The 57,076-nt window shown below is 76.5% G+C and carries 50 protein-coding genes and 2 riboswitches (1 of these 52 cut by a window edge); of the genes, 20 read left to right on the plus strand and 30 right to left on the minus strand.

The genetic code is table 11. The features are described 5' to 3' along the window. Nucleotides 1–2,059: glucoamylase family protein (locus J5O08_RS09235; protein WP_218706577.1), on the plus strand; the 2,059-nt coding region annotated here is incomplete at its 5' end. Between the two features lie 270 nt (nt 2,060–2,329). Here the strand turns inward: J5O08_RS09235 and J5O08_RS09240 are convergent. Further along, the gene (locus J5O08_RS09240; RefSeq protein ID WP_218706579.1) at nt 2,330–3,361 is read right to left on the minus strand and encodes a LacI family DNA-binding transcriptional regulator; all 1,032 of its coding nucleotides are present in this window, start codon (nt 3,359–3,361) and stop codon (nt 2,330–2,332) included. A 289-nt stretch (nt 3,362–3,650) separates the two neighbouring features. On the opposite strand from J5O08_RS09240, the gene J5O08_RS09245 reads away from it, so the two are divergent. Then, the gene (locus J5O08_RS09245; RefSeq protein ID WP_218706580.1) at nt 3,651–4,538 is read left to right on the plus strand and encodes a TIGR01777 family oxidoreductase; all 888 of its coding nucleotides are present in this window, start codon (nt 3,651–3,653) and stop codon (nt 4,536–4,538) included. 16 nt (nt 4,539–4,554) lie between these two features. Here J5O08_RS09245 and J5O08_RS09250 read toward each other — a convergent pair whose 3' ends face one another. Both J5O08_RS09250 and J5O08_RS09255 read right to left on the minus strand, forming a co-directional pair. Next, nucleotides 4,555–5,589: a Gfo/Idh/MocA family oxidoreductase gene (locus tag J5O08_RS09250; RefSeq protein ID WP_218706581.1), complete on the minus strand. Its 1,035-nt coding sequence runs from the start codon at nt 5,587–5,589 to the stop codon at nt 4,555–4,557. 10 nt (nt 5,590–5,599) lie between these two features. Next, nucleotides 5,600–7,951: an MMPL family transporter gene (locus J5O08_RS09255; RefSeq protein WP_218706582.1), complete on the minus strand. Its 2,352-nt coding sequence runs from the start codon at nt 7,949–7,951 to the stop codon at nt 5,600–5,602. A 77-nt stretch (nt 7,952–8,028) separates the two neighbouring features. Here J5O08_RS09255 and J5O08_RS09260 point away from each other — a divergent pair, with 77 nt between their 5' ends. Then, nucleotides 8,029–8,496 (plus strand): MarR family winged helix-turn-helix transcriptional regulator, encoded by a 468-nt coding sequence (locus J5O08_RS09260; protein ID WP_308281508.1) that lies wholly within the window; start codon nt 8,029–8,031, stop codon nt 8,494–8,496. 47 nt (nt 8,497–8,543) lie between these two features. On the opposite strand, the gene J5O08_RS09265 is transcribed toward J5O08_RS09260, so the two are convergent. Then, nucleotides 8,544–9,062: a flavodoxin domain-containing protein gene (locus J5O08_RS09265; protein ID WP_218706584.1), complete on the minus strand. Its 519-nt coding sequence runs from the start codon at nt 9,060–9,062 to the stop codon at nt 8,544–8,546. 173 nt (nt 9,063–9,235) lie between these two features. Here J5O08_RS09265 and J5O08_RS09270 point away from each other — a divergent pair, with 173 nt between their 5' ends. Continuing rightward, nucleotides 9,236–9,961: a DUF4191 domain-containing protein gene (locus J5O08_RS09270; protein WP_218706586.1), complete on the plus strand. Its 726-nt coding sequence runs from the start codon at nt 9,236–9,238 to the stop codon at nt 9,959–9,961. 239 nt (nt 9,962–10,200) lie between these two features. Here J5O08_RS09270 and J5O08_RS09275 read toward each other — a convergent pair whose 3' ends face one another. Then, complete coding sequence (locus J5O08_RS09275; protein WP_217613925.1) at nt 10,201–10,695, minus strand: RDD family protein; 495 nt, start codon at nt 10,693–10,695, stop codon at nt 10,201–10,203. Between the two features lie 172 nt (nt 10,696–10,867). Between J5O08_RS09275 and glnA the strand changes: the two genes are divergently transcribed. The 3 genes from glnA (at nt 10,868) to J5O08_RS09290 (ending at nt 15,022) form a co-directional block, all read left to right on the plus strand. Next, nucleotides 10,868–12,292: a type I glutamate--ammonia ligase gene (gene glnA, locus J5O08_RS09280; RefSeq protein ID WP_218706587.1), complete on the plus strand. Its 1,425-nt coding sequence runs from the start codon at nt 10,868–10,870 to the stop codon at nt 12,290–12,292. Between the two features lie 158 nt (nt 12,293–12,450). Next, the gene (locus tag J5O08_RS09285; protein WP_308160800.1) at nt 12,451–13,494 is read left to right on the plus strand and encodes an NAD(P)-dependent alcohol dehydrogenase; all 1,044 of its coding nucleotides are present in this window, start codon (nt 12,451–12,453) and stop codon (nt 13,492–13,494) included. Nucleotides 13,495–13,606: 112 nt separating this feature from the next. Next, nucleotides 13,607–15,022, plus strand: coding sequence for a PQQ-binding-like beta-propeller repeat protein (locus J5O08_RS09290; protein WP_217613928.1), 1,416 nt, complete (start codon nt 13,607–13,609; stop codon nt 15,020–15,022). Between the two features lie 31 nt (nt 15,023–15,053). Here the strand turns inward: J5O08_RS09290 and J5O08_RS09295 are convergent, their stop codons facing one another. Both J5O08_RS09295 and J5O08_RS09300 read right to left on the minus strand, forming a co-directional pair. Continuing rightward, a complete protein-coding gene (locus tag J5O08_RS09295) occupies nt 15,054–15,464 on the minus strand; it encodes a hypothetical protein (RefSeq protein WP_217613929.1) in 411 nt (136 codons plus the stop codon). Then, complete coding sequence (locus J5O08_RS09300) at nt 15,461–16,144, minus strand: Type 1 glutamine amidotransferase-like domain-containing protein (protein ID WP_218706589.1); 684 nt, start codon at nt 16,142–16,144, stop codon at nt 15,461–15,463. Before J5O08_RS09300 ends, J5O08_RS09295 begins: the two co-directional genes overlap by 4 nt. 94 nt (nt 16,145–16,238) lie before the next feature. Between J5O08_RS09300 and J5O08_RS09305 the strand changes: the two genes are divergently transcribed. The 3 genes from J5O08_RS09305 to J5O08_RS09315 all read left to right on the plus strand — a co-directional run bounded on the left by J5O08_RS09305 (nt 16,239) and on the right by J5O08_RS09315 (nt 20,423). Further along, nucleotides 16,239–17,681: a DNA polymerase IV gene (locus J5O08_RS09305; protein WP_218706590.1), complete on the plus strand. Its 1,443-nt coding sequence runs from the start codon at nt 16,239–16,241 to the stop codon at nt 17,679–17,681. 419 nt (nt 17,682–18,100) lie between these two features. Next, nucleotides 18,101–19,903, plus strand: a complete 1,803-nt coding sequence (locus tag J5O08_RS09310; protein ID WP_218706591.1) for an HNH endonuclease signature motif containing protein — start codon at nt 18,101–18,103, stop codon at nt 19,901–19,903. Nucleotides 19,904–20,060: 157 nt separating this feature from the next. After that, nucleotides 20,061–20,423, plus strand: a complete 363-nt coding sequence (locus J5O08_RS09315) for a VOC family protein (RefSeq protein ID WP_218706592.1) — start codon at nt 20,061–20,063, stop codon at nt 20,421–20,423. Nucleotides 20,424–20,433: 10 nt separating this feature from the next. Here the strand turns inward: J5O08_RS09315 and J5O08_RS09320 are convergent, their stop codons facing one another. From J5O08_RS09320 to J5O08_RS09415, 20 genes are all read right to left on the minus strand, one after another. Then, on the minus strand, nt 20,434–22,071 hold the full coding sequence (locus J5O08_RS09320; protein WP_218706593.1) for an FAD-dependent monooxygenase: 1,638 nt from the start codon (nt 22,069–22,071) through the stop codon (nt 20,434–20,436). A 121-nt stretch (nt 22,072–22,192) separates the two neighbouring features. Further along, nucleotides 22,193–22,846: a maleylpyruvate isomerase family mycothiol-dependent enzyme gene (locus J5O08_RS09325; protein ID WP_218706594.1), complete on the minus strand. Its 654-nt coding sequence runs from the start codon at nt 22,844–22,846 to the stop codon at nt 22,193–22,195. Between the two features lie 31 nt (nt 22,847–22,877). Next, on the minus strand, nt 22,878–23,693 hold the full coding sequence (locus J5O08_RS09330; RefSeq protein ID WP_218706595.1) for an anti-sigma factor: 816 nt from the start codon (nt 23,691–23,693) through the stop codon (nt 22,878–22,880). Further along, on the minus strand, nt 23,674–24,318 hold the full coding sequence (locus tag J5O08_RS09335) for an RNA polymerase sigma factor (RefSeq protein ID WP_255589546.1): 645 nt from the start codon (nt 24,316–24,318) through the stop codon (nt 23,674–23,676). Before J5O08_RS09335 ends, J5O08_RS09330 begins: the two co-directional genes overlap by 20 nt. Beyond that, complete coding sequence (locus J5O08_RS09340) at nt 24,315–24,986, minus strand: class F sortase (protein ID WP_218706596.1); 672 nt, start codon at nt 24,984–24,986, stop codon at nt 24,315–24,317. The genes J5O08_RS09335 and J5O08_RS09340 overlap by 4 nt, the downstream gene beginning before the upstream one ends. 211 nt (nt 24,987–25,197) lie before the next feature. Next, entirely contained in the window at nt 25,198–26,049 is an 852-nt protein-coding gene (locus J5O08_RS09345; protein ID WP_147796402.1) for a DUF4397 domain-containing protein, read from the minus strand. Between the two features lie 82 nt (nt 26,050–26,131). Beyond that, entirely contained in the window at nt 26,132–27,466 is a 1,335-nt protein-coding gene (locus J5O08_RS09350) for a M20/M25/M40 family metallo-hydrolase (RefSeq protein ID WP_218706597.1), read from the minus strand. Continuing rightward, the gene (locus J5O08_RS09355; protein WP_308281509.1) at nt 27,463–29,193 is read right to left on the minus strand and encodes an ABC transporter ATP-binding protein; all 1,731 of its coding nucleotides are present in this window, start codon (nt 29,191–29,193) and stop codon (nt 27,463–27,465) included. Before J5O08_RS09355 ends, J5O08_RS09350 begins: the two co-directional genes overlap by 4 nt. Continuing rightward, entirely contained in the window at nt 29,190–30,128 is a 939-nt protein-coding gene (locus J5O08_RS09360; protein WP_374225962.1) for an ABC transporter permease, read from the minus strand. Before J5O08_RS09360 ends, J5O08_RS09355 begins: the two co-directional genes overlap by 4 nt. Then, nucleotides 30,125–31,084, minus strand: a complete 960-nt coding sequence (locus tag J5O08_RS09365) for an ABC transporter permease (RefSeq protein WP_218706599.1) — start codon at nt 31,082–31,084, stop codon at nt 30,125–30,127. The genes J5O08_RS09360 and J5O08_RS09365 overlap by 4 nt, the downstream gene beginning before the upstream one ends. Then, nucleotides 31,084–32,715, minus strand: a complete 1,632-nt coding sequence (locus J5O08_RS09370) for an ABC transporter substrate-binding protein (RefSeq protein WP_218706600.1) — start codon at nt 32,713–32,715, stop codon at nt 31,084–31,086. Before J5O08_RS09370 ends, J5O08_RS09365 begins: the two co-directional genes overlap by 1 nt. 37 nt (nt 32,716–32,752) lie before the next feature. Continuing rightward, a complete protein-coding gene (locus tag J5O08_RS09375) occupies nt 32,753–33,886 on the minus strand; it encodes an LLM class flavin-dependent oxidoreductase (protein ID WP_218706601.1) in 1,134 nt (377 codons plus the stop codon). 12 nt (nt 33,887–33,898) lie between these two features. Further along, nucleotides 33,899–35,014 (minus strand): LLM class flavin-dependent oxidoreductase, encoded by a 1,116-nt coding sequence (locus tag J5O08_RS09380; protein ID WP_218706602.1) that lies wholly within the window; start codon nt 35,012–35,014, stop codon nt 33,899–33,901. A 132-nt stretch (nt 35,015–35,146) separates the two neighbouring features. Then, on the minus strand, nt 35,147–35,542 hold the full coding sequence (locus J5O08_RS09385; RefSeq protein ID WP_218706603.1) for a rhodanese-like domain-containing protein: 396 nt from the start codon (nt 35,540–35,542) through the stop codon (nt 35,147–35,149). Nucleotides 35,543–35,553: 11 nt separating this feature from the next. Next, nucleotides 35,554–36,813 carry an LLM class flavin-dependent oxidoreductase gene (locus tag J5O08_RS09390; protein ID WP_218706604.1) on the minus strand — a complete coding sequence of 420 codons (1,260 nt, stop codon included), beginning with the start codon at nt 36,811–36,813 and terminating at the stop codon, nt 35,554–35,556. A gap of 37 nt (nt 36,814–36,850) precedes the next feature. After that, nucleotides 36,851–37,858, minus strand: coding sequence for an ABC transporter substrate-binding protein (locus J5O08_RS09395; RefSeq protein ID WP_218706605.1), 1,008 nt, complete (start codon nt 37,856–37,858; stop codon nt 36,851–36,853). A 61-nt stretch (nt 37,859–37,919) separates the two neighbouring features. After that, a complete protein-coding gene (locus J5O08_RS09400; protein WP_218706606.1) occupies nt 37,920–38,777 on the minus strand; it encodes an amino acid ABC transporter ATP-binding protein in 858 nt (285 codons plus the stop codon). Continuing rightward, nucleotides 38,774–39,865, minus strand: a complete 1,092-nt coding sequence (locus J5O08_RS09405) for an amino acid ABC transporter permease (protein ID WP_308281510.1) — start codon at nt 39,863–39,865, stop codon at nt 38,774–38,776. Before J5O08_RS09405 ends, J5O08_RS09400 begins: the two co-directional genes overlap by 4 nt. Then, entirely contained in the window at nt 39,862–40,620 is a 759-nt protein-coding gene (locus tag J5O08_RS09410; RefSeq protein ID WP_218706608.1) for a GNAT family N-acetyltransferase, read from the minus strand. Before J5O08_RS09410 ends, J5O08_RS09405 begins: the two co-directional genes overlap by 4 nt. A 64-nt stretch (nt 40,621–40,684) precedes the next feature. Then, entirely contained in the window at nt 40,685–42,100 is a 1,416-nt protein-coding gene (locus tag J5O08_RS09415; protein WP_218706609.1) for an LLM class flavin-dependent oxidoreductase, read from the minus strand. Nucleotides 42,101–42,588: 488 nt separating this feature from the next. Next, nucleotides 42,589–42,702: riboswitch (SAM riboswitch) on the minus strand. A gap of 226 nt (nt 42,703–42,928) precedes the next feature. Continuing rightward, nucleotides 42,929–43,032, plus strand: a riboswitch (SAM riboswitch). Between the two features lie 42 nt (nt 43,033–43,074). Here J5O08_RS09415 and J5O08_RS09420 point away from each other — a divergent pair. The 4 genes from J5O08_RS09420 to J5O08_RS09435 are packed head-to-tail and all read left to right on the plus strand — an operon-like array spanning nt 43,075 to nt 46,818. Beyond that, nucleotides 43,075–43,656 (plus strand): NAD(P)H-dependent oxidoreductase, encoded by a 582-nt coding sequence (locus tag J5O08_RS09420; protein WP_218706610.1) that lies wholly within the window; start codon nt 43,075–43,077, stop codon nt 43,654–43,656. After that, on the plus strand, nt 43,653–44,219 hold the full coding sequence (locus tag J5O08_RS09425; RefSeq protein WP_218706612.1) for a flavin reductase family protein: 567 nt from the start codon (nt 43,653–43,655) through the stop codon (nt 44,217–44,219). Before J5O08_RS09420 ends, J5O08_RS09425 begins: the two co-directional genes overlap by 4 nt. 60 nt (nt 44,220–44,279) lie before the next feature. Beyond that, nucleotides 44,280–45,401 carry an LLM class flavin-dependent oxidoreductase gene (locus J5O08_RS09430; protein WP_218706614.1) on the plus strand — a complete coding sequence of 374 codons (1,122 nt, stop codon included), beginning with the start codon at nt 44,280–44,282 and terminating at the stop codon, nt 45,399–45,401. Between the two features lie 10 nt (nt 45,402–45,411). After that, on the plus strand, nt 45,412–46,818 hold the full coding sequence (locus J5O08_RS09435; protein ID WP_374225963.1) for an NtaA/DmoA family FMN-dependent monooxygenase: 1,407 nt from the start codon (nt 45,412–45,414) through the stop codon (nt 46,816–46,818). 33 nt (nt 46,819–46,851) lie between these two features. Here the strand turns inward: J5O08_RS09435 and J5O08_RS09440 are convergent, their stop codons facing one another. Next, nucleotides 46,852–47,217 (minus strand): STAS domain-containing protein, encoded by a 366-nt coding sequence (locus J5O08_RS09440; RefSeq protein ID WP_218706615.1) that lies wholly within the window; start codon nt 47,215–47,217, stop codon nt 46,852–46,854. A 141-nt stretch (nt 47,218–47,358) separates the two neighbouring features. On the opposite strand from J5O08_RS09440, the gene J5O08_RS09445 reads away from it, so the two are divergent. The 3 genes from J5O08_RS09445 (at nt 47,359) to J5O08_RS09455 (ending at nt 50,513) form a co-directional block, all read left to right on the plus strand. After that, entirely contained in the window at nt 47,359–47,754 is a 396-nt protein-coding gene (locus J5O08_RS09445) for an ATP-binding protein (protein WP_217613960.1), read from the plus strand. A 145-nt stretch (nt 47,755–47,899) separates the two neighbouring features. Further along, entirely contained in the window at nt 47,900–49,306 is a 1,407-nt protein-coding gene (locus J5O08_RS09450) for a SpoIIE family protein phosphatase (RefSeq protein ID WP_308281511.1), read from the plus strand. A 52-nt stretch (nt 49,307–49,358) separates the two neighbouring features. Beyond that, entirely contained in the window at nt 49,359–50,513 is a 1,155-nt protein-coding gene (locus tag J5O08_RS09455; protein ID WP_218706640.1) for a MalY/PatB family protein, read from the plus strand. A gap of 16 nt (nt 50,514–50,529) precedes the next feature. On the opposite strand, the gene J5O08_RS09460 is transcribed toward J5O08_RS09455, so the two are convergent. After that, nucleotides 50,530–52,836, minus strand: a complete 2,307-nt coding sequence (locus J5O08_RS09460; protein ID WP_218706616.1) for an alpha-L-rhamnosidase — start codon at nt 52,834–52,836, stop codon at nt 50,530–50,532. A 260-nt stretch (nt 52,837–53,096) separates the two neighbouring features. On the opposite strand from J5O08_RS09460, the gene J5O08_RS09465 reads away from it, so the two are divergent. The 3 genes from J5O08_RS09465 to J5O08_RS09475 are packed head-to-tail and all read left to right on the plus strand — an operon-like array spanning nt 53,097 to nt 56,159. Next, on the plus strand, nt 53,097–54,407 hold the full coding sequence (locus J5O08_RS09465) for an ABC transporter substrate-binding protein (RefSeq protein ID WP_218706617.1): 1,311 nt from the start codon (nt 53,097–53,099) through the stop codon (nt 54,405–54,407). A gap of 4 nt (nt 54,408–54,411) precedes the next feature. Beyond that, nucleotides 54,412–55,338: a carbohydrate ABC transporter permease gene (locus J5O08_RS09470; RefSeq protein ID WP_218706618.1), complete on the plus strand. Its 927-nt coding sequence runs from the start codon at nt 54,412–54,414 to the stop codon at nt 55,336–55,338. Then, nucleotides 55,335–56,159 (plus strand): carbohydrate ABC transporter permease, encoded by an 825-nt coding sequence (locus J5O08_RS09475; RefSeq protein ID WP_218706619.1) that lies wholly within the window; start codon nt 55,335–55,337, stop codon nt 56,157–56,159. Before J5O08_RS09470 ends, J5O08_RS09475 begins: the two co-directional genes overlap by 4 nt. Before the next feature lie 15 nt (nt 56,160–56,174). Here the strand turns inward: J5O08_RS09475 and J5O08_RS09480 are convergent, their stop codons facing one another. Then, nucleotides 56,175–57,076 carry the 3' portion of a LacI family DNA-binding transcriptional regulator gene (locus J5O08_RS09480; protein WP_218706620.1) on the minus strand. Its footprint extends 124 nt past the window's final position, so only the last 902 of its 1,026 coding nucleotides appear in the window; its start codon lies beyond the right edge, outside the window; it ends in the stop codon at nt 56,175–56,177.

Consider the following 57,076-nt stretch of genomic DNA (forward strand, 5'->3'; position numbering starts at 1 on the left):
GGGCGCGGCCGCCGCGCTGGCGCCGACCGCCGCGGCCGCCCCGGTCCCGGCCGGCGGCGACCAGTCCCAGGACGACCCGGCCCAGGGCGCCCAGGCCCGGGGCGGCGGGCACGGCGGCGGCCACGGCGGCGGGCGGGACGTCCGTCAGCTCCGCACGTGGCTCGCCGACACCTACCGCTCCCTCGACGCGATGACCGACCCCGGGACCGGGCTCGTCGCGGACAACATGCCCGGCGCCCTCGAGCCCGGCACCGCCAGCGCCTACACCTCGCCGACGAACATCGGCGGCTACCTGTGGTCGACCGTCGTCGCCCGGGACCTCGGCCTGCTCAGCCACCGCGACGCCCGCGACCGGATGGCGACGACGCTCGGCACCCTGGAGCGCCTGGACCGGCACGACGAGTCCGGCATGTTCTACAACTGGTACGACCCGGCCACCGGCGACCGCGTGGACACCTGGCCGGACAGCGGTGACCCGGTCGAGCACTTCCTGTCGTCGGTCGACAACGGCTGGCTCGCCGCCGCGCTGCGCGTGGTCGCGTCCGCCGAGCCGCGCCTCGCGGACGAGGCCACCGCGCTCTACGACTCGATGCACTTCGGCGTCTACTACAACCCCGAGGGCCGCGCGGACCTGGGCGTCGGGCTCATCCGCGGCGGGTTCTGGGACGAGGAGCCCTCGGGCTGCTCGGTGCCCGGGAACTACACCGGCGGCGAGACCGTGTACTACACCTGCCACCACTACGACACGACGGTCTCCGAGACCCGGATCGCGCTCTATCTGGGCATCGCCGACGGCGAGATCCCGCCCGAGGCGTACTGGGGCACCTACCGCACCTTCCCGTCGACCTGCGACTGGTCCTGGCAGGAGCAGCGCCCGAGTGGCGTGACCCGCACCTACGACGGGGTCCCCGTCTACGAGGGCGTGTACCACTACGACGAGATGGCGCTCGTGCCCGGCTGGGGCGGCTCGATGTTCGAGGCGCTGATGCCGGACATGCTGGTGCCCGAGTCCGAGTGGGCCCCGCGGTCCTGGGGCGTGAACCACCCGCTGGTCGTCGAGGCGCAGAAGCGGCACGGCCTGGACGAGGCCGGCTACGGCTACTGGGGCTTCTCCCCCGCCAGCGACCCGCACGGCGGCTACGCGGAGTACGGCGTCGACGTCCTGGGGATGCGGTCGGACGGCTACCTGTCGGACGGCACCACCGACGTCGACCTCGGCTTCGCCGGCTGCCGCGAGGCGACCAACCCGGAGCCCGAGTTCGGCGACGGCGTCGTCACCCCGCACGCCGCGTTCCTGGGCCTGGAGTACGACCCGCGGGGCGTGGTCGACAACCTGAGGAACATCGCCGCCGACTTCGACGCCTACGGACCGGGCGGGTTCTACGACGCCGTGGCCGTGCGATCCGGGACCGTCGCCGAGCGGTACCTGTCGCTCGACCAGTCGATGATCGTCGCCGCGATCGGCAACTACCTGCGCGACGGGCTGCTGCGCGACTACGTCGTCGGGCCCGACATGGAGCAGAACCTGAAGCCGGTGCTCGCGGCCGAGGTGTTCTCGTCCGCCGCCGAGCCGGTGCCGCCCGTGCTCACGGATCCGGCTCCGGGGTCGACGGTCGACGCCGTGACCCGGCTGGCGGGCACCGGCGAGCCCGGCGCCCACCTCACGGTGACCGGGCCGGACGGCGCCGCGTGGTGCACCGCCGACGTCGACGCGGACGGGGTGTGGGCGTGCGACGTCGCGACCCCGCCCGGCGCGGGCGAGCACGCGCTCGCGCTGTCGACCACGAACGACGCCGGGCTCACCGTGCCCGGCGCGGCGGTCACGGTGACCGTCGCGGCCGGCGCGGGACCCGGGCCGGGCGACGCCGGAGTGGTCGCACCCGGGGCCGAGGACCCGGGCACCGGCACGGCGCCGGCGGGCGACGAGCCCGCGGCGGGCGGCGCCGCGGAGTCCGCGCTCGCCGTGACGGGCGCGCACGCGGCGCTGGGCGTCCTCGCGACCCTCGGCGCCCTGGCGGCCGGCGCGGGCCTGCTCCTCCGGAGGCGCCTGAACGCCTGACCCGCGCGGGGGCGGGGACGCTCGCGGTTCCGCGCGTGCGAGCACCCGCCGCGTGCGTGAGCACCCGCCGCGCGCCCCCGCCACGCCGCGCACGCGCGCCCACCGACGCCGAGTCTCCGAATCTGGACTCCCGCACCCCCGCGGGACGCAGTCCGAGTTCGGAGACTCGGCGTCGGTGTGCGGGGTGCGGGGTGCGCGGGGCGCGCGCGAGGCGGGGCGTGCGCGGGGTACGCGAGCGCGCCGGCGCCGCGTCAGCGTGCGCCGCGGCCGTCAGCCTCGCCGCGGCGCGGCCGTCGACGCCCGTACGACGAGGCGCGTCGCCAGCTCCAGGTGCGCGTGCCCGCGCCCGCCGCCCTGCCGCGCCCGTTGCGCGAGCGCGACGGCGGCGTCGCCCATCTCGTCGAGCGGCTGCCGCACGGTCGTGAGCGCCGGGTCCAGCCAGGCGGCGACGGGCTGGTCGTCGAACCCGACCACCGACAGGTCCTCCGGCACCCGGACGCCGTGCTCGCGGGCCGCGCGCAGCACGCCGATCGCGGTGTCGTCCGAGGCGGCGAACACCGCGGTCGGCGGGTCCTCGGCGCGGAGCAGCACCTCGGCCGCGCGGAAGCCGGCGTCCACGCCGTACGCCCCGCCGCGGACCAGCTCCTCCTCGACCACGAGCCCGCCCTGGATCAGTGCGGTCCGGTACCCCGCGAGCCGGGCGACGGCGTTGTCCTGGTCCTGCGGCCCGGTGATCGTGGCGATCCGCCGGTGGCCGAGCCCGACCAGGTGGGCCGTGGCGTCGAGGCCGCCGCGGAAGTTGGTCGCGGCGACGGCCAGCAGCTCCGGGTCGGGACGGGTGCGCGGGTCGACGACCACGAGCGGCACCCCGGCGCGCGCGAGGTCGGCGCGCGCCGCCTCGTCCGGGACGCCGACGACGCTCACCAGCCCGTCCGTCCCGCGGCGGAGCGCGTGCCGGACCCACGCGCCGCCCGACCCCGAGCCCGGGTCGGAGTCGACCGTCACCACCAGGTCGGCACCCAGCCGCGCCGCTGCCCGGGCCGCCCCGCGCACCACGGCCTCCGCCCACGTGCTGTCCAGGTCGACCACGCGCAGGTCCACGAACCCCGTGCGCCGGCTCCCCGACGGCCGGACCGCGTAGCCGTGCCGGGCCAGCACCGCCGCGACCCGCTCCCGGGTGGCGCCGGCGACGTCGGGCCGGGAGTTGAGCACCTTCGACACGGTCGGCACGGAGACGCCCGCCTCGACGGCGACGACGGCGAGGGGCGGCGGCGCCCCGGCGCCCGGGTGCTCGGCGTCCATGACGCCCCAGCGTAGGGCGCCCGGGGGCCACCCGGGCGCCGCTCGCGGGGCGGCGGGCCTCCGCCCCCGGACCGCGCCCGGAGGCCCGCCGCCGCCCCCGGAAGCCCGCCGCCGAGCGCGGTGGTTCCCGCCGAGCGCGGTGGCCCGGGCTACCGCGCTCGGCGCGCACGACCGCGGTCGGCGCAGCGCCCCCGGCGCAGCACCCCCGGCGCAGCACCCCCGGCGCAGCGCCCGCGACGCACCGCCCCCTGGCGCGCCGCGCACCGGCGCCGCACGTAGGGTCGGCCGCATGATCGTGGTGGTGGCGGGGTCGAGCGGGCTCATCGGGACGGCGCTGGTCGCGCGGCTGCGCGCGGAGGGCCACGAGGTGCGCCGGCTGGTCCGCCGCGCCCCGCGGACGCCCGACGAGCGCACCTGGAACCCGCAGGCCGGGGTGCTCGACCCGGCGGCCCTCGCCGGTGCCGACGCCGTGGTGAACCTGGCGGGCGCGGGCGTCGGAGACAAGCGGCTCACCCCGGCCCGCAAGCGGGTGGTGCTCGAGTCGCGCACGAGCACCACGGGGCTGCTGGCCCGGACGGTCGCCGGGATGGCCGAGCCGCCGCGCGTGCTGCTGCAGGGCTCCGCGACCGGCGCGTACGGCTACCGCGGGGACACCCGGGTGACCGAGGAGGAGCCGTACGGCACCTCCTACCTCGCCGAGGTCGTCCGCGCGTGGGAGGCCGCCGCGGCGCCCGCGGTCGCGGACCCGCGGGTCCGGGTCGCGTTCCTGCGTACCGGGATAGTGCTGGCGCCGTCGGGCGGGGCGCTCGGGCGGCTGCTGCCGCTGATCCGGCTCGGGCTCGGCGGGCCGCTCGGGTCGGGCCGGCAGTACTGGTCGTGGATCAGCCTCGAGGACGAGGTGCGCGCGATCCTGCACCTGCTCGACGCGCCGGTCAGCGGGCCGGTGAACCTCACGGCCGAGCCGGCGACGGAGCTCGCGATCGTCCGGGCCCTGGCCCACCGCGCACACCGGCCCGCGGTCCTGCCGGTGCCGGGCTTCGCGCTGCGGATCGCCCTGGGCCAGTTCTCGGAGGAGATCCTCGGCAGCCTGCGGGTCGTCCCGGCGGCGCTCACGGCCTCCGGCTTCGAGCACACCCACCCCACCCCGGAGGCCGCGGCGGCGTACGTCCTCCCCTGACCCGGTCCGGGCGGTGCTACGCGTCCAGCGCGACCGCGCGGTGCTCGCGGGCCGAGATGCGCGCCGCGTCCAGGACGCGCGCGGTGACGACCGCGTCGGCCGGGTCGACGGGGACCGGCCCGGTGCCCCGCACCCACGCCTCGACGGCCCGGTAGAAGTCCGGGTGCCCGCCGGGCGCGCGCCGCACCGGCACCCGCTCGTCGCCGTGCACCAGCCAGCCCTCGTGCGCGTCGTCGCCCTCGTCGAGGACCGAGAACGGCGTCGCCTCGCCCTCGAAGCTCGTCACCAGGTACGCACCCCGGTCGCCGAGCACCCGGGTGCGCGGGCCGGGCGCGCCGACCAGCCCGCCGGCCTGCAGGTGGCTGATGACCGCGGACCCGTCCGGCCGGGGGGCGTGGGTCAGCGCGAGGAACACGTCGTCCTCGGCGGGGGTGGTGAGGCTGCGGAGCTCGGCGTGCACCCGCGCGACCGGCCCGAACAGCTGGACCGCGGAGTCGACCAGGTGCGCCCCGAGGTCGAGCAGCAGGCCGCCGGCACGGGTGTCGTTCTCCTTCCACCGGTCCTGCGGCACCGGGCGCCAGCGCTCCCAGCGACGCTCGAACCGGTGCACGGTGCCCAGCTCCCCGGCCTCGAGCAGCCCGCGCAGCGTCAGCTGCTCCGGGTCCCACCGGCGGTTCTGGAACACCGTCAGCCGCCCGCCGGCCTCCGCGCCCAGCCGCGCCAGGGCGGCCGCCTCGTCGGCGGTCGTCGCCAGCGGCTTGTCCACGACGACGAACGCCCCCGCGGCCAGCGCCTGCGTGACGTGCTCGACGTGGTCGCCGGTCGGGCTGGCGACGACGACCACGTCGAGGTCGGTCGCGTGCGCGAGGAGCGACGGGACGTCGGCGTCGACCGCGACGCCCGCCCAGTCCCGGCCGGCCGCGGTGGCGCGCGCCGGGTTCCGGGTCACGACCCGGGCCACCTCGGCCCCGACCTCGCGGAGCAGCCGGGCGTGGATGCCCCGCCCCGCCGAGCCGTAGCCGACCAGTCCCACCCGCAGCGCGTCCGTCATGGCCGCCACCCTAGGCCCGGTGCACGCCCTCCTCCTGACGCGCGAGCCGGCTCGGCCACCAGGTGCGCCGGCCGACGTCGTGCACCAGCGCCGGGACGAGCAGGCTGCGGACCACCAGCGTGTCGAGCAGCACGCCGAACGCCACGATGAACGCCAGCTGCGCGAGGAACAGCAGCGGGATCACGCCCAGCGCCGCGAACGTCACCGCGAGCACCACGCCCGCCGACGTGATCACCCCGCCCGTCACGGCCAGCCCGCGCAGCACACCTTCGCGGGTGCCGAGGCGCGCGCTCTCCTCACGGACGCGGGTCATGAGGAAGATCGAGTAGTCGACCCCGAGCGCCACCAGGAAGGTGAAGGCGTAGAGCGGGACGGCCGGGTCGGCGCCCGGGAAGTCGAGCACGTGCTCGAACACCAGCGCCGCGACACCCAGGGCGGCCGCGAACGACAGCACGTTGGCGAGCATCAGCAGCACCGCAGCCACGACCGACCGCAGCAGCACCATGAGGATGAGCAGGATCACGACCAGCACGACCGGCACGATCACCCGCAGGTCCCGGGTGCCGGCGTCCTGCGCGTCGAGCGTCTCGGCGGCCGCCCCGCCCACCAGCGCGTCGGGCGCGACCTCGTGCACCGCCTCGCGCAGCCGCTCGACCGTCGCGACGCCCTCCGTGGTGTCCGCGGCCGCCTCGGTGGCGACGTCGACCCGCACGTCCCCGTCGACGACCACCGGCTCCGCGGGCTCGTCCGCCCCGGGGCCACCGCCTCCCGTCGGTGCGCCCGTCGTCGCCCCGGTGTACGGGGCCGCGGACACCACGCCGTCGACGGCCAGCGCCGCCTCGACCACGGCGTCGGCCTCGTCCTGCGCCACGATGACGGTGGCGGGCTGGACGGTGCCGGCCGGGAAGTGCGCGGCGAGCACCTCCTCGCCGGCCACCGCGTCGACGTCGGTCAGGAACACGTCGGCCTGGCTGGTGCCCGAGGCCTGGAACGTCGGCAGGAACGCCGCGCAGCCGAGCAGGATGACGGTGGTCAGCACCCACACCAGCCGGTCGCGGCGGCCGACGCCTCGGGCCAGCCGGCCCCACAGGCCCTGGGCGGGCGCGGGGTGGCCGGCGGGCGCGTGCGCGCCGTGGTGGTCGTGCTCCGGGACGGCGGGCGCGCCCGCCCCGACGGTCGCCGGCTCGTCGTGCGCCGGGCCCACCGCGTGCGCGCCCGGCTCGGCGACCCGCGGCACCCGCGGCCAGAACAGCACGCGGGACCGGCGCCCCGCGATCAGCAGCAGCAGCGGGAGCAGGGTGAACGCCGCCAGGTACGCGGCCGCGATCCCGAGGGCGCCGACCGGGCCGAGCGACCGGTTCGACGCGAGGTCGGACAGCAGCAGGCAGAGCAGGCCGGCGACGACGGTGCCGGCGCTGGCGGTGATCGGCTCCAGGCTGCGACGCAGCGCGCGGCGCATCGCGGCGGCCGGCGCCTCGACGGTGCGCAGCTCCTCGCGGTACCGGGCGACGATCAGCAGCGCGTAGTCGACGGACGCGCCGACCACGAGGATCGACAGGATGCCCTGCGCCTGGCCGTTCAGCGTCAGCACCCCGGCGTCGGCCAGGTGGTAGACGGCGAGCGCGGCGGCGCACAGCGCGAACACCGCGGTGAGGATCACCGCGAGCGGCAGGAACGGCGACCGGTAGACCAGCACGAGGATCACGAGGACCGCGCCCAGGGCGACGAGCAGCAGCACGCCGTCGATCCCGCCGAACGCGTTCGTGAGGTCCGCGACGAACCCGCCCGGCCCGGTCACCCAGGCGCGCAGCCCGGCCTCCCCGGACGAGTCGGCGGTCGCGCCCAGCTCGTCGGCGAGCGTGTCGCGGACGGCCTGGACCGTCGCGCCGACCACGCTCTCGTCGTCGGCGAGCGAGGCGTCCGCCTGCGCGGCGTCGAGGGACAGCGGGACCAGCAGCGCCTCGCCGTCCTCCGAGGGCACGACGACCGGGTCGGCCGTGAGCACGTCACCGAGCGTGGCCGGGTCGCCCGCCGCCGGGTCGGCGCCGGGCATCGGCACGTCCGGCAGCCCGGCGACGACCGGCTGCACCGCCTCGATCGCGGCCGGGTCCAGCGCGCCGCCGCCCTCGGCCTCGAACACCACCAGCACCGGCAGCGCCTCGGACTCCGTGAACGCCGCCGACGCCTCCGCGGCCCGCGTCGACTCGGCCGACGACGGCAGGAACGCCGCCGCGTCGTTCGTCTGCACCTGCGAGAGCTGCCCCTGGGCCATGCCCCCGAGCGAGCCCACCGCCAGCCACCCCGCGGCGACGGCCAGCACGGCCAGTCCCCGCCCGATCCCCCGTGCCCCGTTCCTCAGCATGCTGAGCACTATGCGGGATGCTCCGCGTTCCGGCAACATGAGGCCGGGGCAACTGCCCAGCAGGAGGAGAGGGACGAGTGGAGCGCGACGCCGGAGGACCGCAGCAGCACCCGCGGTGGGAGGCGATGGCCGCGCCGGAGCCGAGCGGCTGGCCGGTGGGCCGCCTGCTGTCCGCCGCCGCGCGCCGGGTCGAGCGGGACTGGAACGCGCACCTCGCGTCCTGGGACCTCAACCACGCGAGCCAGCCCGTGCTCGTCATCCTGCTGCGCGGCCCGCGCACCCAGGCGGAGCTCGCGGCGCTGTGCGACGTCACCGAGCAGACGATGAGCCGGGTGCTCGCCCGGCTCGAGCGGTCGGGCTACGTCACCCGGACGGCCCACGCCACGGATCGGCGGAAGCACCAGATCTCCGCGACCGACGCCGGGCGCGCCGCGGTGCTCGCGGCCTCGGACCCGGTCGCGGCCGAGGCGATGGTCACCGAGGGGCTGACGCCGGAGCAGGTGGAGCAGCTGCGCGGGCTGCTGCTCCTGGTCGCGCGCCGCTGACGGGACGTCGTCGCGCGGCGGCGGCCCCGCCGGCGTGCGGCCGCGGGTCAGCCCTGCGCCACCCGGCCACCGCGCTCGATCCGCCGCAGCTCGTCCGCGACCCGCGCCGCCCAGACGTCCACCTCGTCGAAGTCGCGGAAGTCGCCCGCCTCGGCCTCGATCATCGCGACCAGCGCGCGCTCCGCGAGCCCGAGCTCGTCGCGCTGCAGCCGGCCGCCGAACGCCGCGACGCCCCGCGCCGCCACCCGCCGGGCCACGACCCGCACGTCGTCGGGCTCCGCCGCGGGCAGCGGCGGCTCCCCCACCCGGCCAGACCAGAACAACCACGTCGGCCGGGCGGCGAGCTGCGCGCCCTGCCGGTCGACGAGCTCCCGCAGCGCCGCCGCGAGCCGACCCACGTAGACCGCCGAGCCGAGCACGACGGCGTCGTACCCGTCGACCGCGTCGACCTCGTCCGGGTCGGCCTCCACGACGTCGTGGCCCGCGGCCCGCAGCACCTCCGCCACCTCGACGCCGATCTCGCGCGTGCTGCCGTGCCGCGACGCCACCGTCACCAGGACCCGCATGGTCGCCTCCCCCGCGTCCCGGGGCCGGCACCGGCGCCGCGCCCGTCGTCCCAGCGTCACCCGCCCGCGACGGCGACCGCCAGGGACCTCGGTCCCGGCGTCCCGCACGGGCTCGCGGAAGGCGCCGCGGCCGGGCGACGGCGACGCCCCGCGCGCCGGTAGACTCCCGGGTCATGGCCCGTGAGAAGAACCCGACCGCCGGCGCGGCCGCGAAGCCCGCGAAGGTGAAGAAGACCCGGTGGTACCACCAGGTCTGGCAGGCGTACCAGATGACCCGCCAGCAGGACCCGGCGGTGACCTGGCTGATCCTCGGGGTGTTCTTCGGCATCGTCGCCGTGGGCCTGATCCTGGGCCTGCTGTTCTTCACGTGGTGGTACACGCTGCTGCTGAGCATCCCGTTCGCGCTGCTCGGCGCCATGTTCACCCTGACCCGCCGCGCCGAGCGCGCCGCGTACGCCCGCATCGAGGGCCAGCCCGGCGCCGCGCTGTCCGCGCTCGGCACCATCCGCCGCGGCTGGACGTTCGCGCAGGAGCCGGTCGCCGTCGCGCCGCGCACCCAGGACCTCGTCTACCGCGGCGTCGGCCGCCCGGGCATCGTCCTGATCGGCGAGGGCCCCGCCAACCGCATCGGCAAGCTGCTCGAGTCCGAGCGCAAGCGCACCGCCCGCGTCCTGCAGGGCGTCCCGATCACGCTGATCGAGGTCGGCCGCGAGGAGGGCCAGGTCCCGCTGCCGCAGCTCGCCCGGAAGGTGCAGCGCCTCAAGCCGCAGCTCACCAAGGCCGAGGTCGGCGAGGTCGTCAAGCGCCTGCAGGCGCTCGGCGCGGTCAAGATGCCGGTGCCGAAGGGCGTCGACCCGATGCGTGTCCGCCCGGACCGCAAGGGCATGCGCGGCCGCTGACCCGCCGCCCCTCCCGCACGCGCAGACGCGCCCGCACCCCTGGGGGGCGCGGGCGCGTCCTGCTTCCCCGCCCGCGCGCCGCGCCCTCACGCCGCGCACATCCGCCGAGATGGCAACTCTCGGCTGTGCGCGGCCGGCCCGGGACAGCCGAGAGTTGCCATCTCGGCGAACGGCACCGGAGGCGCAGGTGCGGCAGGGCGCGGCGGGGTGCGGGTGCGGGGTCCGGCAGGGCCCCGCGGTCAGCGGCGGACGATCGCGGTGCCCGCGGAGCGGTCGTGCAGGCCGCGGCCGTCGGCGTCCCACACGACCGCGGGGATCACCAGGCAGAGCAGCACGGTGCGCACGAGCGCCAGCAGCAGGTTCGGCGGCGCGTCGGGGCCCGGGTCGGCGGGCGGCGCGTCCGGCCGGGCCACCAGAGCCGGCGGGCGGACCCGGCGCACGCGGATCCCGAGCAGCCGGTGCCCCAGCGTGCCGCCGACGGTGCCGACCAGCAGCACGTTCTCGACGGCGAACACCGCCAGCGTGCCGAGCTGCTGCGCGTCGGCGGGCAGGAACACGTTGGCGATGGCGAGGCAGGCGAACCAGTCGATCAGCAGCGCGATCAGCCGGCGGCCCAGCGGCGCGAGCGACCCGCTCCCCGTGGCGGGCAGGCCCAGCCGGCTGCCGCTCGGCGCGCCTCCGCCCCCCACCGGCGGCCCCTCGAGCCACGAACCGACGTCCTCGCGATCGACCATGCGTCAACGGTAACCGCCCGCCGTGCGCGCCCCGACCGGCCCTCGTCACGCGCCCGCAACACGGATCCGGGGTCACGTAACACGGTCGAAACAATCGGTACACCGGCGGGAAATCGGGCACCCCTAGCCTCGACGGAGCCCGGTGAGGGCACGTCAACCCGAGGAGCAGCGGATGTTCAGCACGCCAGAGGAAGTCCTGGCCTTCATCAAGAACGAGGACGTCAAGTTCGTCGACGTCCGGTTCTGCGACCTGCCCGGCGTGATGCAGCACTTCAACGTGCCGGCCGCGTCCGTGGACGAGAACTTCTTCGTCGAGGGCCAGATGTTCGACGGGTCGTCGATCCGCGGCTTCCAGGCGATCAACGAGTCCGACATGAAGCTCCTCCCGGACGTGACGACGGCGTTCGTCGACCCGTTCCGCACGGAGAAGACGCTCGTGCTGAACTTCCACATCGTCGACCCGTACACCGACGAGCCCTACAGCCGCGACCCGCGCCAGGTCGCCGCCAAGGCCGAGGCGTACCTGCGCTCGACCGGCATCGCGGACACGGCGTTCTTCGCCCCCGAGGCCGAGTTCTACATCTTCGACGACGTGCGCTTCGAGACGAAGCAGAACTCGTCCTTCTACTCGATCGACTCCATCGAGGCCGCCTGGAACACGGGCCGCGTCGAGGAGGGTGGCAACCTCGGCCACAAGACCCCCTACAAGGGCGGCTACTTCCCCGTCCCGCCGGTCGACCACTTCGCCGACCTGCGCGACAAGATCTCGCTCCAGCTGGACGCCCTCGGCCTCGAGGTCGAGCGGGCGCACCACGAGGTCGGCACCGCCGGCCAGGCGGAGATCAACTACCGCTTCGACACGCTCGCCAAGTCGGCCGACAAGGTGCAGCTGTTCAAGTACGTCGTGAAGAACGTGGCGCACGCCGAGGGCCGCACCGCGACCTTCATGCCGAAGCCGCTGTTCGGCGACAACGGCTCGGGCATGCACGTCCACCAGTCCCTGTGGAAGGACGGCAAGCCGCTGTTCTTCGACGAGAAGGGCTACGGCGGCCTGTCCGACATGGCCCGCTGGTACATCGGCGGCCTGCTCAAGCACGCCCCGTCGCTGCTGGCCTTCACCAACCCGACGGTGAACTCCTACCACCGCCTGGTCCCGGGCTTCGAGGCGCCGGTCAACCTGGTCTACTCGGCCCGCAACCGCTCGGCGTGCATCCGCGTCCCCGTGACCGGGTCGAACCCGAAGGCCAAGCGCATCGAGTTCCGCGTGCCGGACCCGTCGTCCAACCCGTACCTGGCGTTCGCCGCCATGCTGATGGCGGGCCTCGACGGCATCCAGAACCGCATCGAGCCGCCGGAGCCGGTCGACAAGGACCTGTACGAGCTGCCCCCCGAGGAGCACGCGCAGATCGCCCAGGTGCCCGGCACGCTCGCCGAGGTGCTGGACAACCTCGAGGCCGACCACGACTGGCTGACCGCCGGCAACGTGTTCACCCCGGACCTGATCCAGACCTGGATCGACTACAAGCGGTCCGCCGAGGTCGACCCGATCCGGCTGCGCCCGCACCCGCACGAGTTCGAGCTCTACTACGACGTCTGATCGGCTGCTCCCGGTCAGTGCGCATGCGAGGGGCGTCTCCCGTCAGGGAGGCGCCCCTCGTGGCGTCCCCGGTCCGGACGGTCGAGAATGGACCCCAGCCGGCGGCCGGAGTCCTCCGCGTCGGCCCCACCCCCTCTCTCCGCACCCCTGGGAGTCCCGTGCTCACCGTCAACGCCTACGCCGCCCCCTCCGCGACCGAGCCGCTCGTCCCCGTGACGATCGAGCGTCGCGACGTGGGCCCGAAGGACGTGCTGATCGAGATCCGCTACGCCGGCGTCTGCCACTCCGACATCCACACCGTCCGGGGCGACTGGGGCCCCATCACCTACCCGCAGGTCGTCGGGCACGAGATCGTCGGCGTGGTCGCCGAGGTCGGCGCCGAGGTCACCCGGCACGCCGTCGGCGACCGCGTCGGGGTCGGCTGCATGGTCAACTCCTGCCGGGAGTGCGAGAACTGCCGCGCCGGCCTGGAGCAGTACTGCCTGGAGGGCAACACCCAGACCTACGCGTCCGTCGACCGTGACGGCACGATCACGCAGGGCGGCTACTCGACCCACGTGGTCGTCGACGAGGACTTCGTGCTCCGCGTGCCGGAGGCCATCCCGTTCGACAAGGCCGCGCCGCTGCTGTGCGCCGGCGTGACCACGTACTCGCCGCTCGCCCACTGGGGCGCCGGCCCGGGCAAGAAGGTCGCGGTCGTCGGCATGGGCGGTCTCGGCCACATGGCCGTCAAGCTCGCGCACGCCATGGGCGCCGAGGTCACGGTGCTGTCCCGCACGCTGAGCAAGAAGGCCGACGGCCTCGAGCTCGGCGCGGACCACTACTTCGCCACCGAGGACCCGGCGACGTTCGCCGAGCTCGCGAACACCTTCGACCTCATCGTCAACACGGTGTCCGCGGTCGTCGACCTGGGCGCGTACCTGTCCCTGCTCCGGCTCGACGGCACCCTGGTGAACGTCGGCGCCCCCGGCGAGCCGCTGCCCGTCCAGGTGTTCACGCTGTTCGGCAACCGCCGCTCGTTCGCCGGGTCGAGCATCGGCAGCATCGCCGAGACGCAGGAGATGCTCGACTTCTGCGCCGAGCACGGCATCGCACCCGAGACCGAGCTGATCGCGGCCGACGAGGTCAACGAGGCGTACGAGCGCGTGCTGCGCTCGGACGTGCGGTACCGGTTCGTCATCGACGTCGCGACGATGGCCTGAGCGCTCGCGTGCACGGCGCAGCCCCCTCCCGCACCGCGCGGGAGGGGGCTGTGCCGTTCCCGGCCCGCGAACCCGCCCCACGGCCACCCGCGCGACCGTAGAGTCGCCGGTCATGGGGGCGGACCGCATGGCCGAGGTGCAGCTCGACGACGTCATGGAGCCGCAGCAGGACCCGGTCGCGCCGTCGCGCACCGCCGCGCGCGCCCGCGCGCTGCTGCGCCGCTGGTGGCCGGTGCCGGTCGCGGTGGTCCTGGCGCTGGTCGCGGCCCAGATGGTCGCCGACCGCCGGGACGAGGCCGCGGCGGAGCGCCTGCGCGCGACGCCGGGCGTCCTCGCCGAGACCGTCACCGCTCCCCTGGAGGCGGCGCCGTGGGGCACGGCCGACGCCATGGGGCTGCTGGCGTCCGGGACCCGGACCGCGGACGGGCTGATCGCAGGCGTGCTGACGCCGGGCAGCGGCGAGCCCGCCGCCGTGGTGGCGCTGGACCCGGGCACCGGCGAGGAGCGGTGGCGCGCCGAGATCGGGGTGCTGGTGACCGAGGACGGGTACACGCGCAGCGTGGCGTGCACCTCGGGCTCCGACGGCCCCGCGGCGACGCTGTGGTGCGCCGTCACCGACGGCCCCTCGGGCGACGGGGGCCCGGTCACGACCCGGCTGGTCGAGGTCGACCTCGCCGCCCGGGCGGTGGCCGGCGCCCGGGAGCTGGAGCCCGGTGCCGAGGCGACGGTCGTCGGGGAGGTGCTCGTCGTCGGCGTCCGCCGCGACGACGGGGTCGTCCTCACAGGCAGCGACGTCCGCGGCACGGAGCGGTGGCGCACCGAGATCGACGACCCGGTCGACCCGTCCTTCTGGAGCGGCTGGCTCGTCTCCGCCGGTGGGCACCTGTTCGTCCAGGGCACCGCCGCCACCTGGGCGGTCGACCCCGCGGACGGCCGGATCGAGGCGGACGCCGACGCGCTGTACGCGGCGCGCGGCGACGCGCTGGTGGCCGTGCCGACGACGGGCGCGCTGCGCCTGCTCGGGCCGGACGGCAGCGCGACCGCGACGCTCGACGGCTACCCGCTGTACCTGTCGCCCGACGACGGCTCCGCGCCCGGCGTCCAGCCCGTGTCCGCGCCCGACGGGTCGGGGAGCGTCGTGCGCGGCGTCGAGGCCGCGACCGGGCGCACGCTGTGGGAGCGTCCCGGGGAGACGGGTCCCCGCAGCGGCTACCTCCTGCTCGACGGCGTGCTGTACGGGACCGACCTGACCGTCGTCTGGGCCGTCGACGCGCTCACCGGGGCGGAGCGCTGGAGCACCACCGCGCCGCCCGTCGACGGCACGGGGCTGATGACCGACGGCCGGCACCTGCTGCGCGCCGAGCGCGAGGACGGCACCGCCGACCTGGTGCTGTCGGCCTACGACCTCGGGTCCGGGCGCCGTGCCTGGACCACCCCCGTCCCGGACGGGGTCGACTCCCTGTGGTCGTGGGACGGGGCGCTGTACGGCTACGGCTCCGGCGGGCGGGAGATGGTGCTGCTGCGGTGACCGGCGGGACGTCGGCCGCGGCGTCGCGGAACTACGGGGCCCGCACCGCGAGCAGGTCCTCGACCGGGGCGAGCTCGACGAGGCCCCGCGCCCGCCGCGCCAGGTCCGCGTCCGACGCGACGAGCACGTCCGCCTGCAGCCGGGCGACCGCGACGTACTCCGCGGGCGCGACGTCGTCCCAACCGCGCTCGGTGGCGATCCGCCAGGCCACGGCCCGCGAGACCCGGTCGCCGAGCAGCCGCACGCGCATCGTCGTCAGCCCGTCGAGCAGCCGTTCGGCCCGCGCGGCGTCGAGGGTCCCGGCGCGGACGGCGCGGTAGAGCAGGCCCATCGCCTCCGAGCGGAGCAGGTTCGGGGCGACCAGCTGGTGCCCGTCCGGCACGACGAACCCCTCCTCGACCAGGCGCACGGCCGTCGGGGCGTCGATCGCGAAGCGCGTCATCGCCGCTCCTCCCCCGCGCCGCCGAGCCGCACCCACTCCCCCTCGGACACCACCTCGACCGTCCCGTCGGCGACGACGATCGCCGTCTGCTCGTCGATCGCGTAGGCCGGCATCCCGCCGAGGCCGGCCGCCCACCGCTCCGCGGCCGGCCTCGTGTTCGTGGGGAACGCGTCCAGGTGCGGGAAGATCGCGAACGGCACGACCCCGAGGGCGCTGTCGTCCGGGGCGTCGGCCCACTCGACGAACATCTCGCCGATCCGCGGCGCCATGACCATGCTCCCGGCGCTGACGCCGACCCACACCAGGTCGGGCAGGCCCGGGAGTAGGTCCGCCAGCCCGGACTCCCGCACCCAGTGCGCGAGGTAGGTCGCGTCACCGCCGTCCACCAGCAGCACGTCGGCGTCCCGCACCCACGGCGCCCAGCGCTCGGCGCCGATCGTCGGCAGCGCGGTGAGCTCGAGGACCCCGAGCGACGCCCAGCCGAGGCCGGTCAGGTGCTCGAACCCCGGCTCGGCCGCGATGAGGCCCCGCACCGACCCCGGACCGCAGAGCGGGTGGCCCCACTGGGCGGTCGGGACGACGAGGGCGCGGCACTCGGCGACCGGCCGGGGCAGCAGCCGGTCGAGCGCGGCGCGGATGCTCGGGTTGGTGACGCCGCCGGACGTGAGCAGGAGCTGCACGGGTCCTCCCGGGTTCGCGGGCCGTCGGTCGCTGGGGGGGTCGGGCCCATCCTGCACCCGCGCGCGTGTCGGTGCCGTGCGGCAGCATGGCCCGGTGAGCAGCGAGGTGACGGCCCCGCGCCTGCGCACCGAGCCGAGCATCGCGCACCTGGACGCGGACGCCTTCTTCGCGTCGGTCGAGCAGGCGCAGCGCCCCTCCCTGCGCGGGCGCCCGGTGCTGGTCGGCGGGACCGGGCCGCGCGGGGTGGTCGCCGCCGCGTCCTACGAGGCCCGGGCGATGGGCGTGCGCTCGGCGATGTCGATGGCCAGCGCCCGGCGCGCGTGCCCGCAGGCGACGGTCGTGGTCCCCCGGTTCGACGCGTACACCGCGTACTCGGCGCGGATCATGGCGGCGCTGCGCGAGCGGACCGACGCGGTCGAGCCGCTGAGCATCGACGAGGCGTTCGCCGACCTCGGTGCTGTGCACCCGGGGGCGGACGGCTGGCCGGGGGTCGCCCGGGACCTGCGGGAGCGCGCGGTCGCGCTCGCCGGCGTGCCGGTGTCCGTCGGGATGGGCCGGTCGAAGCTCGTCGCGAAGCTCGCCTCCGCGGCCGCCAAGCCCGCGGGGGTCGTGGTGGTCGCGCCCGAGGACGAGGACGCGTTCCTGCTGCCGATGCCGGTGCGGTCGCTCTGGGGCGTGGGGCCGGTGTCCGCGGAGCGGCTGGAGAAAATCGGCGTGCGGACCGTCGAGGACCTGCGCGGGCAGCCGCTCGACACCCTGACGATGGTGCTGGGCGAGGCGGCCGGGTCGAACCTGTTCCGGGTCGCGCGCGGCTGGGACGACCGGCCCGTGGCCGAGACCCGGGAGCGGAAGTCCGCCGGCGCCGAGCACACCTTCGAGCGGGACCTGCACGGCCGGGCCGAGGTCGCGGCGCAGCTGCCCGCCGTGGTGGACCAGGCGTACACCCGCCTGGAGCGGCACGGCGGCGCGGCCCGGACCGTGACGGCGAAGGTGCGGTTCGCCGGGTTCAGCACGGTGACCCGTGCGGTGTCCCTGCCGTCGCCGACCGCGGACCGGGCGGCGCTGCACGAGGCGGCGGCGCGGGCGCTGGACCTGGTGGAGCTGGCCGAGCCGGTCCGGCTGCTGGGGGTCGCGTTCAGCGGGCTGTCGGAGCACGCGCAGCTGATGCTGGACCTGGCGGGACCGGTCGACGCGGCGGTCCCGGGATCGCCGGCGGGTGCCGAGGGCGGCGGCGCGTCGAGCGACGATGACCCGGACGCGCTCCGTCCCGTCGCCCGTCGCCGACGCGGTCGGCTCCGGGTCGACGACGCCGCCCCCGGCCTCGACGTCCGGCACCCCGTGCACGGCCGCGGGTGGGTGGTGAAGGCGCGCGACGACGGCCGGGTCGCCGTCCGGTTCGAGACCGCCGCCACCGGGCCGGGACGGCAGATCTGGCTGGACCCGGCGACGGAGGAGGTCGATCTGGTCGGCGCGCTCGGGCCCGACGGGGCGGAGCTGGAGGACGCCGGCCCCGCGCAGGACCCCGAGCCGACCTAGCGACGGACCGTCCCCGTCACCGCACACCAGGCGCGGTGGCGTCGCGGGCACCGGGCCGGAGCACCCGAGCAGCTCCCGCACCAGCGGCTCGTCGCGCACCTGCTTCGCCTGCGTGGACATGTCGTCGGCGTCCGAGAGGCGGGGGCCCAGCGCACGCACCGCCGCCGCCGCGTCGATGGTGATCTCCGCGTCCGCGTCGTCCGTCGTCGGTCGTGCCCGACCGACGACGCGGGGCTGGTCGAGCAGCTCCAGCGCCTCGCCCGGCTGCACGACGCGCGCGTCCTGGACGACGACCCGTTCGCCCTCGCCAAGGCCAGCCTGCTCGCCTGAGTCCTCCACAGGTGGGCGTTGCGTGCCCCGTCCCCAGGGCGGGCGTCGGGCGCCGGGGTCATGTCGGTGGTCGTCGGTAGTGTCGTTCCATGGCATCTGACCTGCAGGAACACCCCGACGGCGACCCGATCGCCGACGCGGTGCTGCCGGTCTACGCACCCGACGGAACCTGCCTGACGGACTTCGGCCCGGACCCGGCCGTGGCGGCCGGCGGTGCGCCGCGCACGGGCGAGCAGCGGCAGATCGAGGCGATCCGGTCCTGCGAGCCGGGGCCGGTGCTGGACGCCTGGCTGCGGGGCCTGGACCCGAGCGTGCTGGCCTCAGGGGTCCTGGTCGAGGTGGTCGCCGCGCAGACCCGGATCGAGTCCTACCAGCACGCCCGGACCCTGGGCATGATCGCCGAGCTGGCCTCCCGGGACGAGATGAGCCCGGAGTGGTCTCCGCTGGCCGGTGCCCCGCCGACGCAGGCCTGCGTCGCGGGCGACGAGCTGGCGATGCGGCTGGGCTGGCCCCGGGTGACCGCGACGAAGACCGTGCATCGAGCGCTGGTGCTCGATGGGATGCTCGGCGCGACCCGGGAAGCCCTGGAGGTCGGGCACCTCGACCCCGCCAAGGCCCAGGTCCTGACGGCCGAGTTGGCGGACCTGTCGTTCCAGGTCGCGCACGCGGTCGAGGACGCCGTGCTGCCGGACGCCGACCAGTGCTCGGTCGCCGAGCTGCGCCAGCGCGTGGCGCGGGAGATCCGGCTGGTCGACCCCGAGGGCGCAGCGGATCGGCGCGAACGCGCCCGCCGCACCCGAAAGGTGTCCCACCCCCGCCCGCAGCCGGACGGCATGGCCTCGATGTGGCTGGTGCTGGACGCGACGGACGCGCTGCGCGTCGACGGGGTGCTGACCCATGCCGCGAAGACCGCTAAGGCCCTGGGTGATGTCCGGACCCTTGACCAGTTGCGCGCCGACGGCCTGCGGGACCTGGTCGTGGGCGACGTGCCGGAGTCGGACGGGCCGGCGTTCGAGGTCCACCTGTCCCCGGGTCTGCCGGTGCCGCCGGAGCCGCGGCGGTCGTGGAACGGTGCGACCTTCATCGACCGGGACGGTGTGGTGCTCACCCGCCCGGTCGAGCCGATCCCGATCGCCACCCTCACCCCGCTCGACGACACCGCCGCAGACGCAGTCCCCGGCGTGGTCCGCCCTGCCGCGCCAGCCGGAACGCCGGACGCACCGCCCACGACCGATCCCGACACCGGGGACAGCGCTGTCGTCACCACGTCCAGCGCACCGACCGGAGCCACCGCGCCCGCGCCCGCGCTTGCGCCCCCGGGTCGCGGCTGCACGCGCTGCTCGGGTCGCCCGGGCGCCGAGGTCCGCATCACCGTCCCCGCATCGACCCTGCTCGGGCTGGACGACCAGCCCGCCCACCTCGACGGCCACGGCCCCGTCGACGCCGTCCAAGCCCGGGCCCTGGCGATCGGCGGGGTCTGGCAACGCGTCGTCACCGACCCCCTCACCGACCGGGTCCTCGACGTCGGCCGCGAACGCTACCGACCACCCACCGCCCTGGCCGAGCTCATCCGCACCCGCGACCGGACCTGCGCCGCACCCGGGTGCAGGGTCCCGGCGTGCGGCTGCGAGCTCGACCACACCCAGGAGTTCCACCCCCAACCCGGTGGTGATCCCGACGCGCCCCGAGGTCGCACCGACGCCGACAACCTCGGACCGGTCTGCCACCGGCACCACCGCCTCAAGACCGACGGCGGCTTCCGGCTGCGCCAGATCGAACCCGGGCTCTTCGAGTGGCTCACCCCGACCGGGCACCGGTACCTCACCCGACCCGGCACCGGGCAGTGCCACGACGCCACGGCCGACCCGTACGACGCACCACCCCCGTTCTGAGGCGAGGGCACGCCCGCCGCCGACATGCGTCTCAACCACACTGCCAACCGCCCCGTCGACCGCCCCGCGCCGGAATCTCAGTCCGCGACGGCTCGCGGCCCCGCGGCCCCGTCCTCGCCACGTCGCGCCCGTCAGTGGCCGGTGCCAGCATCGGAGCATGCGGATCAAGCATCAGGTGACGGTGTTCGACACGGCCGACCTCGCGACGGAGAGCACGTTCTGGGCGGGCGTCCTCGGCGGGACCGTGGAGCCCGACGACGACTGGCACATGCTCTACGTCGACGGCGAGCCGCGGATGGGGTTCCAGCTGGCCCCGGATCACGTGCGGCCCGACTGGCCGGACGGCGAGCAGCAGCAGCAGATCCACCTCGACCTCTACGTCGAGGACCTGGCGGAGGCGCACGCGCACGTCACCGGGCTGGGCGCCGAGCTCCTGAAGCCGGCGGACGACCCGGCCGCTCCCGAGGGCTTCCAGGTGTACGCGGACCCGTCGGGGCACCCGTTCTGCCTCTGCTGGTGACGACCTCGCGTCACGCCCCGCCGACGCCGACCAGGTGCTCGCGCTCCGCGAGGTGCCGGGCAATCGCCGCGGGGTCGGTCCGCGCCGACAGGTAGCCCAGGTAGCCGTCGGGCCGGATCAGCGCGGCGCCGTCGTGGCCGATCCCGTACCGGTCGGCCACGACGCCGCCCGGGTCGACCAGCACGGGGCCGCCGCTCGACCCGTCCGGTGCCGGGTGCGTCGACGGTCGCGTCGACGGCGGCGGAGCCGGGACCACCGGCACCACGGTCCCGAGCCCGCCGAGCACCGCCCGCAGCCGGTCGTGCGACGTCGGCGACAGGCACGTGGTCAGCAGCAGGTGCCCGGGCCGTCGCAGCAGGTCGCCGATGCGGGCGGGGCCGCCGTCCGCGTCGGAGAGCCCCGCCGGATCCGGGGCGTGGTCGCCCGGGCACGCCCCGCGGACCCCGTCCCCGCCGCCGACGGCCGGGCTCCCCCGGTACCGCAGCCGCACCTCGGCGAGACTCGCCGCGACCGCCTCGCCGACCGCCGGCAGGTGGCCGAGCAGCAGCAGCCCGACGTCGCGGAGGTGCCCCCGCGGCCCCTGCGTGGCGACGGCGTGCGTGAGCCGGGTGGTCTGCCGGACGACCGCGGCACCGACCGGGTAGCGCTCCGCGTGGTAGCTGTCGAGCAGCGCGTCCCCCGCCCGGCCGGTGCTGACCAGCGCGAGCTTCCACGCCAGGTTCACCGCGTCCTGCATCCCCGTGTTCATGCCCTGGCCGCCAGCAGGGCTGTGCACGTGCGCGGCGTCCCCGGCGAGCAGCACCCGGCCGTGGCGGTACCGCTCGACCTGGCCGTGGTGCACCTCGAACCCGACGAGCCACCGGGCGTCGCTGAGCCGCCAGTGCTCGCCCATCCGCTCGTCGACGAGCCGCTGCACCTCGGCGAGCGTGGGGTCCCCGGACGGGCCCGGCGCGGGGACCTGGATCAGGAACCGCGTCCGCCCGTCGGGCATCGGGAACGCCCCGGACACGCCGTCCGCCCCGGCGAACAGCCGGATGGTGTCCGGCGGGAGCGTGGTCGCCGCGGCGACGTCGGCGAACAGGAAGAGCTCGCCGTGGAACACGCCCTCGATCCGCTCACCCACCGCGGCGCGGACCCTGCTGTGCCCGCCGTCGGCGCCGACCACCCAGCCGACGTGCACCCGCTCGGGCCCGGCCGCGGACTCGAGGGTCACGTCGACCCCGTCGTCGTCCTGGGCGAGGTCGGTGAGCCGCACGCCACGCTCGACGACGACGCCCAGCCGTGCGGCCAGGCCCGCGAGCACCGCCTCGGTCACCGGCTGCGGGGTGTCGAGCGCGCGCGGGTACCGGGAGTCGATGCCGCGGGTGGACGCGCGCAGGCGCAGCGTGCCCGCGGCGCCGGACCGGACCTCGACGGCCGTGATCTCGACCGCCCGCCCGGCGAGCTCGTCCAGGACGCCCATCGCGGCGAGGTGCTCCTGGGTGCGGGCGTGCACGATGACCGCGCGCGACTGCTCCGTGGGCTCCGGCAGCGCGTCGACGAGCCGGACGCGTGCGCCCTGCCGCGCGAGCTCGCAGGCGGCGGTCAGACCCACGGGGCCCGCGCCGACGACGAGCACGGTGGACGACGCTCCCCCGCTGCCGACCATCGCGCCCCCGTCCGGCTGCCGTCCACGGTGCGCGGCCCGGCCCGTGGCCCACCGTGACCGCGCGCGGCGCGCCACGGCCTCACCCGCCGCGGATGACCCGAGCCGGCGCGCGACCGGGCGCTCAGCCCCGCTGCCGGCGGGCCACCGCGGCCGCCAGCACCGGCGCGCCCTCGCCGGCGAGCCTCGTCACCGCCGACGGCCGGCCCGCCATCGCCATGACCAGGTCGAGTGTCGTGCCGGTGACCTCCGGGCCGTCGCCGGCGCGGAACCCGCTGTCGTCCGCGACCAGCCGCACGCCCTTCGCGACCGCGCGGGACGCCACGGCGAAGTCCCGCCGGGCGTAGCCCGCCGCGACCGCCTCGACGGCCTCCGGGTCCGGGGCGCCGGGCAGCCCGAGCGGCTCACGGACGTCGGTGCCGTGCACGACGACCTCGCCGAGCCACGCCCACAGGTCGCCCGTGGGCGCGACCCGGGAGTCGACGACGGCCAGGAAGCCGGCCAGCGTGTCCGCGGGCGCCGGGCCGCGGTGCTCGGCGAGCCGCCGCGCGTTGTGCCGGTCGGCGTCGAACCGCGCGGCCGCGATGCTGCGCAGCCACGCCCACCGCCCCGTGCTCGCCCCGGCGGTCAGATGCGCGACGACGTCCTCGACGGACCAGTCACCGCACAGCGTCGGCGCCGACCACGCCTCGGGGGGCAGGGCCGCCAGCTCCGCGGCGAACCGCGCCCGCTCCTCCCGGATGGCCGACCAGAACCGCTCGGGTGCCCAGGGGGCCATGTGCGCTCCGCGTCCTCGGTGGGCCCACCGGTCAGGCGGGGAGGGCGAGCTCGCCCCGCACGATGCTGTCACCCGAGTGGGCCGGATCGCCGTCGAACGGCTCGGCGGACACGTCGACGACGGGGAACTCGGCGAGGTCGAGGCCGGGCGGGAGCGCGAACCGGCCCTCGTCGCCGTCGAGCAGGCCGAGCGACACGAGGCGGGTCGCCCCGGCGTCGAGCAGCCACACCTCGCGGAAGCCGTCGGCGTCGGCGTCGGTCACCCGGACCACGAGGGTGCGGCGGCCCTGGGCGTCCTCCTCGACCTGGGCGTCGCCCGAGGCGGACCAGCCGGGCAGGGCCTCGAGCCGGACCTCGGCGACGACCGTCTCGGGGCCCGGGCGCAGCGCGGCGGAGACGGCGAGGCCGCCCGCGACGCCGCCGACGACGAGCCCGGCGGCCGCGGCGGCGAGCCAGGGGCCACGCCGGTGGCGGCGCGAGGCCGCGGGGACGGGGTCGACACCGGGCGCCGGACGCGGACCCGGCACGCCGCCGGCCGCCGCGGCAGGGTCCCCCGAGCCGTCGTCCGCCGAGCGGTCGACCGCGGACCCGTCGCCGCGAGCGAGGTCCGTGCCCTCCGGCACCACGTCCTCCGCGAGCCCCAGCTCGTCCCGCACCCGCCCCCACACCGCGGCGGGCGGCGGGACCAGCTCGCCCGCGTCGCCGGCGCGCGCCACGGCCGCCGCGGCGGCGAGCGACGCCACCTCCCGGGCGCAGTCGGCGCACGACGCGAGGTGCGCACGGGGCGCCGCGTCGAGCGGCTCGCCCAGCGCGGCCAGGGCGACGGCGTCAGGGTCGAGGTGCGGCACCGTCCACCTCCAACCGGTCGCGCAGCCGTTGCAGGCTACGACGGATGTGGCTCTTCACCGTGCCGAGCGGCAGGTCGAGCCGCCGGGCGATCTGGTCGTGCGTGAGGTCGTCGTAGAACGCGAGGGCCAGGATCGTCCGCTGCGGCTCGCCGAGCCGGTGCAGCTCGTCGACGACGACGACGTGGTCGGCCACCCGGGCGGCCTCCGGCTCGGGGTCCCGGCCGGCGCGGGCGGCCGCGGCGCGCAGGTCCCGCGCGTCGCGGCTGCGGCGGGCGAGCGCGTCGGCGACGGCGTTCCGGGTGATGCCGGTGAGCCAGGCGCGCAGCGGTCCCCGGTCGGCGCGGTAGCCGGAGCGCCCGCGCCACGCGGCGACGAACACCTGCTGGGTGACGTCCTCGGCGTCCGCCCCGGACCCGAGCGCCCGCAGGGCCACCGTGTGCACGAAGGGCGACCAGCGCCGGTACGCCTCGGCGAGCGCCTGCTCGTCCCCCGCCTCGAAGGCGCGGGCCAGGGCGTCGTCGTCCCACTCGGGCGGCGGGCGCAGGTGCGCGACGGGGCTGGACAGGGCACGCCTCCTCGCGGGCCGGGCCCCGCCGCGGGGTGCGGGGGTCGCGGAGGCCATCATGCGCCGACCGGGCCGGCGGTGACCAGGACGTTGTCGACGTAGTGCCGCGTGTCCCGGTCGAAGGCCCCGCCGCACGTGACCAGCGCGAGCCGCGGCGGGCCGTCCCGGGTGAAGACGTCGGGCCACCGCGCCTCGTCCTTCGGGAACCGGGTCACGGCGTCGACGGCGTACGTGCGGGTGCTGCCGTCGGCGAGCGCGACCTCGACGGCGTCGCCGGGCCGGACGTCGACCAGGTGCACGAACGGCCCGGTCCCGCCGGACGCGATCGAGTCCACGTGCGCGGCGATCACCGTCGTCCCGGCCGGGTCCCCGGGGTCGGCACCGAACCGGTACCAGCCGCCGCGCTCGGCCAGCGGCGGGATCTCCATCTGACCGTCCGGGGCGACGCCGACCGGGTCGACGGGGACGTCGACGTCGCGGCCGGGGATCACGACCCGCACCGGCGCGGTCGGGGACGGGTCCGCGGCGGGCGGCGGCGTGGCGGGGGCGACGGGCACGGCGGGGGCGGTCGCGGGCGGGGTGGTCGGCGACGGCGCGGCGGTCGCCGAGGGCGTCGGCGGGGACGTCACCACCTGCACCGCACGCTGCCGCTCCGAGCCCGCGAACGCCCCCGCCACCCCCGCCGCCGCCAGCCCCAGCACGACGACGGCGAGGAGGATCCCGGCCACGCCGCGGGGGCTGCGGCGCGGCCGGGGGTCGGGGTCGGTGGGTGGCACGGTGCCTCCGGGTCGGGCGTCCCGGCCCGGTCCCCTCCCCTTCCTCGCGTCGCCACCCGCACGATCGGGTGGCGCCGCGAGGATCCGGTGGGGACCGGGGCGGGACGCGCGGGCTGGACCGGGGCGTGGGCGGCGGGGACGACGCACCCGCGCCCCGGTCGTCTCAGCGGCGGTCGCGGGCCGTCGCGCGGGCCCGGCGCACCGGCCGCACCGCACCGACGACCGCGACCAGCGCCAGCAGCGTCGCGGCCGCGACCCACGGCGCCGCGGGCCCGGAGCCGCCCTCGGCGGCGGTGCCGAGCTCGCCGGACGGAACGCCGCCCGGGGCCGAGTGCAGGCCGCTGATGGTCTGCACCGCGAGCGCCAGGTTGCCCGCGTCCAGCGAGCCCCAGGCGTACACGATGGTGTCGGCGCCCTCGGCGACCGTGAGGTCGGTCGGGCCGAGCACCGGCGTGGTGGTCCCCGTGGCGGCGACCGCCGCGGAGACGGTCCCGGCCGGCACGGTGAGCGACTGCTCGTCCGGGTTCGACAGGTTCGTCACGACCGGGCTGCCGCCGGCGAGGACGTCGACGGCCGGCGCGGCCGCCACGTGCCGGACGGTGAGGCGGCCCTGCCCCGCCGGCACCGCGGAGGTGTCGTTGGTGAACAGCGTCGCGGTCGGGTCGCCGGTGGCGGTGAGGTGCGCGACCGCGGTGTAGCTGCCGCCCGCCTCCAGGGTCACGTCGACCGGGCCGATCGCCGGCTGGCTGTCGTCGGCGGCGTCGGCGGCCGTGATCGCGAGGGTGTGCGCGCCCGCAGGCACGTCCAGCGGTCCCGCGAGCGTGCCGGGCGTGAAGTCGTCGAGCGTGCGGGTGCCGTCGACCCAGACGTCGACGGTCAGGTCGGGGACGCCGTGCAGGACGGCGAGCGACGCGGTCCCGCCGGTGGCGGCGGAGGCGGGCAGCGCGGCGGCGGCCACCAGCAGGGCCGAGCCGATGCCGGCGGCGGCGAGGGTGACGGACGGACGATGACGCATGGGGTGCTCCTCGTTCCGGCGGGGTCGTGCTGACACCCCCTCTACCGCCGCCGCACCCCGCGCGGATGCACCCGCGGGCCGATCAGCTCAGGAAGCCCGTGACCACGTCGTGCAGCGCCGCGGTGGTGAGCTCGAGGCTCGCGACGTCCACCCGCTCGTCGTTCCCGTGGAACAGGCCGCGCCACGTCCCCGCGTCCCAGTGCGGCGACAGCAGGCCGAAGCCGTACGCCGGGACACCGCGCCGGCGGTAGAACCGGCCGTCCGTGCCGCCGGTGCCGAGGGTCGGCAGGACGGGCGCGCCGCCGGTGCGGTCGCCCACCGCCTTCTCGATCACCCGGTACAGCTCGGTGTCGGTCGGCGACAGCGACGGCTCGCCCCACCGGTCGCCCTCGACGACGACGTGCGGCGCGAGGTCCCCGACCGCCTCGGCCAGCAGCGCGTCCACGTCGGCCGGCCGGGCCCCGGGCAGCACCCGGATGTCGAGGGTGATCTCCGCGTGCCCCGGGATGACGTTCGGCTTGCCGCCGGCGTGCAGCACGGTGGGCGCGACGGTGGTGTGGGTGGTGGCGTGCGCCACGGGGGCGATCGCACCGAGCAGCGGCAGCACCTCGTCGAGCCGGTCCGGGTCGAGGGCGGCCGCCCGGACGTCGGCGGGCAGGTCGATCGCGTCGACGTACCGCCGCCACAGGTCGCCGATCACGACCGGGCCGCGCAGCGCCGCGATCCGGCGCACCGCCTCCGCGGCGAGGACGATCGCGTTCCGGCTCCCCCACGGGCCCGAGCCGTGGCCCGGTGTGCCGACGACCCGCAGCCGCCGGCCGGCGCCGCCCTTCTCCCCCACGGCGAGCGTGCGGTGCGCACCGACGGGGACGCCGCCCGACTCGGTCAGCACGTGGTCGGCGCGCACCAGGTCCCAGCGGTGCGTGGTCAGCCAGTCGACGCCCCAGACGCTGCCGTGCTCCTCGTCGGCGACCGCGGCCAGCAGCAGGTCGCCCGACAGCCGCACCCCCGACGCCGCGAGCGCCCGGGTGACCACGGCGTACGCGGCCGTCAGCCCGAGCATGTCGATCGCGCCGCGCCCCCAGACCCAGCCGTCGACCAGCTCGCCGCCGAACGGGTCGCGGGTCCAGCCGTCGGGCTCGACGGGGACGACGTCGGTGTGCCCGACGAGGCCCAGCGACGGGGCCCCGGCGACACCGCCCTCGATGCGGGTCACGAGCGACGCCCGACCGGGCTGCGGCTCGACGACCTCGAGGTCCAGGCCGGCGCCGTCCAGGTAGTCGGCGATCGTCCGGGCGTTGCGGATCTCCTGGCCCGACTCGACGGTGCCCTCGTTCACACAGGCGTTCCGGATCAGCGCCCGGAGCAGCTCGGTGGTCTCGCCGGCCAGGCGGGCGGCGTCGGGCAGGGCGGTCATCGGGTCTCCTCCGGGGCGGTGCGGGCAGTGCCGCCGGCGGACGCGACCGGGCGGACGCGGCGGCCCGGGATCGCCGCGACGAGCTCGCGGGTGTACTCCTCGCGGGGGTCGAGCAGGATCGCCTCGGCGGTGCCCTGCTCCACCAGCCGCCCGTCGTGCAGCACGCCGACGTGGTCGGCGACCCGGCGGACAACCGCGAGGTCGTGCGAGATGAACAGGTAGGTCAGCCCGTGCTCGGCCTGGAGCCGGACCAGCAGGTCGAGGATCTGCGCCTGCACGGACACGTCGAGCGCCGACACCGGCTCGTCGAGGACCACCAGGTCCGGATGCAGGGCGAGCGCGCGGGCGATCGCGACCCGCTGCCGCTGCCCGCCCGAGAGCTCGCGCGGGCTGCGGCGGGCCGCGTCGGCGGGCAGGGCGACGTCGGCGAGCAGCTCGCGCACCCGGTCGGCGCGCTCCGCCCGGGTACCGACGCCGTAGGCGCGCAGCGGCTCCGCGATCACGTCCGCGACCGTGAACCGCGGGTCGAGCGACGCGTAGGGGCTCTGGTAGACGACCTGGAACCCGCGGCGCAGCCGGCGCAGGGTCTCGCCGCGCGCGCCGGTGACGTCCTCCCCGCGGAACCGCACCCGGCCCGCGGTCGGCCGCTCCAGGTGCAGCGCGAGGCGGGCGGTGGTGCTCTTCCCCGAGCCGGACTCGCCGACCAGGGCGTACGTCGTCCCGCGGTCGACGCGCAGGCTCACGCCGTCGACCGCGACCAGCGAGCGCGCCCCCGCGGCGCCACGGGGGCGCGGGAACTCCTTGCGGACGTCGACCAGCTCCAGCACCGGCGCCACCTCGGCGGCCGGGGCGGCGGTGGCCTCTGCCGCGGACGGGCCCAGCCGCCCGTCCGCGAGGCTCGGCGCCGCCGCGATCAGCTGCCGCGTGTAGGGGTGCCGCGGTGCCCCGAGCACCTCGTCGGCGGCGCCCTCCTCGACCACCACCCCGTGCTCCAGCACGACGATCCGGTCGGCCCGGTCGGCGGCGACGCCGAGGTCGTGCGTGATGAGCAGCAGCGCCGTCCCGCGGTCGCGGACCAGCGTCTCGAGGTGGTCGAGGATGCGCCGCTGCACGGTGACGTCGAGGGCGCTGGTCGGCTCGTCGGCCACGATCAGCCGCGGCCCCGCCGCGATCGCGATGGCGATGAGCACCCGCTGCCGCAGGCCGCCGGACAGCTCGTGCGGGTACTGCCGGGCGCGGGCGGCCGGGTCCGGGACGCCGGCCTGCTCCAGCAGGGCGACCGCGCGGCGGCGCGCCTCCCGGCGCCGGGCGAGCCCGTGGATGACCAGCACCTCGGCCACCTGGTCGCCGACCCGCTGCACCGGGTTGAGCGACACGGTCGGGTCCTGCGGGACGAGCCCGACCTCCCGGCCGCGGACGCCCTGCCACTCCCGCTCGGTCAGGTCGGACACGTCCCGCCCGCCGAGCCGGATCCGCCCGCCCGTGACCGACCCGCCGCGGGCGAGCAGGTGCAGCGCCGCGTGCGCGGTGGTGCTCTTGCCGGACCCGGACTCGCCGACCAGGGCGACGACCTCGCCGGGCCGGACCCGCAGGTCCACCCCGCGCACGGCCCGGTACACCTGGCCGTCCCGGGTGCGGTAGCCGACCTCGAGGCCCTCGACCTCGAGCACCGGCGTCGCGCCGGCGTCGGCCGGCGCCGGGGCCCGGTCCTCCTGCAGCTGCGTCACTGGTCCTCTCCCGTCGTCTCGAGCCCCCGCGCGACCCGGTTGGCGGACAGCACGACCGCCACGATCACGAGCCCGGGCAGGGTGGTGAGCCACCAGGCGGTGGCGAGGTAGTCGCGGCCGCCGGAGATCAGCGACCCCCACTCGGGGGTGGGCGGCGGCGTGCCGTAGCCGAGGAAGCTCAGCGCGGACACCGCCAGCACCGCGCCGCCGAACTCCAGCGCGACCAGCGCGAGCACCGGCCCCGCGGAGTTGGGCAGCACGTGCCGGCCCAGCACCGACCACCAGCGCGCGCCCGACGCGCGTGCGGCCTCGACGTAGACCGAGGTCGACGTGCGCAGCACCTCGGCGCGCATCACCCGGGCGAACGTCGCCACGGCGCCGACGCCGACCGCGACCGCGATCTTGGTCGGCCCGGTGCCGAGCGCGGTGATGATCGCGAGCGACAGCAGGATGCTCGGCACCGCCAGCAGCACGTCGACCGCCCGGCCCACGACGTCGTCCACCCAGCCGCGCAGGAACCCGGCCAGCAGCCCGAGCGCCGAGCCGACGACCAGGCCGACGACCACCGCGATCGCCGTGGTCCGCAGCGACAGCGAGGCGCCGTGCACGACCCGGGTCCACACGTCGCGGCCGAGGTGGTCCGTGCCGAACAGGTGCTCGGCGGACGGCGGCAGCAGCCGGTCGGCGGGCACCCCGGTGATCGGGTCGCCGGACGCGAACACCGACGGCGCCGCGGCCCACGCGGCGACCAGCAGCAGCACGAGGCCCGCGAGCACGAGGCCGGGACGCCGCAGCAGGTACCGGCCCGCTCGCGCCACCCACGGCCCGGCGGACCCGGCGCGCCGCGCCCGCCCGTGCCGCAGGATCGACCGGGCGTCCCGGCGGTCGGCGACCTCGATCTCCTCCGGCGCGCGGGTGGTGGTCGTGGTGGTCACGCGGCCACCGCCTTCCGGGTCGGGGCCCGCTCGATGCGCGGGTCCAGCAGCGGGTAGAGCAGGTCGACGACCAGGGTCGTGACGACGAACACGAGCGCCGACAGCACGACGACCGCGAGCACCACCGGCACGTCCTGGGTGTTGACGGACTGCACGGTGAGCCGGCCGAGCCCGACCCGGGAGAACACGGTCTCGGTGACGACGGCCCCGCCGAGCAGCCCGCCGACCAGGACGCCGAGCATCGTGAACGCCGGGATCGCCGCGTTGCGCAGCGCGTGCCCGAGCTGCACCCGGAGCCGGCCGGCGCCCTTGGCGCGGGCGGTCTCGACGTAGGGCTCGCCGAGCGTGCCCCGCAGGCTGCGGGACAGCACCTGCGCGAGCTGGGCGCCGGGCGGGATCGCGAGGGTCACGGCGGGCAGCACCAGGCTCTGCCAGCCGGCGTTGCCGATCGCGGGCAGCAGGCCGGCGCGGAACGACAGCCACTGCAGCAGCACGAGCCCGATGAAGAACGTCGGCAGCGCGACCCCCACCGGCGGCAGCGCCGACAGCACCTGGCGCAGCCACCGGCTGCGCGGCAGCACGCTCGCCACCGCGAGCGCCGTGCCGCCGAGCACCGCGAGCGTCAGGGCGACCCCGGTCAGCAGCAGGGTCTGCGGCAGCGCCTGGGCCACCAGCGACCCGGCCGGCGCGCCCGACTGGTACGACGGCCCGAAGTCGAGCCGGACGGCGCCCCACAGGGCGTCGGCGTACTGGACCAGCACCGGCCGATCCAGCCCGTACCGGGCGCGCAGGTCGTCCAGCAGGGCCGGGTCGACCGACGCCACCTCCCCGCCCGACCCGGCGGCCAGCGCCGCCGGGTCGCTCGGGAGCAGGTAGAGCACGAAGAACGCGATGGTGAACGCGGCCCAGAGCACGAACAGCCCCTGGGCGGCGCGCCGCGCGACGTACCGGGCCATCAGGACGGGTCCACCCAGGCGCCGTAGAAGTCGAGCCGGCTGGAGCCCTCGAACGCGAGCCCGTGCACGCGGTCGGCGGCGGCGATCGTGGTGGACAGCTCGTAGACCGGGATGGCGTGGCCGTGCTCGACCAGCAGGCGGGAGGCCTCCTCGATCAGCTGCCCGCGCTCGTCGGGGTCGGTGGCCGCGGCGGACCGGTCGAGCAGGTCGTCGACCTCCTCGGCCGGGCGGTCGTTGATGTTGCGCGCGTTCGCGGAGAAGATCAGCCGCAGCACGTCCGGGTCCGACCGCGTGAGGTTGTAGTAGTCGAGGTCGAAGTCGCCGCTCTCCTTGATGGCGGTCGACTCGGCGATCTCGACGTGCTGCAGCTGCAGGTCGACGCCGATCTGGCGCAGCTGCTGCTGCACGAGCTCCAGCGGCGCCGGGTCCTGCCAGAACGTCACGGTCGTGGACAGCCTCTGGCCGTCCTTCTCCCGGATGCCGTCGTCGCCGGCCACCCAGCCCGCGTCGTCCAGCAGCTCCTCGGCGCCGTCGGGGTCGTAGGCGAGCAGGTCGCCCAGGTCCGCGGCGAGCGGGGTGGAGTGCGACAGCACGCCGGTCGCCGCCTGGTCGCGCTCGGTGAGCACGGTGTCGACGATCTGCTGCCGGTCGATGCCCTTCGAGATGGCGACCCGCACGGCCTCGTCGGACGCGAGCGGGCTCGACTCCTTCGGGAACAGCTGGTAGGCCACGCCGGGGTTGGCGCGCTGCTGCAGCCAGAACCCGTTGCCGTCGAACTGCGCCTGGTCGACGGCCGCGATCGCCGCGGTCGCGTCGATCTGGCCCGAGGCCAGGCTGCCGGCGCGCACCGACGACTCGGGGATGACCTGGAAGGTCACGGTGTCGAGGTAGGCCTCGCCGGTGTGCTCGTCGGCCTCGGAGGACCAGTCGTACCCGTCGACCTTCGACAGCACGATCTCCTGGTCCTGGGTGTACGAGTCGACCTGGAACGGGCCGGACCCCACGTAGTCGCCGGCGCAGCGCTCCTCGGGCGTGAGGTCCGCCGACGCGGGCGACAGCAGGCCGAGCGAGAACGTCGACGTCGCCTGGAGGAACTGGGCGCTCGGCTGGGCGAAGTCGACGGTCAGCGTCTGCGGGTCGGCGACGGTCGTGCCCTCGTAGCCCACCAGGTACTGCGAGCCGAGCGAGGCGGTGGCGCCGAGCGCGACGATCGCGTCGAAGTTCGTCTTGACGGACTCGGCGTCGATCGGCGTGCCGTCCGCGTAGGTCGCGCCCTCGCGCAGGTGGAAGGTGTAGCTCGACGCGTCGTCGCTCACCTCCCAGCTCTCGGCGAGCCACGGCACGATCTCGCCGCTGTCCGGGTCCTGCGCGGTGAGCGAGGCGACGGTCTGCCGGGCGACGGCGATGGCGTCGTTGTTGCCGACCTGCTGCGGGTCGATGCACCGGGAGTCGACCGTGATGGCGAACCGGAGGTCGCCGCCGGCCACGGGCTCGGCGTCGCCGCCGGTCGAGGCGTCGCCGGACCCGCCGCCGGTCCCGCCGGAGGAGCAGGCGGCGAGCAGCAGGGCGGTGGTGGCGAGCGTGGCCGCGGCGGCGGGGCGGGCGCCCCGGCGTCGGGTGGGCGTGGTCATCGGTGCTCCTGGGGTGGGGTGGGTCGGGGGTCGTGGGTCAGCCCGCGACGGGCGCGGGGGCCTGCGCCGCGTGGTCGACGGCGGTGAAGCCGGCGGCGCGGCGGGGGTCGGCGGCGGACCACAGGTCGGTGCGCACCTCGGCGCGGACCAGCGGCGCGACCTCCTCGGCGAACCGGCGCAGGACGTCCTCCTGCTCCGCCGGGTCGAGCAGGTGGTTCACGGAGACGGACTGCAGGACGTGCCCGTAGGTCGCGTGGTAGTCGAGGATCTTCTCGGCTACCCGCTCCGGGGAGCCGACCAGGGCCGGGCCGCGCTCCACGGCGTCCTCCAGCGTGCGGAAGGACGGCGCCTTCCCCACGGCGTCGGCGCCGTAGCCCCGGCGGGCCGCGGCGTCGACCTGGCCCTGGTACAGCGGCCGGTACTGCGCGACGGCGGCCTCGGTGGTGTCCGCGAGGAACAGCCCGCCGGAGCCGGAGCCGACGTACGCGCGGGCCGGGTCGTGGCCGTGCGCGGCGTACTGCTCGCGGTAGTGGTCGAGCAGCACGGCGTAGTTCTCCCGCGGCTGCAGGGCGTTCGCGGTGACGATCGGGTCGCCCCACCGCGCCGCGAGCTCGACGGCGAACCGGGAGGTCGCCGAGCCGTGCCAGATCCGGAACGTCCCGGCGTACGGCCGCGGCAACGTGGTCGCGTGCTCCAGGCGGTGCCGGTGCCGGCCCTCCCAGGTCACGTCCTCCTCCGACAGCAGGAGGCGGAGCAGCTCGTAGTTCTCCTCGAGGTACTCGTACTGCTTGTCGATGTCGAGGCCGAGCAGCGGGTACTGCAGCACCTCGTTGCCCTTGCCGATGACGATCTCCAGCCGGCCGCGGGACAGCTGGTCGACGGTCGCCAGGTCCTCGGCCACGCGCACCGGGTCGAGGAGCGACAGCACGGTGACGCCCGTCGACAGCAGGATCCGGCTGGTCGACGCGGCGATCGCGCCGAGGATCACCGTGGGTGCCGACGACAGCACGTCGCCGGCGTGCCGCTCCCCCACGGCGAACGAGTCGAAGCCGAGCTCCTCGGCCAGGACGGCGTGCCGGACGGTCCGGGCGAGCCGGTCGGCCGGGGGCACCGCCTCGCCCGTGACCGGGTGCGGCGGGTTGAAGACGATGTCGAGCAGCTGGAAGCGCACGGCCGGCCCCGCTCAGGCCGCGGCCGCGGCGGCGGCCTCGCGGTCGCGCGCGGCGACGCCCTCGCGGACCAGCGGGATCACGTACCGGCCGAAGTCGACCGCGTCGTCCAGCAGGTCGTAGCCGCGGGCGGAGATGACCCGGACGCCGCGGTCGTAGTACGCGAGCAGCGCCTCGGCGACCTGCTCGGGTGTGCCGACCAGGGCGTTGGAGTTCCCCGCCCCGCCGGTGGCCTTCGCGGTCGCGGCCCACAGCACGGAGTCGAACCGGTCGCCCTGCGCCGCGATCTCCAGCAGCCGCTGCGAGCCGGCGTTCTCCGGGGCGTCGATCGGGTGCCGCTTGCTCAGCACGCCGCCGAGCGCGGCCTTGCGCGCCTCGATCGCGTCGAGGACGCGGTGCGCCTTCTCCCAGGCCAGCTCCTCGGTCGGCGCGATGATCGGCCGGAACGCGGCGTGGATCCGCGGCGGGGTGGTGCGGCCTGCGGCGGCGGCCTCGGCGTGCACCCGGTCGATCTGCTCCTGGGTGCGGTCCAGCGGCTCGCCCCAGACGGCGTAGATGTCCGCCTCCGCGGCGCCGACCCGGAAAGCCGCGTCCGAGGAGCCGCCGAACGAGATCGTCGGCACGTGGCCGTCGACCGGCTTCGTGTCCAGGTGGAAGTCGGCGAAGTCGTAGAACCGGCCGTGATGGTCGAACGGCTCGGTGGACGTCCAGGCCCGCTTGACGATCTGGATGTACTCCTGGGTCCGGGCGTACCGCTCGTCCTTGGTCAGGATGTCGCCCTCGCGGCCCTGCTCGTGGTCGTTGCCGCCGGTGATGAAGTGCACCGAGAGCCGGCCGCCGGACAGCTGGTCCAGCGTGGCGAACGTCTTGGCGGCGTACGTCGGGTACGAGACGTTCGGCCGGTGCGCGAGCAGCAGCTCGATGGAGTCGAGCCGGGACGCGACGTAGGCCGCGAGCGCCGCCGGCTCCGGCCCGGACGACCCGTAGGCGAACAGGACGCGGGTCCAGCCGTTGTCCTCGTGCGCCCGGACGATCCGCTCCAGGTAGCCGGCGTCGAACGGACGGGTCGTGGCGGCACGCGTCTCGGACGCGTCGGTGGTGGTGGCGATGCCGAGGAACTCGACGGGCATGGGTGTGGCTCCTTCGTCTTCTTCCCGCCGAGATAGGGCCTGCGCGCCGAGATAGGGCCGCGTGGGGTCCTATCTCGGGCGGAGGGTCCTATCTCGGCGCGAGTGCGGGGTGGGAGGGGCAGGGCGGGCGGGTCAGGCGGGGGTGTCGGTCGGGGGCTCGGCCGGGAGGCCGGCGTCGCGCCAGGCGGGGAAGCCGCCGTCGACGTGGGAGACCGGGTAGCCGCGGGCCGCGAGGGCCTCGGCGACCGGACGGCTGCCGTTCTCCGAGCCGCAGACGACGACCACCGGGGTGTCGATCGAGATGACCGGGGCGTGCGCCGGGCCGAACAGGGCGTCGAGGTCGGTGCGGTCGAGCAGCGTCGAGCCGGGGATCTCGCCGTGGGACGCGCGGCCGCCGGCGGAGCGGACGTCGACGAGCAGGGCGCCGCGGGCGACCTCGGCGGCCGCCTCGACGGGAGCGCGGAGGGCCGGTGCCGCTGCCTCGGGGGCGGTGCCGGGGACGTCGGGCGTGCTGGCGGTGCTGGTCATGGCGGGCTCCTTCAGGGGACGAGGGTGAGGGCGGCGCGGTCGGCGCCCGCGGGCGGTGCGTCGGCGGCGGGGGCGACGCCCCACGCCTCGGCGAGCAGCGTGAAGGACCGGCGGGCGTCGGCCGGGTCGTGCGTGGCGGTGGTGATCAGCAGCTCGTCGGCGCCCGTGACGCGCTGCAGCGTCTCCAGCCGGGCGACGACGTCCGCGGGGGCGCCGACGACCCGGGTGTCGACCCGGTCGGCGACGAGGGCGCGCTCGTCGGCGTCGCGCTCCTCCCAGGGCACGGCGTCGTCGGGGTGCGGGTAGGCGATCGCCCCGGCAGCACCGCGGCGGATGGACAGCACCCAGTCGGCGAACGGCGCGGCCAGCGCCCGGGCCTCGGCGGTGGTGCCCGCGACCAGCACGTCCGCCGACACCACGACGTACGGCCGGTCGAGGACGCCCGGGCGGAACGCGGCCCGGTAGGCGGCGATCGTGTCGAGCGTGGTGGTGGGGCTGACGTGGAAGTTCGCCGCGATCGGCAGCCCGAGCTCCCCCGCCACCCGCGCGCTCTCCCCCGCCGAGGACGCGAGCACCCAGAGGTCGAAGTCGGCGCCCTCGACCGGCGGGGCCACGTGCCGGGTGCCGTCGGCCTCGGCGTAGTCGCCCGCCCGCAGGCCGAGGACCAGGCCGAGCTCGTCGCGGAACGCCGCCGGGGTGCGGGACGCGCCGACGACCCGCTTCTGCGCGAGCAGCCGCTCGCGCAGCACGGAGTCGGAGCCGTCGATCGGCGGGGCGCCGGGGACGTACAGGCCGTCGACGACGCGGGGGCCGGCCGCAGGGCGTGCGGCGGGCGAGGGCGGGGCGGGCGGCGTCGGCGCGGCGGCGGACGCGTCCCCGCGCACGGCGTCCGCGCCCGCGGCGGCCCGCGTCCCGCCCGGCGGCGTGAACGCCCGCCCCAGGCCCAGGTCGACCCGCCCCGGGTGCAGCGCCGCGATCGTGCCGAACTGCTCCGCGGCGACCAGCGGGCTGGTGGTGCTCAGCAGCACCGCACCCGAGCCCACGCGGATCCGCTCCGTGCGGGCCGCGACGGCGGCGGCGAGCACCGCGGGCGACGCCGAGCCGACGCCCGGCGACAGGTGGTGCTCGGCGTACCAGACCCGGCGGTAGCCGAGCCGTTCGAGGTCGACGGCCAGGTCGACGGCCGCCCGCACGGCCTGGGTGCCGGTGCCGCCGGCGGGCACGACCGCGAGGTCGAGCACGGACAGCGGGACGCGGGGGTTCTCGGACATGGGTTCTCCTCCTCGGGTGCGGGCGGGCCGTCGGCGCTCAGGCCGTCTTCGGCAGGCCCGGCGGGTTCGTCTCGGGCGCGTCGATCGCCTCGGCCTCCAGGCCCCAGCGCTCGAGGACCTCGGTGTACGAGCCGTCGTCGAACGCGCCCTGCAGCGCGGCGGTCACGGCGTCGGCCCAGCCGCTGCCCTTGAGCGTGGTGACGGCGATCTGCGCGGTGTCCGGCCAGCCGCCGTTGAGCGTCCCGACGACCGTGAAGTCCTGCGGCGAGACCTTGGCCTTGTACGCGGCGGTGGCGTTCGGGCCGAAGGAGGCGTCGATCCGCCCGGACTGCAGCGCGAGGATGGTGTCGCCGTCGTTCTCGAAGTACTCGACCTGCACGGGGTCGAGGCCGGCGGCCTGGTTCTCCTCGTCCCAGGCGAGCAGGATCTTCTCCTGGTTGGTCCCCGAGCCGACGGCGACGGTGAGGCCCGCGATGTCGGAGGGCTCGTCGATCTCCGTGATGTCGCCGCCGGCCTTGACCAGCCAGCCGAGCTCGTCGTTCCGGTAGGACGAGAAGTCGAACAGCTCCTTGCGCTCCTCGGTCACGGTGACGTTCGAGATGGTCGCGTCGACGTCGCCGGACTGGACCGCGAGCGGCCAGTCGGCCCAGGCCTTGACCTGCAGGTCGAGGTCCTTGCCGAGCGCGTCGGCGACGAGCTGGGCGATGTCGGTCTCGTTGCCGATCGGGGTGGCGTCGTCGTCGGCGAGGAACGCCAGCGGGGCGACGTAGGCGCTCACCGCGACGGTGAACGTGTCCTGCTCGGCGAGCTCCGGGGGCAGCAGCGCGATGGCGTCCGGGTTCTCGGCGGTGTGGACGCGGTCCTGGTCCGGGCTCGTGTTCACCTCCAGGCCGGCGGCCTCGGCGGCGTCCCGGAGCTCGCTGCCGGCCTCGGCCGCGTCGGACGTCCCGCCGCAGGCGGCGAGCAGGGCGAGGACGGGCACGAGCGCCAGGGCGGCGTGCGGGCGGCGGCGGGCGCCGGGCGGGCTGGTGCGGGTCGTGCGCATGGCGGGACTGCCTCTCGGGTGGGGTGGGCGGCGGGCGCGTGGCGCGCCGGGCGGGGTGGGGTCAGCGGACCTTGTCGAGGAACGCGCGGGTGCGCGGGTGCGCGGGGCTGCCGAGCACCTGGGCCGCGGGGCCCTGCTCGACCACGACGCCGTCGTCCATGAACACGACGGTGTCGGCGACGTCGCGGGCGAACGCGACCTCGTGGGTGACGACCACGAGCGTCGTGCCGTCGTGGGCGAGGTCCCGGATCACGCCGAGCACCTCCCCCACGAGCTCGGGGTCGAGCGCGGACGTCGGCTCGTCGAACAGCAGCAGCGCGGGCTTCACCGCGAGCGCGCGGGCGATGGCCACGCGCTGCTGCTGGCCGCCGGACAGCTGGCGGGGGCGGGCGTCGGCCTTGTCGGCCAGCCCGACCCGGGCCAGCAGGGCGCGGGCCTCGGCCTCCACCTCGGCCCGCGGGCGGCCCTGGGCCGAGACGGGCGCCTCGACGACGTTCTCCAGGGCGGTCAGGTGCGGGAACAGGTGGAAGTTCTGGAACACGAACCCGATCCGGGTGCGCTGCCGGAGCACGTCGCGCTCGGTGAGCTCGCGCAGCACCTCCCGGCGGCGTCGGCCCCAGCCCGCGCGGCGCCGGGCGTGGCCGATGACCTCGCCGTCCAGGGCGACGAACCCGTGGTCGGGGCGCTCCAGGTGGTTGACCAGCCGGAGCAGGGTCGACTTGCCGGAGCCCGACGGGCCGAGGATCACGGTCACCTCGCCGGGGCGGACCTCCAGGTCGACGCCGCGGAGGACCTCGAGGGTGCCGTAGGACTTGGACAGGCCCTGCACCCGGAGGTGGCCGCCGGCGGGGGCCGGTGGTGCGGCGGGGGTCGTGGCGGCGGCGGGGGCCGCGGCGGGGGCGTGCAGCACGCTGGTCATCGGGTGCCTCCGGTGCGCTCGGTGGTGCGGGCGGCGGTGCGGGGTGCGGTGCGGGTGAGGTGGCCGCGGCGGGCGCCGGCCAGGAACGTGGGCGGCAGGTCCGCGGGCAGCGGCCGGCCGGCGACGCGCGCCGCGGCGACCGCGAGCGTCCAGCGCAGCCGCTGCAGCGGGGTCGGGGGCAGCGTGCGGAGCGCGCCGCGGGCGTAGTGCCGCTCGAGGTAGTACTGCGCGACGGTCAGGACCGTGGTGGTGAGCAGGTACCAGATCGCCGCGACGAGCAGCAGCGGGACCACCCGCTGGTTCCGGCCGTAGATGACGCCGACGGTGTAGAACAGCTCGCCGTACGCCAGCACGTAGACGACCGAGGTGCCCTTGAGCAGGCCGATGATCTCGTTCACCGAGGTCGGGACGATCGTGCGCATCGCCTGCGGCAGCACGATCCGCCACTGCTGCCGGCCCCGCGGGATGCCGAGCGCGGCCGCGGCCTCGTGCTGCCCCTGGTCGACGCCGAGGATGCCGGCGCGGACGATCTCGGCGGAGTACGCCGCCTGCGACAGCCCGAGCCCGAGGACCGCGGCGCCGAACTTGTCGACGACGTCGAGCGTGTCGAAGCGCAGCCACTCCGGCCCGAACGGGATGCCGAGCGAGAGCTCCGGGTACAGGTAGGCGAGGTTGTACCAGAGCAGCAGCTGCAGGATCAGCGGCACGGACCGGAATACCCAGGAGTAGGCCCAGGACACCGACTGCAGCAGCGGCGACCGGGACAGCCGCATCAGCGCGAGCACCGTGCCGAGCCCGAAGCCGATCACCGCGGCGACGGCGGTCAGCCGGACGGTGGCCCACACGCCCTCCAGCACGGACGGCCAGGTCAGGTACTGCGCGACGACGTCCCACTCCCACTGCGGGTTGGTGAGCAGCGAGCTGAGCACCATCGCGAGCAGGACGGCCACGCCGGCGGTGGCGACCCAGCGGCCTGGGTGCCGGGCGGGCAGCACGGGCAGGTCGGCGAGCACCTCGGGGCGGTCGACGTCGGGGGCGGCCGGCGGCGCGCCAGGCCCGGCCGCGGGGGCCGTGGTCGCGGCGCTCACCGGGCGAGCCACTTCTCGAACGCGTGCGGGACGAGGTCGCCCGGGTACGCGGCGGGCTCGAACAGCGGGGTGTACCCCGCCGCGAGGTACAGGCCGACCGCCTCCGGCTGCTTCGGGCCGGTCGTCAGGTAGACCCGGGGGTAGCCGGCCGCGGCGGCGCGCGCCTCCAGCTCGGCGAGCACGACCCGGGCCAGCCCGCGGCGGCGGTGCGCCTCGTGGGTCCAGATCCGCTTGAGCTCCGCGGTCGGCACCGCGGGCGCTCCCTCGGCGTCCCGGGCGCGCGGGTCGGCGAGCCGGGCGACGTCGCCGTGCTCCGGCTCCCACCGGCGGCGGAACGCGCCGCCCGCCACCGGCTCGCCGTCCTCCAGCACGAGCACGAGGGCGCCGTGCGGCGGGGCGAACTCCTCGACCCCGTAGTGCTCCAGCTCGTCGCGCAGCTCGGCCGGGGTGAGCAGGCCGGTGTACCGGGTGCTGTACTCGTGCGCCAGGCCGTCGAGCAGCGGCCCGACCAGCGGGTCGTGCAGCCGGGCGTCGCGCACGGCGAGCCGCGCGGGGTCGAGCGGGGCGGGGTCGATCGAGGCCGGGTCGAGCCGCGTGGGGTCGATCGAGGCGGCGTCGAGCCGGGCAGGGTCAAGCGGGGCCGGGTCGAGCCGGGCACGGTCGATCGAGGCGGCGTCGAGCGGGGCCGGGTCGAGCCGGGCAGGGTCCGGCGCGGCCGCGTGGGACGCGCGTGCCCGCAGCGGGGTCGTGGTCATCAGGTCACCTCTCGGTGGGTGCGGGTGCGGGGTGCGGTGGCGGGCGCCGTCAGGGGCGGGGCTGTCAGGTGAGGGCGAACGGCGCGGCGGACCAGAGGGCCTCTGCGAGGGCGAGCCGGCCGGCGCGGGCGTCCGTACGCGCGTCGGCCCGTCCGTCGCCGCGGGCGGCCGTCGCGCGGCGGCGGACCACCGCCGGGTCGCGGTCGGCGGGCTCGTCGCCGTCGCCCGGCCGAAGCCGGAACGCGCCGGCCTGCTGCAGCGCGGGCACGGTGCGCTCGACGAGCGCCGCCAGGTCCGCCTCCACCGAGGTCGGGAGCGCGACGAACCCGTCGACCGCGCCGTCCCGGACGGCGTCGGCGAGCACGGTCGCCAGGTCGGCCCCGGTGCCCGCGACGACCGCGCCGGCGACGCCGAGGTCCGGCCGGTCGACGGAGCGCACCAGGTCCAGCCGCGCGAGGGCGGACTCCCGGTCGTCGGCGAGGGCGACGTCGACGTCGAGCAGCACGCGCACCGCGTCGGCGGGCCGGCCCGCGGCCACGGCGGCGGCGCGCACCCGGGACCGGGCCGCGGCGGCGGCCTCCAGGTCCGGCGCCGTGAGCCGGGCGACGTCGGCGTACCGGCCCGCGAGCGCCTCGGCGGCCGGGCCCGCGACGGGCACCACCACGAGCGGGCGGTCCGCGGCGGCGGTGCCGTCCCCGTCGCCACCGCGAGCGGTGCTGCGAGCGGCCGACCGGCCGCGGACCGCGAACCGGACGCCGTCGTGGTCGACGCGGAACCGGCCGTCCCCGCCGCGGCGCACCGCGCCGGGCTCCCCCGCGTCCCAGGCGGCGAGGACGGCGTCCAGGGCGGCGGCCGCGCGGTCCGCCCACCGCCGCTCGGCTGCGGCAGCGGCAGCGTCTGCGGGAGCCGCCCCGGCAACGTCTGCGGCGGCGGCTCCCGCGGCAGCGACTGCGGCAGCGGCAGCGGCAGTGCCCGCGGCACCGGCTGCGGCAGCGGCAGAGCCCGTGGGAGCAGCAACGCGAGAGGCGGGCCCGGCCCCGAGGGCCCCCGGCTCGGCGAGGTCGGCGCGGCCGCCGGTCGCACCCGGGCCGGACAGCTGCCAGCCCGCCGCACCTCCCGCCGCGTGCTGCACCCCGCGGACGGCGCCCGCGAGGTGGCCCGGCTCGACCTGGTCGTGCGGGACGCCCGCCACCAGCGCGGCGGTCCGGACCAGCGGGGCGACCCGCGCCGCGGCGACGGCGGCGTCGAGCCGGCCGGGCACCTGCCGACGCCCGGGATGCAGCAGCAGGGCGTCGCCGAGCACCACGAGGTCGAGCAGGCCGCGGTCGGCGCGGTGCACCAGGCGGGCGAGCCGCTCGCCGTCGAACGCGCGGGCGGCGACGGCGCCGTGGGCGCCGACCGCGCCGGGCCGGGCGCCGGCGGCGGTCAGGTCGACGCCGAGCAGCGCGCGGCGGCCGGCGCGGGGGGACGAGAAGGGCATGACGGCTCCGTTCGGGGGCGGGTGGTGCGGCGGTCGCGGGCGCGCCGGGGCGCGCCACGGCGACAGGCGGGCGGCGGATGGACGAGCGGGCAGGGCGCCCCGGCTCGCCGAGATAGGACCCCCGCGCCGAGATCGGACCGTGGAAGGTCCTATCTCGACCCGCGCGTCCTATCTCGGCGCGGGTCGGCGCGGGTCGGCGCGGGCCGGGCGGCCCGCTCGCGCGGATCGGCCAGGTCGGCGCGGTGGGCGTCCCGAGACGTGACCGGGCACGGCTCGGGCGCCGCGGGGCCCGGCTCAGGCGCCGGGCGGGGCCGGCGTCAGGCGCCCCGGGCGGGGTGCCGGACCGGCGGCTGCGCCGTCAGCGGCGACAGCGACAGCGGCCGCCGGGCGCGGCGGCGGTGGTCGGCAGGGCGGGTGCCGAGGGCGCCCACGGCGCCTGCACGGTCCGGCTCATGCGTTCTCCTCGTGTGCCCCCGCCCGGTCGGGCGGGTCCGCGTGTTGTCCGTCGCCGGCGGCGGCGGACCTGGTCCTCACCCGGGGCACCCACCCGCGCGGGGGGTTGCCGTCCGACCAGCCGGGGCTTCGCGTCGGAGCTCATGACCACCCGGCCCGTCCCCGGGGCCCGCCCTGCGGCGCACCCCGGTGGCGAGCCGGTGCCCGGAACCTACGAACCGGACCCGGGGGCGTCAACGGCCGGGCCGCCGCGTCTCGCATGCCGGAGCGATGTCACAGGACCAAGGTCCCAGGCGTTCGCACGGTCCCGGATCGTGAGAACTCGCCCCCCGCCGGCGCCGGCGGACCCGGAGCGGTGCTAGACCTCCGCCCCGAGGTCACGAGTCCCAGCGCCAAGCCCCGGCTGGCTGGGCAGCAACCCCACGTCACGGCGGGGTGCTCCGGGAGATGACCTGGCCGTCGGCCGGCACGCGCCGCTCCGCCGCACGGCAACCGTGATCGACCCCCTTTGCGAGGCCACCATGTCGTCCCCGTCCGTCGTCGCCGTCTCCGGGAACCCGCGCGCCGGGTCCCGCACCCTGGGCGCCGCGCGCGCCGCCGCCGAGCGCCTGGCCGCGCTCACGTCGGCCGACCCCGCCGCCGTCGAGGTCGTCGACCTCGCGACGCTCGCCGGCGAGGTGCTCGCCCCGGCGCACCCCGCCGCCGACGCCGCGCTCGCGCGGGTGGCCGCCGCCGACGTCGCGGTCGTCGCGACCCCGGTCTACAAGGCGTCCTACACCGGCCTGCTCAAGGCGTTCCTCGACCTGTACGGCCCGGATGGGCTGGCCGGCGTCGTGGCCGTGCCGCTCGTGGTGTCCGGCAACCCGGCGCACGCGCTCGCCGGCGAGGTGCACCTGCGCCCCGTGCTCGTCGAGCTGGGCGCGGTCGTCCCCGCGCGCACGCTGACCCTGACCGAGGCCCAGCTCGCCGACCTCGACCCCGCGCTGGACGCGTGGCTGGCCCGGGCCGCCGCGCCGCTCCGCCGGGCGCTCGGGCTCGCGCCGGCCGCGGAGCCCGCCGCGTCCGCCGAGCCCGCCGCCGCGCTCGCCGGGGCGACCCGGTGACCGCCGAGCGCACGGACCTGGGCCCGCTCGAGCGGCTGCTCGCCGAGCAGGACGAGCCCCAGCTCGACCCGCAGCAGTTCAAGCGGGTGTTCCGCCGGCACCCCGCCGGGGTCGCCGTGGTCGCGCTGCGGCACGCCGGCCGACCGGTCGGGTTCACCGCGACCTCGGTCATCTCGGTGTCCGCGGCCCCGCCGCTGCTCGCGTTCTCGCTCGCCTCGACGTCGTCCTCCTGGCCCGCCGTGTCCGCGGCACCCACGCTGGCCGTGAGCTTCCTCGCGGACCACCAGGACGACGTGTCCGCGCGGTTCGCCACCAGCAGCCTGGACCGGTTCGCCGCCGGCGGCTGGTCCTCGCTCCCGACGGGCGAGCCCGTGATCGACGGCGCCGTGTCCTGGGTGCGCGCCCGCGTCGTCCAGCGCACGCCGGTCGGCGACTCGTACCTCGTGTCGCTGCGGGCGCTGTCCGCGGGCGGCCCGGACGACGCCGAGCCCGGCGACGGCGCCTCGCCGCTGGTCTACCACGACCGCACCTACCACCGGATCGGCGCGCACACCGCCCTGTGACGCCGCGGCCCCGCCGCACCCGCCCCGATCCCGCCGCTCCCCCGACCCACCGGAGACCCCGTGACCGTCCCCCCGCTCCTCACCGGCCTCGACGTCGACGGCGCCGGCGCGCACCCCGCGGCCGCCGCGCTGTCCGGCCTCGCGCCCGCCGACCTCGTGTCCGGCGCCCGCCTGGCCCGCGCCGTCCGGCACGCCGAGCACGCCGGCCTGACCTTCGTCACCTTCGCCGACGCCGCCCTCGCCGCCGTCCCGGGCGACCCCACCCGGGCCCGCCTCGACGCGGTCACCCGCGCCGCGTTCGTCGCCCGCACCACCACGGCGATCGGCCTGGTGCCCGAGGTGCCCACCACCTACCCCGAGCCGTTCCACGTCGCGACGCAGCTCGCCTCGCTCGACCTGGCCGGGTCCGGCCGCTCCGGCTGGCTGGCCGCGGTGACCCCCGGCGACGCCGCCCCGGCGGCGTACGGTCGCGCGCCGGTCGCCGACCTCGGCCGCGAGGCCCGGGACGTGGTCCAGGTCGTCCGGGACCTGTGGGACTCCTGGGAGGACGACGCGGTGATCCGCGACGTCGCCACCGGCCGCTACGTCGACCGGGACCGGATCCACCGGGTGGACTTCGCCGGGGAGTCGTTCTCCGTCGTGGGCCCGCTCATCACGCCGCGGCCGCCGCAGGGCCAGCCCGTCGTCCTGGCACGGGCCGGGGACGTCGCCGGTCCCGGCAGGGACGGCGAGCGGCTCGTGGACGTCGTGCTGGTCGGCGGTCCCGACGCCGCGGGCGCCCGGGCCGCGGCACAGGCTGCGGCAGACGCCGACCCCGGCGCGCGGGCGGTGGTGGAGGTGCAGGTGGTCCTCGACGCCGGCGGTCGCACGGCCGCGGACCGGCTCGCCGAGCTCGACGCCGCCGGGCTGTGGGCGCCGGGCACCGCGCTGCGCCACGTGGGCACGGCAGCCGGGCTGCACGCGCTGCTGGCCGAGCTCGCGGACGACCCCGCGGTCGCCGGGGTCCGGCTGCTCGCCGCCGCGCTCGACGCCGACCTGCCGGTGCTGGCCCGGGACGTGCTGCCCGCCCTGCGCGCCGACCGGCGGGCCGCCGCCCCGCGCGCGGGCGCCACCCTGCGCGACCACCTGGGCCTCGCGCGGCCCGAGAACCGCTTCGCGGGCGCGGCCCGCGCGACCGCCTGAGGAGCCCGCCGTGACCCAGCACACCGAGCCGAGCGACCACACCGCCGACGACCGGTACCCGATCACCCGCCCCGACGCCGAGGTCCACTTCGGCGTCTTCTTCCAGGGCGTCAACCACACGACGATCTGGTCCGACCCCGAGTCCGGGTCGCAGACCGACTTCGCGTCCTTCGATCGGGTCGCCCGCACCGCGGAGCGCGGCCTGTTCGACGCGTTCTTCCTCGGCGAGGGCCTCCGCCTGCGGGAGAGCCGGGGCCGGCTGCACGACCTCGACGTCGTCGGCCGCCCCGACGCGATCACGCAGCTCGCCGCGCTGGCCGCCGTGACGGAGCGGATCGGCCTGGTCGCCACCCAGAACACCACGTACAACGACCCCGTCGACCTGGCCCGGCGGCTCGCGAGCCTGGACGTGCTGTCCGGCGGGCGGGCCGCCTGGAACGTCGTGACCACCGACAACGCGTGGACCGGCGAGAACTTCCGCCGCGGCGGCTACCTCGACCACGCCCGCCGCTACGACCGCGCCGAGCAGGTCCTCGCGACGGCCCGGCGGATCTGGGACGCGTGGCCGGAGGGCCCCGGCGAGCGGGTCGCGCGCGTCGAGGCGCACGGCGACCTGCTGGACGTGACGATCGACCCCACGACGCCACGCAGCCCGCAGGGGCACCCGGTGATCTTCCAGGCCGGCGACTCGCCGCAGGGCCGGGACTTCGCCGCGCGGTCGGCGGACGTGATCTTCTCCCGGCACGGGTCGGTGCTCGCCGACGCGCTCGCGTTCGCGGCGGACATCCGGGCGCGCGCCGTCGCGGCGGGCCGGCCGGAGGACGACGTGAAGATCTTCCCGGGCACGGCGATCGTCGTCGGCGACACGCCCGCCGAGGCCGAGGAGAAGGCGCGCTGGGTCGCCCGGCAGCAGGTCACGCCCGCCACCGCGCTGCACGTGGTCGGGACCATCTGGGGCGAGGACCTGGGCGGCTACGACCCGGACGGCCCGCTGCCCGCGCACGACCCGGCCGTGGCCGAGCTCGGCGGGGAGGGCGGCTCGTCGACCACCGGCGCCCGTACGCACGAGGTCGCGGCGCGGTGGCGCGCGCTCGCGGAGGCCGAGGGCCTGTCGATCCGCGACCTGGTGATCCGCGTGTCCGGCGAGCGCGGCTTCGTCGGCACGCCGTCCGCGGTCGCCGACCGGCTGGTGCGGTTCGTGCGGACGGGCGCCGTCGACGGGTTCAACCTCAGCCCCTGGCTCGTGCCGTCGGGGCTGGACGACGTCGTCGACCGGGTCGTGCCGGAGCTCCAGGAGCGCGGGGCGTACCGGACCGCGTACGCGGGGACCACGCTGCGGGAGCACCTGGGGCTCCGGGCCCCGCTCACCCGTCGCGGCACGGCGGACGCGCGGGAGGCGGCGCTCGCGGCCGTGTGACCGCAGCCCGCCCGGGGCCCGGGCGCCCTGGGCTCAGCCCTCGGCCGGCACCAGGTCCAGCAGGGAGTCGAGCCCCGTCACCTGCAGCGTCATCAGCGGCGCCCCGGTCGCGCCGCGCACGCGCAGCCGCTCGGGCCGCCGGTGCGGGGCGATCGACACGAGCAGCGCGATCGCCGACGAGTCGATGAACGTGGCCCCGGTGAGGTCGACCTCCTCGACCCCGGACGTGGCGAGCACCCGGCCCGCGGCGACCTCGTCGACGCCGAGCTCCTCGGCGAACGTGTGCACCACGTCGATGTCGATCTCGCCCTCGGCGCGCAGCACGCCGGGGCGGTCCGGGTCGACGTGCAGGCGGCCGCCGTGCGGCTGGGCGCCCGCGGGCGTCGGGAGCGAGGTCACGGGGTCAGTATGCGGGCGGGGCCCCGTCCCGTCGCGCCGAGTGCGCGCCCGGCCAGCCGGAGGGTGACGGCCGGGGTGAGGTCGGAGGCGGTCCTGCCGTGTCGGCGGGCCGTGGGCTGCGGCGGCGGGTACGGTCGGCGGGTGCCTGGGACGAGTCGCGGTGACGAGCGCGCGTTCCCGTCGTCGGCCTCGTCCCTGGCGAGCGCCCGCAGCTGGTCGATGGAACGGGCGGGCGCGGCCGGCGCGCCGGACGACGTCGTGGACGCCGTGCAGCTCGCGATGAGCGAGGCGTTCACGAACGCGCTGCGGCACGCCCCCGGCACCCGGACGATCACCGTCAGCGTCGTCGGCGCGCGCCGGCAGCTCACCTACGAGGTCGGCGACGCCGCCGCCGCCGTGCTCCCCCGCCGGCGCAGCAACCGCGAGGGGCTTCCCGGCGGGCACGGGCTGCACATCCTCGACGCCGTCACGTCGGCGTGGGGCTGGCGGCCCGCGCCCGACGGCGGCAAGGTCGTCTGGTTCACGCTCCGCTGGTGACGGCCGGCGGGGCTCGGCCGCCGGTGACGGTCCTGCGACCCGACGGTGGTGCGACCCGCCGAGCGCCGGCGCGCGGCCCTGCCGTACCGTCTGCCTCAGCGGTCCGCCCCCGGTGACGAGGCGGACCCCGGGGCGAGGGGGTCAGGTGCGGGGCACGACGGTGGGGCAGCGCTCCCTGGTGTCGGCCGTGGCGACCGACCTCGGCCGGACGATGGCCCTCGACGAGGCCGTCGAGCGCTTGACCCGCCTGCTCGTCCCCGCGGTCGCCGACTGGTGCCTGGTGACGCTCGTCGACGACGACGAGTCCCGCGCCCCGCGCCGCCGGCTGCGCGACGTCGGCTGGTGGCACGCCGACCCGGCCCGCCGGGACCAGGTCGCCGCGTACGCGCGCGAGCGGATCGGGGCGCTCGTCCCGGGGTCGATGCTCATGCGCGCGATCGACTCCGGCGAGGTGGTGCACGTGCACGACGCCGCGGTCGAGGCGCTGGACCGCGTGCTCCTCCCGGGACCCGCCCGGGACCTGGTCGGGCTGCTCGCGCCGAGCTCTCTCACCGTCGCCCCGCTCAGGAGCCGCGGGCGCACGCTCGGCGCCGTCAGCCTCTTCAACGGCCCCGGCCGGCCGCCCTTGTCGCCGCAGGAGGTCGCCTCCGTGGTGGAGGTGATCGCCACGGCCGCGATCGCCCTGGACAACGCGCGGCTCTACCGACGGCAGCGCGACGTCGCCGCGACGTTCCAGCGCTCGCTGCTCACGGCGCCGGTCGAGCCCGACCACATGCAGGTCGTCGTCCGCTACCAGCCCGCGGCGGAGGCGGCCCGCGTCGGCGGCGACTGGTACGACGCGTTCCTGCAGCACGACGGCGGCACGATGCTCGTCATCGGCGACGTGGTCGGGCACGACGTCGAGGCCGCGGCGCTCATGTCGCAGCTCCGGTCGATGCTCCGCGCGATCGCGGTCGTCACGCGGAACAGCCCGGCCGACGTGCTGGCCCTGCTCGACGCCGCCGTCCGGACGCTGCAGATCCCGGCGCTCGCGACGGTCGTCGTCGCGCGCGTCGAGCAGACGCCCGAGGAGCGTGCCGCAGGCCGCACGCGGCTGCGCTGGTCCAGCGCGGGTCACCCGCCGCCGATGGTGGTCGGCCCCGATGGGACGGTCCGCGTGCTGGACGAGCAGCGGCCCGATCTGCTGCTCGGCATCGACCCCGCGCGGGAGCGGGTCGACCACGAGACGGTCCTCGCGTACGGCGAGACCGTCCTGCTCTACACCGACGGCCTGGTCGAGCGGCGGAACCGGCCGCTGCGCGCCGGGCTGGCCGACCTGCGCGCGGCGCTCGCCCGGCACGGCGCCCGGGACCTCGACGACCTGTGCGACGCGCTGCTCGCGGAGCTCCCCGGCGGGCCCGGTGAGGACGACGTCGCCCTGGTCGCCGTCCGGCTGCACCCGCAGGACCGGCCACGCCCCGCCGAGGCGGGGCCGGTGTCCGTCCCCCCGGACGTCCCCGCGCCCGGCCCGCGCTCGCGCTCCGAGGGGGCGGACGACGCGCCGGGCGGGTGATCGGCGGGTGCGCCGGCTCCCGGCGCGCGTCTAGCCTGCCCGGGTGCCCCCGATGACCCAGGCCCACCCGCTCGACGTCCTGCGTCGCCGCGGCAGCGAGAAGTGGGCGGCCCACCCGGACGACGTGCTCCCGCTGTTCGTCGCGGAGATGGACTACCCGCTCGCGCCCGCGATCACGGCGGCGCTCCGCGAGGCGCTGGAGCGCGGCGACACCGGGTACGTGCACGCCTCGGGCGGCGGCGCCAAGGAGGCGTTCGCGGGCTACGCGGCCGACGCGTGGGGCTGGTCCCCCGACCCCGCGCTGATGCGCACCGCCACCGACGTCAGCGTCGTGATCGTGGAGGCCCTGCGGCGGCTGGTCGAGCCGGGGCAGGGCGTCATCATCACGCCGCCGGTGTACCCGCCGTTCTTCGAGCTGGTCCCGGAGGCGGGCGCGGCCGTGGTCGAGGTGCCGCTGCTCGACGACGGGACCACCCACCGGCTCGACGTCGACGGCATCGACGCGGCCCTGGAGTCCGGCGCGGCCCGGGGCGTGCTGCTCTGCCACCCGCACAACCCCCTGGGCCTGGTGCACGACCGCGCCGACCTGGCAGCCCTCGCGGACGTCGTCGAGCGGCACGGCGGGTTCGTGCTGAGCGACGAGATCCACGCGCCGCTCACCCACGCCGGCCGGACGTTCACGCCCTACCTGAGCGTCTCCGACGCGGCGCGGGCCCACGGGATCGCCGCGGAGTCCGGGAGCAAGGCGTTCAACCTCGCGGGGCTGAAGTGCGCGCTGGCGGTGGCCGCGGGCGGCCCGATGGCGGACCTGGTGCTCGGGCTCCCCGAGGAGGTCACCGGCCGCACCGGCCACTTCGGCGCGATCGCCACCCGGGAGGGCTTCGCGCACGGCCGGGACTGGCTGGCGGGGACCGTCGCCGCGATCGAGCACGACGCCGACCTGCTGGAGCGGCTGCTCGCGGAGCGGCTGCCGCAGGTGCGGTACCGCCGCCCGGGTGCGAGCTACCTGGCGTGGCTCGACCTGTCGGCGCTCGGCTGGGGCGACGACCCGGCGGCGCGCGTCCTGGCGGACGCGCGCGTGGCCCTGACCAGCGGCCCGGACTTCGGCCGCCAGGGCGCGGGGTTCGCCCGTCTCAACCTCGCGTGCTCCCCCGAGGTCCTGACGGAGGCGGTCGACCGCATCGCCCGCGCGGCCGCCGCGGCCTGACGGCGGCGCCCCCGGATCACCCCACGGGGACCGGCTCCGGGCCCGCGACGGCCGCCGTCACGCGGTGCGTCCCCGAGCCCAGGACCCGGTCCTCGGCCCCCGGGAGCCGGACGACCGCCTCGACGCCGTCGGGCACCTCGACGTCGACCGCCAGCTCGCCGCCCTCGTGCCGCCAGCCGACGGCGACCCGGCCGTGCCGGGTGTCGAGCGTCGTGCGCGCCCACTCCAGCCCGCCCCCGGGCACCGGCGCCACCAGCACCCGCGCGTAGCCGGGCTCGAGCGGGGCGAGGCCGCCCACGACGCGGTGCAGCCAGTCGGCGACGGCGCCGAGCGCGTAGTGGTTGAACGAGGTCATCTCGCCGGGGTTGATCGTGCCGTCGGGCAGCATCGAGTCCCAGCGCTCCCAGACGGTCGTCGCGCCCATGGTGACGGCGTACAGCCAGGACGGGACCTCCCGCTGCAGCAGCAGCCGGTACGCGGTGCCGGCGTGACCGGTCGAGGTGAGCGCGTCGGTGACGAACGGGGTGCCCGCGAAGCCCGTCGAGATCCGGTGCCCGGCCGCCGCGACGAGCTCGGCCAGCCGGTCGCCCGCCCAGACCCGCTCCTCGGCGTCCAGCAGGCCGAACTCGATCGCCAGGGCGTAGACCGTCGCCGCGTCGGACCGGACCCGGCGCGCGCCGGCGTCCACGTACGCCGCCCGGAACGCCGCGCGCACCCGCGCCGCGTGCACCGCGAGCTCCGCCGCGTCCGCGTCCCGCCCGAGGACGGTCGCGATCCGCGCGGCGAGGTCCGCGGTCCGGTACGCGCACGCCGTGGCGACGACGCCCTTGTCGGCCTTCGCGGCGTCCGGGCGGTCCGGCGGGGCGTCCGGGTCGAGCCAGTCGGCGAACTGGAAGCCCGTGTCCCACAGCCCGCTCGGCGACAGCAGCCCGGCGACGTGCCGGACGTGGTCGAGCACCGAGTCGTACTGCCGCTCGAGGACCGCGCGGTCCCCGTACGCCTGCCACAGCGCCCACGGCACCCACACCGCGGCATCGGCCCAGACGGCGGTGGCGTCGGCGGGCTCGAACTCGGCGGGGCCCTCGGCCATCCGGCGCAGCAGGTCGGGGACGACGTACGGCACGTACCCGTCGGCGCGCTGCTCGGCCCACAGGTCGACGAGCCAGTCGCCGAGGAACCCGGACGCGTCGGCGAGGAAGCACGCGGTGGGCGCGAACGCGGCGATGTCGCCCGTCCAGCCGAGGCGCTCGTCGCGCTGCGGGCAGTCGGTGGGGACGTCGACGAAGTTGCCGCGCATGCCCCAGACGACGTTCTCGTGCAGCCGGTTCAGCAGCGGGTCGGACGTCTCGAACCAGCCGGTGCGGGTCAGGTCGGAGCCGACCACGACCGCCGTCAGCGCGCCGTCGCCGATCGCGTCCGGCCCGCCGGGCCAGCCGTCGACCTCCGCGTACCGGAAGCCGTGGGTCGTGAAGGTCGGCTCGAACACGTCGTCGCCGCCGGACAGCGTGAACCGGTCGGTCGCCCGCGCCGCCCGCAGCGGCCGGACGCCGAGCTCGTCGTGCTCGAGGACCTCGGCGTGCCGGAGGGTGACCACGTCGCCCGCCGCCCCGCGCACCCGGACCCGCACCCAGCCGACCAGGTTCTGCCCGAAGTCGACCAGCACCTTCCCGGACGGGCTGCGCCAGACCCGCTCGGGCGCGCGCTCCGCGAGCCGGCGCACCGGCGGGGCGAGGTACGGCGCGAGCCGGTCGGTGTCGAACGCCACCTCGTGCACGCCGCCCCACCGGGGGTCCGCGGGCGCGTCGCCGTCGAACGGCCCCGCCCAGCCCGGGTCGAGCCGCCGCGCGTCCACCGACTGGCCGTCGTACAGCGAGTCCGCGGTGACCGCGCCCGCGGCGGCCCGCCAGGTCCGGTCGGTCGCGACGACCTGGACCGCGCCGTCGCGGTAGGTGACCCGCAGCTCGGCGAACCCGGCGATCTCGTCCCCGTACGGGCGCGCGCCCTCGCCCCAGCCGAGCCGGCCGCGCCACCAGCCGTCGCCGAGCGCGAGCCCGAGCGTGGGCGTGCGGCGCGTCAGCAGGGCCGTCACGTCGTGCCGCGCGTAGCGCAGCCGCTCCTCGTACGCGGACCAGCCCGGCGTGAGCAGGTCGCCCGAGACGGCCTGCCCGTCGATCCGCGCCTCGACCACGCCGAGCGCGCTCAGCACGAGCTCGGCGGAGGCCACCTCGACGGGGTCCCGGTCGAGCGTGAGCACGCGCCGGAGCAGCGGGGCGGCGTCGAGCGCGGCGTCGGGCGCGATGAAGCGTGCCTGCCAGGTGGTCATGGGTCCGTGGGTCCTCTCGTCGACGTCGTCGTCGCGGGCCGGCGCCACCGCGTGGTGAATCGCTTCAACCCTCACCTGCGGCATCGTCACCCGCGGCGCGCGAGGTCGTCAAGGCCCGCGGCGGCGCAGCGAGACGATGCCAAGTCGTGATGCCTAGGACTCTTGACCCAGATACCCGCCTCCCCTAGCCTCACCGCAGCAGTGAATCGGTTCAAGCCACTGTCGGGGCAACGACGCCCGGCGCCTACGAGGAGGTAAGCGTGAACAGGACCCGATCCCTGACGGCCGGCGCGGCGGTCGTCGCCGCCGCGCTCGCGCTGACCGCGTGCGGTGGATCCGGTGACGGGGGCGGCGAGGGCGGCGACGCCACGTCCCTCTCCGTCTACATCGACAGCTCCCCCGCGTCCGTCGCCCTCTGGGACGGCCTCAAGGCCGCCTACGCCGAGGAGAACCCGGACGTCACCATCGAGGTCGAGACCCACCCCGCCGGCTCCGAGGGCGACAACCTCATCAAGACCCGCCTGGCCACCGGCGAGATGAACGACCTGTTCTGGTACAACTCGGGCTCGCTGTTCCAGGCGCTCAACCCCGACCAGAACCTGGTGCCGCTGGGCGACGAGGACTGGGTCGGCACGATCGACGACAACTTCAAGACGGTCGTCTCCACGGACACCGACCTGTACGGCGCCCCCGTCGGCGCGTCGTTCGCGGGCGCGGTCATCTACAACAAGACGATCTACGCGGACCTGGGCCTGGAGGTCCCCACCACCTGGGACGAGTACATGGCGAACAACCAGGCGATCAAGGACGCCGGGCTGGTCGCGGTGGCGCAGACCTACGGCGACACCTGGACCTCGCAGGTGCCGGTGCTCGGCGACTTCTACAACGTCGAGGCGGCCGACCCGGGCTGGGCCGAGGCGTACACCCAGGGCGAGAAGAAGTACGCGGACCAGCCGGCGCTCGCCGGGTTCGAGCACCTGCAGGAGGTGTTCGACGGCGGCTTCCTCAACGAGGACTTCGCCTCGGCGGTGTACGACGACGCCGTGAAGATGCTCGCCGAGGGCGAGGCGGCGCACTACCCGATGCTCACCGGCAACGTGGCGTCGTCGATCGGCGAGAACTACCCGGACGCCGCGGACACCCTCGGCGTGTTCCCGCTGCCGAGCTCGGAGAGCGACGACAACGGGCTCACCGTGTGGATGCCCAACGGCATGTACATCCCCAAGTCGACCGAGGGCGCCCAGCTCGACGCGGCGAAGGCGTTCGTCGCCTGGCTCGTCACCCCGGACTCGTGCGCCGTGCAGGCGGACACCACCGACGTCGGCGGCCCGTTCGTCGTCGACGGCTGCGACCTGCCCGACGACGTGCCGGCCCTGGTGTCCGACATGCAGCCCTACTTCGACTCCGGGGACACCGGCCTGGCGCTGGAGTTCCTGTCGCCGATCAAGGGCCCCGCCCTCGAGCAGATCACCGTCGAGGTCGGCTCCGGGATCCGGAGCGCCGAGGACGGCGCCGCCCTCTACGACGAGGACGTCGTCAAGCAGGCCCAGCAGCTCGGCCTGGACTGGTAGCTCCATGACCCTCGTGCACTCCGCCCTCGAGCGGACGACCGAGCGCCCGGCCCGGCGGCAGACCCGCCGGGCCGGCGCCCGGAGCCCGTACCCGACGTGGTTCTTCCTGCCGGCCGGCGTGTTCTACCTCGTGCTGTTCGTCGTCCCGACGGGCGCGTCGTTCTGGTTCGCGCTCACGCGGTGGGACCTGTACTCCGCCGAGTTCATCGGGCTGGACAACTTCCAGCAGTTCTTCCGGGAGCCGGCGCTGGTCAAGGGCTTCGTGAACACGTTCGTCTACGCGTTCCTCACCTCCGGCGCCAAGGTGGTGCTCGGCCTCGCGCTGGCCGTCCTGCTGACCTCGCAGATCATCGCCCGCGGCTGGCTGCGGTCCGTGGTGTTCTTCCCCGTCCTGGTGAGCACGATCGGCGTCGGGGTGATGTTCAAGGTGCTGCTCGACCCGTTCGACGGCGCGGTCAACACCGTCCTGTCCTGGGTCGGCGTCGCCGGGCCCGGCTGGCTGACCGACCCGAGCCTGGCGCTGTTCTCCGTCGCCATGGTCGACGTCTGGAAGGGCGTCGGTCTCGCGACCCTCATCTACATCGCCGGCCTGGTGGCGATCCCGCAGGAGTACTACGAGGCGGCCCGGGTGGACGGCGCGAGCGCGTGGCAGAACTTCCGGAGCATCACGCTCCCGCTCGTGCGGCCCGCCACGGTCACCGTGGTGCTGCTGTCGCTGATCGGCGGGCTGCGGTCGTTCGACCTGATCTGGACGATGACGCGCGGCGGGCCGGGCTTCAGCAGCGACGTCATCGGCTCGGTGATCTACAAGCAGTACCAGGCCGGGTTCTACGGGCTGTCGACCGCGGGCAACGTGGTCCTGTTCGTCGTGATCGCGGTGATCATCTTCCCGCTGTCCCGGTGGCTGAACCGCAAGGAGGTGCCGCTGTGAGGCGCCGCGGGGTCGCCCTCGGGTCCGTCGCGATCGTCGCGACCGCCGTCGTGTTCGTCGTGCCGTTCGTGTTCGTCCTGCTCACCGCGTCGAAGACCCAGCAGGACGCGCTCGACCTCGACTTCTCGCTGCCGACCGAGTGGGCGCTGCTGGAGAACGTCCGCACGGTGCTCGCGACCAACGACGGGCAGCTCGTCCGGGCGTTCTGGAACTCGACCGTCCTGACCGTGGCGGCGGTCGCGATCATGACCGTGCTCGCCGCGATGGTCGGCTACGTCGTCCAGCGCCGGCGCAGCCGGTGGAACCCGGTCGTCGACGCCCTCGTCCTGGCCGGGCTGATCATCCCGCCGGCCGTCGTGCCGACCATCTGGGTGCTCCAGGGCGTCGGCCTGTTCAAGACGATGGCCGGCCTCATCGCGGTGCACGTGGCGTTCGGGCTGTCGTTCTGCATCCTGCTGTTCCGCGCCTTCGTCGCGACGATCCCGCGGGAGCTCGACGAGGCGGCGCTGATCGACGGCGCCGGGCCGAGCCGGCTGTTCTTCTCGGTGATCTTCCCGCTGCTGCGCGCCGTCGTCGTGACCGTCGTCGTCGTCCAGGCGGTGACGGTGTTCAACGACTTCACCTACGCGCTGTACTTCCTGCCCGGGGCCGACAACGCCACGGTCCAGCTCACGCTGTACAACTACCAGTCGCAGGGGCTGAACCAGTGGAACCTGCTGTTCGCGGACGTCCTGCTCATCACGATCCCGCCGCTGATCATGTACGCGTTCTTCAACCGGCAGATCGTCGCGGGCATGACCTCGGGCGCGGTCAAGGGCTGACCGGTGCCGAACGGGTCAGGCGGGGACGCTGGAGGACCGGACCACGAGCTCCGGCTGGAACACCTGGTGCTGGGTGCTGGGGACGCCGTCGCCGGAGCGGGCGAGCAGGATCTCGGCGGCCCGGAACCCCAGGTCGTGCGCGGGCTGGCGCACCGAGGTGAGCGGCGTGGCCAGCTCGGCCGCCACCTCGATGTCGTCGTACCCGACGATCGCGATCGAGCCGATCAGGTCGGGCCGGCGCCGGCGGATCTCCCGCTGCACGCCGATCGCGACCAGGTCGTTCACGCAGAACACCGCGGTCGGCGGCTGGTCGCCCTCGAGCAGGGCCGCGAACACGGCGGCCGCTCCCCCGGCGTCCAGGGACGGCAGCGGCACCTCGCGGACGACGGCGTCCGGGTCCAGGCCGCGGCGCTCGACGGCCCGGCGCAGGCCGGTGAGCCGGTCCCGGCACGGGCGGATCGCGTGCGGGCCGTTGAGCATGACGACCGAGCGGTGGCCGAGGTCGAGCAGGTGCTCGCCCGCGAGCGTGCCGCCCGCGACGTCGTCCACCGCGACCGAGGACAGCGCGTCCGTCGGCGACGGGCGGTCGAGCAGGACGGTGTGCACGCCGCGGGACGCGAGGGCCAGCAGCGGGCCGAGGTCGTCGCCGGTCGGCACCACGAGCAGCCCCGAGACGCCGTGCTCCTCGAACAGCCGCAGGTAGCGGGCCTCGCGCTCGGGGTCGTCGTCGGAGCTCGCCAGCATCAGCGTGTGGTCGGCCTCCGCCAGCCGGTCCTCGATGCCGCGCGCGACCTCGGTGAAGAACGGGTTGCGGATGTCCAGCACGATCGCGCCGACGGTGGTGATCGTGCCGGCGCGCAGCTGGCGGGCCGAGGCGTTGGGGACGAAGGCCAGGCGCCGGATCGCGTCGAGCACCC

Source organism: Cellulomonas sp. PS-H5 (assembly GCF_019265565.1).
Taxonomy (GTDB): domain Bacteria; phylum Actinomycetota; class Actinomycetes; order Actinomycetales; family Cellulomonadaceae; genus Cellulomonas.

Bases quoted from the DNA above. Each gene is read 5' to 3' on its own strand.
- J5O08_RS09240 (WP_218706579.1), bottom strand. From the start codon at position 3,361: ATGGACGCCGAGCACCCGGGCGCCGGGGCGCCGCCGCCCCTCGCCGTC.
- J5O08_RS09245 (WP_218706580.1), top strand. From the start codon at position 3,651: ATGATCGTGGTGGTGGCGGGGTCGAGCGGGCTCATCGGGACGGCGCTG.
- J5O08_RS09250 (WP_218706581.1), bottom strand. From the start codon at position 5,589: ATGACGGACGCGCTGCGGGTGGGACTGGTCGGCTACGGCTCGGCGGGG.
- J5O08_RS09255 (WP_218706582.1), bottom strand. From the start codon at position 7,951: ATGCTGAGGAACGGGGCACGGGGGATCGGGCGGGGACTGGCCGTGCTG.
- J5O08_RS09265 (WP_218706584.1), bottom strand. From the start codon at position 9,062: ATGCGGGTCCTGGTGACGGTGGCGTCGCGGCACGGCAGCACGCGCGAG.
- J5O08_RS09270 (WP_218706586.1), top strand. From the start codon at position 9,236: ATGGCCCGTGAGAAGAACCCGACCGCCGGCGCGGCCGCGAAGCCCGCG.
- J5O08_RS09275 (WP_217613925.1), bottom strand. From the start codon at position 10,695: ATGGTCGATCGCGAGGACGTCGGTTCGTGGCTCGAGGGGCCGCCGGTG.
- glnA (WP_218706587.1), top strand. From the start codon at position 10,868: ATGTTCAGCACGCCAGAGGAAGTCCTGGCCTTCATCAAGAACGAGGAC.
- J5O08_RS09290 (WP_217613928.1), top strand. From the start codon at position 13,607: ATGGGGGCGGACCGCATGGCCGAGGTGCAGCTCGACGACGTCATGGAG.
- J5O08_RS09295 (WP_217613929.1), bottom strand. From the start codon at position 15,464: ATGACGCGCTTCGCGATCGACGCCCCGACGGCCGTGCGCCTGGTCGAG.
- J5O08_RS09310 (WP_218706591.1), top strand. From the start codon at position 18,101: ATGGCATCTGACCTGCAGGAACACCCCGACGGCGACCCGATCGCCGAC.
- J5O08_RS09315 (WP_218706592.1), top strand. From the start codon at position 20,061: ATGCGGATCAAGCATCAGGTGACGGTGTTCGACACGGCCGACCTCGCG.
- J5O08_RS09320 (WP_218706593.1), bottom strand. From the start codon at position 22,071: ATGGTCGGCAGCGGGGGAGCGTCGTCCACCGTGCTCGTCGTCGGCGCG.
- J5O08_RS09325 (WP_218706594.1), bottom strand. From the start codon at position 22,846: ATGGCCCCCTGGGCACCCGAGCGGTTCTGGTCGGCCATCCGGGAGGAG.
- J5O08_RS09335 (WP_255589546.1), bottom strand. From the start codon at position 24,318: ATGATGGCCTCCGCGACCCCCGCACCCCGCGGCGGGGCCCGGCCCGCG.
- J5O08_RS09345 (WP_147796402.1), bottom strand. From the start codon at position 26,049: ATGCGTCATCGTCCGTCCGTCACCCTCGCCGCCGCCGGCATCGGCTCG.
- J5O08_RS09350 (WP_218706597.1), bottom strand. From the start codon at position 27,466: ATGACCGCCCTGCCCGACGCCGCCCGCCTGGCCGGCGAGACCACCGAG.
- J5O08_RS09365 (WP_218706599.1), bottom strand. From the start codon at position 31,084: ATGGCCCGGTACGTCGCGCGGCGCGCCGCCCAGGGGCTGTTCGTGCTC.
- J5O08_RS09370 (WP_218706600.1), bottom strand. From the start codon at position 32,715: ATGACCACGCCCACCCGACGCCGGGGCGCCCGCCCCGCCGCCGCGGCC.
- J5O08_RS09380 (WP_218706602.1), bottom strand. From the start codon at position 35,014: ATGCCCGTCGAGTTCCTCGGCATCGCCACCACCACCGACGCGTCCGAG.
- J5O08_RS09385 (WP_218706603.1), bottom strand. From the start codon at position 35,542: ATGACCAGCACCGCCAGCACGCCCGACGTCCCCGGCACCGCCCCCGAG.
- J5O08_RS09390 (WP_218706604.1), bottom strand. From the start codon at position 36,813: ATGTCCGAGAACCCCCGCGTCCCGCTGTCCGTGCTCGACCTCGCGGTC.
- J5O08_RS09395 (WP_218706605.1), bottom strand. From the start codon at position 37,858: ATGCGCACGACCCGCACCAGCCCGCCCGGCGCCCGCCGCCGCCCGCAC.
- J5O08_RS09400 (WP_218706606.1), bottom strand. From the start codon at position 38,777: ATGACCAGCGTGCTGCACGCCCCCGCCGCGGCCCCCGCCGCCGCCACG.
- J5O08_RS09410 (WP_218706608.1), bottom strand. From the start codon at position 40,620: ATGACCACGACCCCGCTGCGGGCACGCGCGTCCCACGCGGCCGCGCCG.
- J5O08_RS09415 (WP_218706609.1), bottom strand. From the start codon at position 42,100: ATGCCCTTCTCGTCCCCCCGCGCCGGCCGCCGCGCGCTGCTCGGCGTC.
- J5O08_RS09420 (WP_218706610.1), top strand. From the start codon at position 43,075: ATGTCGTCCCCGTCCGTCGTCGCCGTCTCCGGGAACCCGCGCGCCGGG.
- J5O08_RS09455 (WP_218706640.1), top strand. From the start codon at position 49,359: ATGACCCAGGCCCACCCGCTCGACGTCCTGCGTCGCCGCGGCAGCGAG.
- J5O08_RS09460 (WP_218706616.1), bottom strand. From the start codon at position 52,836: ATGACCACCTGGCAGGCACGCTTCATCGCGCCCGACGCCGCGCTCGAC.
- J5O08_RS09470 (WP_218706618.1), top strand. From the start codon at position 54,412: ATGACCCTCGTGCACTCCGCCCTCGAGCGGACGACCGAGCGCCCGGCC.